We start from the raw sequence: 57,671 nt of genomic DNA on the forward strand, positions 1-57,671 counted from the left end.
CCTCAGCTTCCTTTTTTAAATCTTCTTTTGTTTTTAGCTTTGAGTTAGCTATCCATGTTTTAAGTACGGATTTTTGGAAATACAGCTTTCTGCCAGGCTTGCTAGCGGGAATCTCTCTCCTGCTAACCTTTGTGTAAATTGCAGGTACTGTAATTTTGAGAAATTCTGCTGCTTCCTTGACATTGAGGAATTCGTTCTCTTCGATCGGCTGCTGATTTATTGACAGTAGGAGATCTTCAATATGTTCTATTTTCTCATAGATCTCGCGAACGACATCTGGGAGCTTGTCAAAGCCAAATGTTTCCATAGTCCCTAAAATTAATTGTTGGCTTCAAAGTTCTGCCTTTTCTTGAATCTTATATCACAACATGGAAATGTTGTTAACGATTTTGCATTTTTTACCGACAATTTGGTTCGTTCCATATTTTCTGGTTGCTTATTAAAAGCATTCGACTTCTGGAAAGTAGTCAACAACTATTTTTATATAAGTCGCAGTTTCGCTGCAAATTTTGAATTTTTTCTTTTGTGGATTCCAGGAAATGGTGAAAGTTGTAGTAAACTTTAAAATTTGAAGAATTACTGGCAATTTTTGAACTTTGGTAAATATCCCGATTGAAAATATCGATAAAACCAAATCAATTATACTTGGCAATGAATATGATGCGGATATTAACCAATTGGATAATAAACGGACAGTGTAAAAAAAATAGATATATAATTTAGGTCAAATGAGCAAAGCTTTTCCTGGCAACCTGATAGCTGCTCCCGCATTCCCCGGTGGATCTTATTGGGTTGAAAGATATCTTATACTACCGCTTTGCAAAAAAAAAATACAGGTCATTTTCTTTTTGAAGTAATTTTCATACTCAGTTTTTTATGCGTAAAGTCTTGAATTCCTGAGCATGTAAATGCTATAAGTACCCAACCATCAGAATAAGAAAATTAATTTTTGATTTTAAGACTATTAGAACATCTCGATTTAGGTTATGATCATTGAAATATGATATTCAAACATTTATCTCTCAGTTCCCAGACGTTGATGGAATGCTAACATTAGTTGAATTTTGACCTGAATTGTGCAGGCGATAAAGTGGTCTTGGTTTTAAAGAGCCTACTGAAGGATTGAGGGTAATCAAATCCCAGTTTGTACGCCACTTCATTAATGGTAAACTTGGTCGTCGAAAGTAACTCTTTAGACCGTTCTATGATGTGGTTATGGATATGTTGCTGTGCGTTTAGACCGGTTAGTGATCGTAACATATCACTTAGGTAGTTGGGTGTATAATTCAAATGTTCAGCCAGGTATTGAACGGTCGGGACACCCTGAGCTAAAGTCAGGTCATCGTCAAAATATGTTTCTAATATCGCTTCCATTTGTTGCAATAAATCAATGTTAACTGACTGACGCGTCAAAAATTGGCGTTTGTAAAATCTCTTGGAATAGCTTAATAATAACTCAATTTGAGCAATGATCACTTCCTGACTAAAATCGTCAATTCTGCTATTTAGTTCTTCCCGAATAATGCCAAAAATAGATTCAATGGTATTCCGTTCCTGCTGGGATAAATGTAAGGCCTCGCTGGATGCATAGGAGAAGAACCCAAATTGTTTGATTTTTCCAGCCAAAGTAGAGCCCTGAAGAAAGTCTGGGTGTATAAATAATGATATTCCTTCGCTTCCAGTACCCGTCTCGATTTTACCGACAATTTGATGAGGGGCGGCAAAAACAAGGCTTCCTTCAGCAAAATCATAATGACCCTGGCCATACCGGAACTTACCTGATACCCTGGTCACCAGGGTAATTTTGAAAAAACTTAAAACGTAACTTACGGGGTTAAAGCACATATCAACCAGTTCTGCGGCGTCTATAAGTGTAATCATCGGATGGACAGGGCCAGGAATGCCGGCAGTACGGTGAATATCCCTGATGGATTCCAGTTTAATAATTTTCGAGGTCTGTTTTTTCATATTTAAAGATAAAGAATAATCACCGGTGACTGTTGAGGTCGCAGGTGATTTATTAGTAACCAATTTAAGGAATTACCATGGCAGTGTACCATCAGGCCCGGTAAAGCTACCGGTAGGGCTTTCGGTATCAAGCGCCGCGAGGATCAACGCTCTTGCACCCATCTCTACTGAATCCGTTCCCTGAAAATCGTTCATTGCAGTAGCTGTAAAGCTCGGACTTGCTGCACGAACCTTTATGCCAGTATCTTCAAGCTCAATCGCCATTGCTAAGGTGATCGCATTCAATGCGGTTTTTGAAACGGGGTAAGTTGCTCCAAAAAACGGTCTATAGGGAAAGTTGGGGTCTGAGTTTAGTGTTAATGATCCCGCTGCGCTCGACACGTTAAGTATGCGTCCCGATGTAGAAAGTTTAATCAACGGAAGCATGGCCTGCGTTACCGCAAGAACACCGAGCACATTTGTTTCGAAGAGAATGCGCAGTTCATCCAATGGGGCAACGCTTGCTTTGCTTGCTGCTAGGATTTCAGGAACTGTAGAATAACGGCCAGACTGACCAATTGCGGCGTTATTAACTAGGAGGTCGAGCCGCCCAAATTCACTCTTAATACGCTCGGCCGCTTCGGAAATACTGTTCGCATCTGTCACATCCAATTGAATAGGATAAGCACCTTCTCCGATTTCCTTGGCAGCGGCTACACCGTTGTCAGCATTTCTAGATCCCAGAATGACTTTGTAACCGTGGGCAACAAGCTCTTTTGCGATTTGTTTTCCAAGTCCTTTGTTGGCACCAGTCACCAAGGCGACAGCCTGCGTGTTTGAAATTGTTTCTGTTGTATTTTTCATGATAAATTGATTGATTTTAACAATAGCACAAAATTCAACTTTAACCTTGCCGACTTTATAACAAAATCAGGGAAGTTTATAACCAAAAGCAGACTTCGAAAGATGTTATCTTCATTAATTTTCTGCCGCAAGTTTTGCTCATCTTTAAAATGTCGTCTGGAAAGTAAAAAACATCCACAAATTTCTCCCAGGTACTAGTCTTTCGAAATGCATTTTTTGTTATTTACTTGTGGTCCGCTGCTTATACTGAATAAAATTGGAGGTTAGGTCAGCTACGGTCTTCCACTCCCTTATCCATTTTGATTTCCCTTGTAGAACTTACGTATTCAGAAGGTGTCATTTTAAACTGTTTTGCAAAACTTCTTGAAAATTGGGTTTGAGAGCTAAATCCGGTTATTGATGCAATTTTAAGGATTTTGTACTGTCCTTCGTTAAGTAGCAATGCCGCATGTTTTAAACGGGTAATATTGATTAGTTCATGTGGTGAAAGATTTGATATAGCTTTGGTTTTACGGTAAAGCGTTGGTCTTGACATATTCATAGCCTCTGCCAGAAAGTCGACATCCAATGTAGTATCAGACATATTTTTTATAATAGTATCATTGAGTTTGTCAAGAAAAGCTTCATCAGCCTTATTGTAGGCCATACTTTTTAGGTGTACCAATGGAGACTGGGCAAAATGTGTTTTTATTTTTTCCCTTACGTTTAACAGATTTGATATTTGAGTAAGCAGGTGATTGGGTGAAAATGGTTTCTCTATATAAGCATCGGCACCAGCTTCGAGTCCTTCTATTTTTGTCTGCAAATTACTTTTTGCTGTTAATAGAATAAGAGGAATATGTGCATAATCAATGTTATCTTTTAATGTTTTACATAACTCTAGTCCATCCATTAATGGCATAATGATATCGCTTACGATCATTTGTACACTTGTTTGCTGAATAACATCCATTGCGCGAGATCCGTTTTCAACAGCAATTACTGTAAAATCCTCTTTTAAGATATTTACGATAAACTTTCGCAGATCTGGATTATCCTCAACAACCAGGACGTTAGGAGCATCCGAATCTAATTTTTTAGATGCTGTGCTGCCTGTTTCCTGGTAGATTTCACTGTTATAAGGCAGTGTATATTCCTGGTTATGGCGTTTGGGCAACTTGAGCTCAAAATGGATACAATTATCGTCTTGAAGAATAAGTGATAAACTACCATCATGTAATTCAGCAAGTGACCTTGCTAGAGAAAGCCCAATTCCCGAGCCTCTTACGCCCTTAACATCTTCTATGCGGTAAAAAGGCTCAAATATCTTTTCTCTATATTTTTCAGGTATAGGAGTGCCATCATTGATGAATTGTATATTAAATGTTTCCTGATCAGATAAAATTTTGATCCAAACAGTTGTAGCGGCATACTTTAATGCGTTATCAAGTAAATTACTGATGATTTTATTTAAAGCTTCGGCATCAGCATAGACTACCAATCCATTTTTATCCAGCTCAAGATTTAATGATATTTTTTTATCATCGACTATGGGTTGAAACCTTGTACAGGTCTGTCTCATCAGCTCATTAACATCTAAGCTAACAAAACTCAGATTAAAGCCCTCCTGTTCTGTTTTTCTAAAATCGAGCAGCTGATTACATAATTCGATAAGACGATGGGTATTCTGTTTCATGATCTGAAGATTGGAGCTTATTTCAGCAGAACCCCCAGTTATTCTCATCACCTCTTCCAAAGGACCATGAATAAGGCTCAGAGGAGTTCTTATTTCATGGGTAACCTGGGTGAAAAAATTAATCTTTGCATAATATAGCTCTTTATCATTTTCAACTTCCCAGCGTTCAATCTTTCTCTGGTAACGCAACAACAGCTTTCTATGATTTGCTTTGACAAGTACGATCACAATTGTTATAATGATTAACCCGTAGATAATTAAAGCGATAGTAGACAGCCAAAAAGGTGGCGTAATGATGATTTTTAAAGATTTTACCTGATTGTTCCAAGTTCTACCATTATTGGAAGCTTTGACTAAAAACTCGTATTTTCCCGGTGAAAGACTGGTGAAGTATACTTTTCTGTTTCTCTTAAGGTATGTCCATTTATCGTCAAGGCCCTTCATCATAAATGCATATTCCGTCATGGCCGGTGAGGTAAAACCCAGCGCAGCGAAATCGATGCTGAAATTCGATTGATTGTGATTCAGTTCGATCTCCTCCGTAAAATCAATCGGGTTGATCAAAGGTGAATTTTTTTCTCCAACTGTGAGTTCCACATTATCCACCTGGAAGCCAGTAATAAATATTTTTGAAACAGTTTTGTTTTCCCGAAAATGTTCGGGCCTAAAGGCTATCATTCCTTTGACACTTCCAAAATACATTTGATCGGTAGCATCCTTAAAGGCAGAATTATAATTAAACTGGTCGCCCAAGAGGCCACTAGATCTGGTGTAAGTAATGATCTTTCTACTTTTCTGGTTAAATGATACCAACCCCTTGGATGTACTGATCCATAAATTTCTGTTTTTATCCTCCAAAATCTTATAAAAAATATTAGATGGAAATCCGTCAGCTGTAGTATAGCGTTTAAAAGTTCTCGCTCCGTTTTTTAAGATACAGAGGCCATCTTCGGTCGTTATCCAGAGATTGTGCATAGAATCCTCGAAAAGTCCGTTGATTTCATTGCTGCTTAAACTGTTTTTATCTTGGCTACTGAAGAAAAAATTTCCTGATTGATTGTTTTTTTTATTAAAGAACCAAAGACCATCACGTAGTGTACCTGCCCAAAGTATGCCTTCTGAGCTTTCCAGTAATGCAGAGTAATGCCTGTTCCCGGGAAATTCATTTAATAGAATAAAATCATCACTGCCCTCACGATATTTGTATAAGCCGGTTGCAGTTCCTATCAGGAGTTCTCCACTGCTGTCGATAAGCAGGCTTTCTATAAAATTACTTTTGAATTGGTTTGGTGCGGGCCCTGCCTTATACTTTTTAATTATTCGGCCAGTATTGATGTCCATAACATCAAGCCCCTGTTCAAAAGTGCCTATCCAGAGTTTGTCGTCTTTAACCGCGAGCCCATGTATATTGGAATGTGAAATACCCTGGCCATCATCCTGTGGAACAAAATTTTTAAAATTTCCGGTTTTGGGGTCGAACCTGTTAAGCCCGGCATCCTCAGTTCCTATCCAGAGTTTTCCGTTTTTATCCTGCTGGATTTCGCGGACGGCATGGCCTTTGAGGTGGTTATCGGTAACCCCTGGATAGAATTTGTCGAATGAGGTGTATTGCTGGGGATAATAGCTTAGTCCACCAAAATAGGTTCCGCACCATATTCCCCCTTCTCTATCGCGGGTAATTGTATATACTGCATTGTCCGAGATTGAGTAAAAGTCATATATATCATTGCGTAACTGATCGTACTTCTGTGAACGCATATTATAAATGAATATTCCCGACTCGGTTGCTATCCAGTACTCTTCCGCTGTTTTTTGCAAAAAGTCCCTGGCAAAAACATTGGTCCCGTCCGTATTTCGCATCGGCAACTGTTTTGTCGTGTGGTTACTGGTGTTGAAGAGTTTCACCCCATCATTGGATGTTCCTATTATCAGCTCACCATCTCCTGTTTCCTTGATTTTTTCGATCCATTTTGACAGCGGGGAAGAGCTATCATCGAATGTGCTATAAACTTTATGCTTATTTGTATCGAGCCTATATTGTTGAAGGTAACCCTGTGCAGTGGATACCCATATATCGCCTTTCCTGGTAATGACCAGGGAAGTTGCTCCTCCATATTGCGGTCCGGGGAAATTATTTATCCTTCTGGTCAGAACATCATAGCGCAACAAGGTGTTGTTTGCAATAAACCAAATCCTGCCCATAATATCAGCTGATATTATGCTGACGTCTTTATCGCTGGTTTCCTTGATCAGAATAAAAGCATCCTTCATTGGATTATATTTGTACAATCCTTTGCGTGTTCCCACCCATAATACCCCTTGAGCGTCTTCAAATAATGAGTGAATGAAATTATGTCCGAGAGTTTCTGGTTTCGTTGGATCATTAAGGTAAATCTTAAACCTGTATCCATCAAAGCGGTTCAAACCGTTTTTGGTACCAAACCACATAAAGCCATTCATGTCCTGGAGGCTGCAGATTACTGAGTTGTATGAAAGGCCTGATTCTACCTGATAGTGTCTGAAAGTATATACCTGTCCAAGAAGTTGTTGGTGGATACATAAAAATGTAATACAGAAAAATATTCGGTTAAGCTGTTTGCGAAAAAACATCATTAAATATAACTCAAAAACCGAAGAATAAATTTAAGCATGTTAAAAAGCTTCTTTAAAGCTTATAATTGATACATTTTGAACATAAATTGAACTAAAGCGTCTAAATGTATCGGCTTATTTAGCACTACCAAATATAAACTTACAGCGTATGAACAAAAAGCTTCCACAAAGTAGGGATACGAATATCCCTCCCAAATCGATCTTGAAGATCAAGGATCGAATTTTCAGAATAGCCCTAACCATGTTATTAATCAGTCTAACAATCAGTGTACAGGCGCAGCAAAAGATTACAGGACTTGTCAAAGATTCCAAAGGCCCTCTTGCAGGGGTGGTTGTGCAGCTAAAAGGCACCAAGGTTTCTACTCTTACCGATGGCAATGGTAAGTTTATGATTGCTGTTTCAGGTACCTCAAAAGCAATGCTTGTTTTTTCATTTATTAGTTACCAGACTCAGCAACTTTCTGCTGCTAACAACCAGGTGCTAGAGGTGACCATGATCGAATCTACCTCAGACTTAAATGAAGTTGTGGTGGTTGGCTATGGTACCCAGCGAAAACAGGATCTTACAGGAGCAATATCAGTTGTAAAAGCTGCAGATGTCAAGAAACGGCAGGCAACCACAGTTGCCGAATCTCTTCAGGGACTAGCAACAGGGATACGTGTAAGGGGCGGTGGACAACCAGGTTCTGAAGCGCAGATCCAGATCCGTGGCCTAAAGAATGTATCGGGTAACAATCCATTATATGTAATTGATGGATTGATTACAAATGCAAACCGCGATTTTAACCCGGCAGATATTGAATCTATCCAGATTCTAAAGGATGCATCAGCTGCCGCAATTTATGGTTCACGCGCTGCCAATGGTGTTATTATTATTACCACAAAAAAGGGGGCAGAGGGGCCAACAAAAATCGACGTTTCTGCGAAAACGACCTTTCAGACGATTCCAAGATATTCACTTGCAGGAACCAATGAATTTGCGACACTGAATAACATGGCTTATGATAATGCCAACGTTAAAAAACAAAATCTCGACCTATCTGTGAACACAGATTGGCAGGATGAAGCATTTAGGACGGGGATGGTACAAGATTACTCGGTAAGCTTTTCAGGCGGCGGAAAGGATAACAGTTATTTCATATCAGGCGGATATTTTACAAACAAAGGTGCGGTGATCAGTACTGGATTCGACCGGGTAAACTTCAGGGTTAATACCAAAACAACAAAGGGAATATTCACTATCGGAGAGAACCTTGCGATCAGTAATGCCAAGGCTGATGAAATCTCTGGAAATCCTATCGTGAGTGTAGTTCGCCTGCTTCCGACAATCCCTGTTTACAATTCGGCAAACCCAGGTGGATACGGTTACGGTGACGAGGCTCGTGCAAGGACATTTGGTACCAACCCGGTTGCAATCGCTGATCTCGAAGATAGGACAAACGAAAATTTAAGGATACGTGGTAACCTTTTTTCAGAACTACAGCTCTTACCCTCATTGAATTATAGAATCAGTTTAGGATATGAAACAAGCAGAGATCATTATTCTTATTTAAGAAAGCCGGGGAACTGGACCCTAAATCAGCCACCAGACCCGTCTATTATTAATGAAAACAGAGCTGAATCTTCGACAATATTGGTTGAAAATACTTTAACCTTTAAGAAAGATTTCGGTAAACATAAACTAACTGTTTTAGCTGGAAACTCCTATCAAAGAGATAAATATGCTCAGATCTGGGGTACTAAAAGAAATGTTCCGGTAAATCCTGGAGGCGGTTATTATGATGTGCTTGACCAAGGAACCGAAGGACTGGTAGGAGGTTCCAAAGACCGTACAGACCTAACTTCTTATTTTGGGAGATTTGAATACAACTATGCAGACAAATATCTTTTGAATGGTATAATCAGATCTGATGGTACTTCCAGATTTGGTCCGGGTAATAAGTTTCGTTCGTATCCATCGATATCTGGCGCATGGAGAATCAGTAATGAGGAATTTTTTAAAGTCTCTTGGATTGATGATCTTAAATTACGTGCCAATTATGGAACACTCGGAAGCAGTAATATCGGGGCATATGAATATATCCCTGTTATAAATACTTTTTCAACGATCGTGCTTGGCCCTGGACAGGGAGTGTTTTCAGGAGCGACGCAGGTAAAACTGGCCAATCCTGATCTCCGCTGGGAACAGCTTATACAGCAGAACTACGGGCTGGATGCTGCCTTTCTTAAAAATAAACTGACCGTTAGCGCAGAATATTTTATTGCAAAAACCAATGATGTACTTGTTCGGTATCCTTTGTTGATTTCGACAGGAAATGATGGTGGTAATCCTTATGCGAACGGTGCGACCCTTGGAAATAGGGGATTCGAATTTACTGTTTCTTATCAGGAAAATAAAAATGCCTTCAAATATGGGGCAACTGCAAATCTGACCACTTTACGCAATAAGGTTCTTGACCTCGGATATGGCAAAAACAAAACGTTTGTAGGTAACACCGTTACCGAAGTCGGTCAGCCGATTGGAATGTGGTACTTATTACAAACTGATGGTCTATTCCAAAATAGCGAGGAAGTTGCTGGCTACAAAAATGCTGCGGGCAAAGTTATCCAACCTGCTGCTCAACCCGGAGATATCCGTTTTAAAGATAACAATGGCGACGGTCAGATCACTAATTCTGATAAGGTTGTTGTCGGTAGTCCCTGGGCCGATTACGAAATAGGATTGAATTTTAATGCTTCCTATAAGAATTTTTCTTTCAATATGGATTGGTTCGGTTCTTTTGGTTCAACCGTATTTAATGGTCCGAGGAGCGTGACGGATGCATTTTCTGATAATAGCAATTACCGCGCAGGCATACAGCCATGGACACCGCAAAATACCAATACCAATGTGCCGAGGGCTTATTATGGAAGCACAAACAATTCTAGGGGAGACACCGACCGTTGGCTGGAGAATGGAAGCTTTGCCCGTTTAAAATATATCGGGATATCCTATGACATCCCTGAAAAAATGTTGAAAAAGATAGGTTTCCGTAATGCACAGATCAGCGTATCGGGGCAAAACCTGATAACTATTACCAAATACTCAGGACTTGACCCTGAATTCAGTAACAACAGCATTTTTGAAAAGGGTTACGACTTTGGTGCATTCCCAAATCTTCGAATGGTTTCAGTCGGCTTACAGTTTGGATTTTAAAATGATGAACATGAAAAAACTATTATTAACTATACTGATAACAGGAACTTTTATAATATCTTCCTGTAAAAAAAGCCTGCTTGATCAGGACAATCCCAATACGCTTACACAGGAGCAGTTCTGGAAAACAGAAGATGATGCCCAAAAAGGTGTTAACGCCATTTATCATATGTTCTATCAGCCGGGAAGTTGGTCAAGGTGGGGTTATTTTCGTTTGGATTTAACTTCTGACGAAGGTTTTAGCAAAAGTCCCTGGATCGAACTGGCTGATTGGACACGCTTCCAATACGTAAACTATAATTTCTTTGAAGGAAATCAGGTAAGCTACCGCGATACCTACAAGGCAATATTCAGATGCAACCAGGTATTGACTTATGTGCCTGGAATAACCTTTGCTGATCAGAATAAAAAAGCACAAATGTTGGGGGAAGCAAAATTTTTACGTGGGCTATATTATTATTATGCAGCCTTATTATGGGAAAATTTTCCGATCGTAACCACTATCCAAAGTCCAATTGATCTGCCTCAGCAGAGCAGTCTTGCACAGGTTTGGGCACAGGCGGAGAAAGATCTTTCAGAAGCGGCAGCTGTGTTGCCTTCGCAATGGACCGGAAACGATATTGGGCGTGCTACAAAAGGTGCTGCGTTTGCCCTGCTTGGTAAAACCTATATGCAGCAGCGAAAATGGGCACAGGCAAGAACAGCTTTCGACTATTTGGTGAAAGGTGCTGGAGCGGGTTTTTATGGCTTGGTCGATTATAAAGATAATTTCAGAGCAGAGAACGAAAACAACAAAGAGTCTGTTTTTGAAATCCAGTTTTCTGATGCAAATAAAACGGCGGAAGGAGATGTTCCAAATTCGAGCATGGGAAATAATAGGGCCCAGTTTTTTGCGCCAAGATCTATAGGATGGTCTGATGGTCAGGCAAGAAATTGGTTGGTAGCTGAATTTAAAAAAGAAAAGACTATAGATGGTAAAATAGATCAACGCCTGAGATACAGCCTTTTTTATCCTGGACTTGAAGCCGATTTCGGTGATAAAACTTATGGCAGGAGCTGGCAATGGGATGCTGATGAGGCTTGGTTCAAAAAATATTCGAGGGATTATATGCGTAACAATGAAGATTATTACAATCAAATAAACAACAGGATGATCCGTTTTTCAGATATTCTTTTGATGTATGCTGAGGCAAATAATGAACTTGGGCAGACCGCAGAAGCATATCAATATGTGAACAGAGTAAGGCAAAGGGTTAATCTTGCCCCTTTGGCAACCGCTTATCCGGCAATTGGAAATGATCAGTCACTATTCAGGGAACGATTAAAAATGGAGAGGGTACTTGAGCTTTGTGGGGAAAGTGTACGTTGGGCCGACTTAAAGCGCTGGGGCGATTTGGAAACTCAGGCCAGTGTGGCAAAGGTAGCTCTACGCGACCCGGATTTCAATAATTTTGTTCCCGGAAAACACATCCGTCTTCCTTTACCACAGTTAGAGGTAGAGAACAATATAAATCTTAAGCAGAATCCAAATTATTAATACATACTTCAATGATACATCACACCTTTATTAAACTGCTGTTAGTTAATATACTAGCTATCACCTATTGCTCAGGCTGCTCAAAAGACAGCAAATCTGTTCCCGAAGTTCCCGTGCCCAAGCAAGACGGGATATCGATCAGCTGGGACCAGAATAGCAGAAGAAGGGTTTCTTCTCCAGAATTGAATGCCCGCTATTCGGGATATGCAAGAATAATACAGTTGGCTGATGCATCATTGCTTGCAGTATATGAAGCAGATGGTAGTATTGTATCTGTTAAAAGCACTGATGCGGGTAATACCTGGTCTTCGGCAACGGTTATTGCCCCCCGTGCCAACGGTTCAAACATGAGTGTCCCAGATCTTTTATTATTGAACAACTATAAAATCCTAGTCTTTTACAATGCCAGACCGTACGATATTGCGCCATCCAGAAAATTCGGCATTCTGGTAAAACAGAGCAGTAACGGCGGACAGAGCTGGGAAAACGAAAAGAATTTATACGAGGCGGGCTATCAGTTTGAAAATGGCTGTTGGGAACCCTCTGCTGTTCAATTGCCAAATGGAGAAATACAGTTATACTTTGCCAATGAAGGACCGTATACAAACTCGAATGAGCAAAATATTTCCATGCTCAGATCGAAAGATAATGCTGGGAGCTGGACAACAGCTCCTGAAATTGTCAGCTTCAGGCCAGGAAAAAGGGACGGGATGCCAGTGCCACTTCTTTTAAACGATGGCAAAGATATAATCATTTCCATAGAAGATAATGCAGTCAATACCTTTAAACCCTATGTACTCAGAAACAGTCTGCAGGAAAACTGGGCGGTAACGATCGGTGCAGAGAGTGCAAACAGGAATTATGCGTTGGCAGATCGGATAGGGGACGCACTTTACGCGGGTGCCCCTTTTATCAGGCAACTAAAAACCGGAGAGACCATACTTTCCTATCAAGGTACTGAGGACCGTACAAATGATCTGAATTTCGCTGACATGAAAGTAGTAATCGGAGATGAGCAGGGGCGAAATTTCAAGAGTAAATCTGTTCCTTTCCTGATTCCCAGCAATAAGTCATGTTTATGGAACAGCCTAACTGTGCTAAGTGATGGTAGCGTGATTGCCGTTACCAGCACCAATGCGTATTCTAATTCCACAGAGGTATGGATGATAAAAGGTACAGTAGTCAAGACCACGAATTAATAACACTAATAATAAAAGATTATGCAGAAAAAAATAATTACATATGCCTTAATATTCTGCCTTGGCGTAATTTTAGCCTGTTCAGGGGAAAAGAAAAAGGCTGAAATGCTGCGGACAATATGGACTAAGCAGGAGGCCAACGATTGGTATAAAAAACAGCCATGGTTGATCGGTGCCAATTTTATCCCCAGTAATTCAATCAACCAATTGGAAATGTGGCAGGCGGAAACCTTTGATACTGTTACCATTAACAGAGAGCTCGGATGGGCAAGAGGCTTGGGCATGAATACCGTGCGGGTGTATCTTCACGATGCACTGTATGAGCAAGATTCGGTTGGTTTTCTTAAACGTATTGATGCTTTTTTGAGCATTGCCCAGAAACATAAAATAAAACCATTCCTTGTGATTTTTGACTCTTGCTGGGATCCTTTTTATAAACTGGGTAAACAGAGGGAACCAATTCCTTTCAAACATAATTCCGGGTGGGTCCAAAGTCCTGGACAGCTTGCACTAAAGGATTCCCTTCAGTATCCGAGGTTGGAAAGGTATGTGAAGGGAGTTATCAGGAAATTTGCCGATGATGAAAGAATCATAGGCTGGGATTTATGGAATGAACCCGATAATATGACAGGGCCGTCCTATGAGAAAATAGAGATTAAGAACAAAGTAGCGCTCGTATTACCACTGCTTAAAGAAGTATTTACATGGGCACGCGCAGTTAATCCATCTCAGCCTCTAACCTCAGGGATCTGGGTTGGCGATTGGTCTGATGCTACAAAAATGAAGCCGATCGAAAAACTTCAACTTGAACAGAGCGATGTGATCACTTTCCACAATTATGACAGTCCTACCGAATTTGAAAAGCGGATAAAATGGCTTTTAAGGTATGGAAAGCCTCTTATCTGTACAGAATATATGGCTAGGCCAAACGGTAGTACATTTGCTGGTTTTCTTCCTGTGGCAAAAAAATATAATGTGGGTATGATCAACTGGGGCTTTGTCGATGGTAAAACGCAGACGAAATACCCATGGGATTCCTGGACGAAAAATTACAGTTCGCCGCCCCCAGTCTGGTTTCACGAAATCTTGCGAAAAGACGGAACGCCGTATAAACAAGACGAGACGGAAATCATATTATCGATGACACATAACGGGCAGCGAAATTGAAACCGGACTGATGATATCACGGTAAAATTATAGTATTAACAAAAAACGCCCAAATAAAATATAAGAGGTTGCATCATTAAATATCAAAATGATCAACCTCTTTTTTTGTGTTTTGATTTTTATGGCTATCCCATTTTAATTTTGCTTTTTCCGGCGATTGCTTTGATCAACAAAGCAAAAAAATCCCTGTAGATTGCTTTTTTTCTAATTTCTGTACGATAGAGTATAGGCTCGTCATGCAATCAGTTTATCTTGCCCTAGGCATTAGGGTTCTATCTGACATTTGCAAAGCCCGCCTGAATACCAACACACCTTTCTGCTATCCCTCATTGGGTTAGGTATGCAAGTTTGTTAATATGCAATTAGATAAAATTCGCAACTACGATTATAAATGCCACATTCCAGCAGAAATTTTAATCTAAAATTACGATGGAAGGCCTCCAGTAGAAAATGTCGTCTTTGATTATAATTCGAAATTGGTGAATGATGAAATATGCCGTGGAAATCTCTTTAGGAGCCAATAATTGAGACATATTGAACAGAGTTTGAACTAAAGTGTCAATTCGGAACCCTTTACTTAGTAACAACCAAATATAAATCTAAAGTTATGAATCAAAGACTAGCCCAGCGGCGGGACACCTGTCTGCGTCCGGAGTTGACTGTACACTCCAAAAGCCCGAACCCCTGTTTATCACATTCAGACAATCCGTTCAATGCGTATACAAAAACGCAGATCATAGTAGGGGAAATGGGTAAACGGAATACCCCCAATTGTAAATTGCTAATCCTTTGCCTTTTTTTTGTATTCGGATGGGTAAAAGGATTTAGTCAGGAGAAAAAGGTGTTTATTGATTTCGGGCCGAACGATGTTACCAATGGTACTGTTACCACAAACCCTGATGCGAACGGTAACCACTGGAACAATGTTGTCCAGCCGACCACTGCCGCATCCGCTTTAACACTGGTCGACAGCAAGAATACAGGCACAGGTATCAGCCTGAAAATTACAGGTAATTTCTCAACCAACGGGATTTTGAACGGTGGACTGCTTGCGCCAAAGTCGGATCTATTGGGCGATCTGGCCATTAAGACAGCTACCCAGGATTATTTCTATGTGACCGGATCCACGGGGTCCTTTAAACTCACTGGCCTTGACCCGAAAAAGAAATACGTTTTCACCATGTTTGCCTGTAGGGAAGCTACTGATGTACGCATCAGCCAATACAAATTTACAGGGACGAATTCCAGTACCGTTACCCTTCAGACAACAGGTGCAGGAATTGGAAGTGGAGGATTCAACGGAAACAACGATAAAGTTGTTAAGTCCGATTTTTTATATGCTGACGCCAATGGTGCAATCAGTTTTGAACTGAGCAGTACGGCCGGTTCGTTCGCGTATATCAATGCAATGAAAATAGATGTGTTTGAAGGTGATGAAAAGCCAAAGGACTGGTCTAAACTTTATCTCGACCTTGGGCCAAAAGATTTAACCAATGGTAATATTACCGCAAGTCCGGATTTGAATGGTAACGCTTGGAACAATTTATCCATTGGAAATACTGGCGAAATGGTATCACTGCTTGATGCATCGGGTAAGGTTACCGGCGTTTTAGCAACAGTCAACAAAAGCTTCCAGATAAACGGTATCCTAAATGGGGGACTACTTTCGCCAAAAGCAGAACTGCTAAGCGATTTTGCGATCAATACCGCTACCCAGGATTACTTTTATACTGATGGAACTGGTACTATTAGTTTCACGGGTTTAAGTAAAGATAAAAAGTACGTCTTTTATTTATTTGGATCCCGGGAATCTACTGAAACCAGAATTAGCGAATATAAACTGACGGGAGCAAATATCAGTACCAAAGAGTTAACTACTTCAGGGGCCGGTATCGGTGCAAACGGCTTCAATGGCAATAACAATAAGATTGTTTTGTCAGATGCTGTTTATCCTGATTTAAACGGAACAATTACGCTTGATGTCAAGAAAATAACCGGAGCATTTGCCCATCTAAACGCGGTAAAAATAATCGCGGCGGATAAAACAGGTGATGAGAAATATAGCCTGGATAATCAGGGATTCGAGTTGGGTGATTTAACCTATTGGACCAAAACTGCACCGGATGCCGGGTCAGTTACTACTGTCGGCAGAGAAATAAAACATGAGGGAAGTTTCTCTCTCTTAATGGGAGGGGCTTCATCCAATATCAGTCAGACTATCACCGCGGCGGAAACTGTGAGCGCTTATAAACTGAGCGGATACTTTTTTCAGCCCTTGGCTTCAACACTAACAAAAAATCAGGAAGGCTATCTTTTAATCTCCTGTTATGATGTTAATAACAATCTGTTAACCACTGCAAGATCAACCGCCATTACCAGCTCATCTTCAAAAGGCCAGTGGATAAAACTGACTTCCGGATTGACTGTAGCTAAAAATACCAAATTTATCAAGGCTTCGGTAGTCTGGAACAATCCAGAGAAGGGAGCCGGTAATCTTTATTTTGATGATCTGTCTCTTGAGGTATATAATCCTTTAAGTGTCGCCTATCTAGGGTCTTCTGTTCCATGGGGGCAAGGAGCAACAAACAATAAGGGATATACCAGTATTTATACGGATATACTAAAAAGTAGGGAATCTAAAGGTGGCAAGGCATGGCTGCCGGTAAATATCAGCGTGCCTGGAGACAATACAGTAAAAGTTCTGAATAGGTATGATGCCGATCTGTTGTCGCAGAAAGGAAAGTATGTGATCTTCGCGCTGGCTTTGGGAAATGAGGGAATCCATGAACAAGGACAGCCAGCATTTGACCAGTTTCAAAGTAATATAAAAATCCTGATCGACAAAGCTAGGTCCGATGGATATATTCCAGTAATAACCAATAGTTACACACGTGGGGATTATAATGAAACAGACTATAAATTCGTCAAAAGGATGAACCTGTTAATCCATATGTGGAACCTTCCCAGTGTAAATCTTTTAGGTGCTGTGGACGATCTTTCAGGGCGTTGGGTAAATGGATTCTGGAGCGATACTCTTCATCCAAATGATGCGGGGCACGCAGAACTGGCCTATGCCATTGTCCCTTCATTGTTCGATGCATTAGACAGCAATAAACCGATTCCTAAAAGGGTGACAGGCTCACAGATCAGCTTACCTAAAAACAGTTCGAAAAGTAAAGCTATTGTCTTTACCCCGGAAAATATTGTTCATCCTTTTACAACAACAGTAAGTTTTAAAGCCAATGAGCCCGGAACGCTACTACAGGTTGAAAACACATCGGGGACTGGGACAATCTCGATAAATAATAATGGCTTTTTAGTTTATACCTCAGCTGTAACAGGTGCCGTAACCGGTACAAGTAAAGTAAACGACGACAAATGGCACAAGTTAACCGTCACACATTATTATGCGAAAGGTCAGACCATGATTTATGCAGACAGCACTTTACAGGGATCTTTAAATGAAAAACTACTAACCAAAGGGGTTAAAATTGGCGGTGCAGATATCCCGAAAAACCTCGCTTTTAAAAACTGGCTGTTCTATCGGTCGGGGATGACGTTGGACGAGGTTAAGTACCTAGCTAAAGATTCACTGCTAAAATCGAGTCTTGAGTTATATGCTCCTTTGGATGGAAAACTGGTCAGTGTGACTGATTCCTTGATTAACCTGGCGCAGAGCACCAATACGATCAGCGAGATATCTAGTGTAATCCCGCCTAGCGGCCTGAGCTATAAAACACCAAACACGTATTTAATTAATTCAAATATTACCCCGCTAGCCCCTACAGTTACAGGTGGGATAAGTGCCTATACGATAACCCCAATTCTTCCAACAGGGTTAACATTAAATCCCGTTACAGGGGTGATCAGCGGTATTCCAGCTGCTGCAAGTTCAAAGGCTTTTTACCAGGCTACAGCGACAAACGAGGCTGGTAGCACCACATTTGCTTTCGTGATCACGGTCGTACAGGAAGTTTCTGTAAAAATGGTCTCGCAGACCGACGCTACCAAATTCGGGGCTATAGATGGATCCGCTAACCTATTGGCAAGCGGAGGTACACCACCATATCAATACAAGCTAAATAATGGGGATTTCCAGAATTCGACCTCCTTCACCAAGCTGGAAGCGAAGCAGTACATTGCTACAGCGAGAGATGCAGATGGCGCTTTAGCTACGTTTCCGTTTATCATAAAACAACCTGCGAAGATTACCGAAACGACAAATGGTATCACTAACGCGTTCAGTCCCAATGGAGATGGTATAAATGATAACTGGATTATATCAGATATAGAATCCTATCCCTCGCACCACTTAACTATAACCGATAGGGCAGGAAAAGTGGTTTATTCAGTGAAAAACTATAAAAATGAATGGAATGGTATGTGGAACGGGAATTACGTGAGGGAGGGCACCTACTATTATTCTATAGTATTCGAGAATGGAGAATTACCAGCAAAAAAAGGATTTATAACTATTGTAAGATAATCATGAATATAATCAAAAATAATAGGCTGAAAGTTATCATATTGCTTTTGACGATCACTTTAGGCAAAGAATCGATAGCGCAGGTAGCGCCCCATAAAACCCAGTTTTTCGAAAATAATGCATTGATAAACCCTGCTTATGTAGGTGCAAAAGCAACCGGATCAGGGGTTTTAACTTACGCATCACAATGGAATAAGGTAGAAGGATCCCCTAAAGTTATCTCAGCTGTGATCAATACCCCTTTGTCGGAAAAAAGCGGTATTGGAATCTCCTTTCTTAACGATAAAGCAGGCCTGATAAACCGTACAACTGTGCTGGCCGCATATAGCTATAAAGTGAGATTTAACGAAACCAGCGCTATCCGCTTTGGTCTTGGTGCAGGCCTCATAAATGATAAGTTTAGCCGCTCCGATATCAATTCTCCTAATAGCAGTTCCGATCCTGCATTTAACAATTATAATAACCGCCACGGATTGTCGTGGAAGGCGGTAACCGGAGCGATATTTACAAACAGAAAGTTTGAAGCGCAATTGTCATGGCATGATTTGAACAATCAACTGTCGAACCGTACCAATACAGTTAATGATCCAGGGTTGACAGCTAGCGTATCGTATAAGATAAATCTACTGGACAGTGTTAATTTTCGTTCCCTGGTGGGGATCAGACAGGTTAATGGATATGGTAGTTATTATGATATAGGCTTTAACGCTGAATATCTAAGATTACTGAACCTGACTGCCCTTTACCATACCAATAAATCTTTAACGTTTGGTCTGGGCCTGAATTTAAGGGATAGGACCCGTTTCGTTTTTCTTTATGGTACGCAATCTTCTCAGCAGGGTAGTGAAATGGGGGAATCATATGAAATCTTACTTGCCGTTCCTTTCCGACTAAAAAGATAGCTCTAATTTATTTACGTGAAATAGCTGTCTGACAGAAATGTTGGACAGCTATTTAAGGATTACTTTATAGGAGACCACAGATAATTTAATAAGACCGTTGATCAATTTCGAAAGCTTATTTGTTCTGCTGGGAGATTAGATACTTTAGCTACAGATCAGTCTGTAAATTTCCAGTCGGTCTTCAATTTTCCTAAATCGTTCTTCAACATTCTTATTTTTATTGTTCATATGCATTGTATTTAGTAATATCTATGCTACAGATATAGCACAGTTTAAGTGTATGCTTAACACTGACGGTTACAATGGTTTGATAATATTCATCCAAGTATACCGTCAGTGAATTGCAGCAATTAGATCAGGGGCTCCCTTAATTGATAATCTGCATAAGATATGCGGTCACTTCATCAGGTTTGGTAAGCATTGGGCAATGACCGGAGTCAATAGTAAATACATTTTTGATTCCTGCTGTAGCTACCATTTTCTTTTGCAGGTCAATTGTTATCGCGTGGTCCTGTTTGGTATAGATGTAATATTTAGGGATTAGGGCGAAGTCGGGATTCTTTAGGAATACCTTATCTGCCTGTGGAGCGATCGGCTCAGGGCGGTTGTTCTCAATCAATAATTTTTTAACCTGCTCATTGCCATCTTGGGCAAAGACACCCATGATTTTGTCATTAGGTATGCTGGCCAATACCCCGTCGGCAGAAATGGTAAGGGCAGGGCCGAATTGTGAATTTGGATCCATTGAGGTCAGATCGAAGATGGATTGTTTGTCGGCGGGAACAAACCCAGCAAGGTAAACCAGCTTTTCGATGTGGCTGGGAATTTCATCGGCGACCGCGGTAATGATCGCTCCACCAAGGCTATGGCCAACCAACACGACAGGTCCGTTAATTGCCTTTATGGTTGAAATTACTTTATCACGGTAGGTGTTAATACTGATGGACGCAGGTGGAGTCTGGTCCTGGCCATGACCCGGTAGTTCTACAACAACTACTTTGTTTCCAGATGCTTCTAAGCGCGCTTTTACGAACTGCCAGGCATAAGGAGCTTGAAAAGCACCATGGACAAACACAAAGGTTTTAGGCTCAGGTGAGGTGGTGTCACCATCTTTCTTACAACCGGTAAAAGCTAAAAGACACATAATGCCTACTACAAATGAATAAAGAAGCGGCCTGGCCATGTTTTTTTTAAATATTGTTTTCATATCAACTAAAATTATTTGATGCAAATCTGGCCAGCATTAAAATTCTATTTTTTCACTTAAGTTAATTTTCTATAAAGATCAGTTTGATAACTTGCACAAAAATACAGACAAGCCCTGGATGCTATCTGTAAGATACACGGCCGCTGCTTTTTCTTGCTGACTACAAATAGCTTCAGATTTATAAATTCTTTTTCAATGTCAATATTTTGATGAAATTCTATCTGACAATTTTTTTGTTTCTCATGGTAACAGACTGTTCCGTTGCCCAACCTTTTTATTTCAAAAATTTTCAAGTTGAAAATGGCTTATCGAACAATTCAGTGATATGTAGCTTGCAGGATAAAAGGGGGTTTTTATGGCTTGGAACCAAAGATGGACTCAACCGGTTCAATGGATACCAGTTTAAAATATTCCGGAACAGTCCGGATGATAAGCATAGCTTAGGCGGTAATTTTATACATTCCCTGCATGAAGATATCGCCGGTCAGCTATGGGTCGGCACAGATCGTGGGCTTTATAGGTTTGATCCGGTAAAGGAAACCTTTAACAGGTTTGAGGCAGCACCGACCGAAGAAATCAGGGAAATTAAATCTGATCAGGATAATAATCTATGGTTTATAGCGGGAATGACTTTATATAGATATAACAGTCTGACTAAACATTGTACTGTATACCCTCCTTCGCGGTATTTTCAGGCAACTTCTATATGTATTGTGGGGAAGAAGGTGTGGATTGCAAGCGCTCTCGGTGATATCATTGACTATGACCTTATAAACAGCCATAAGGGAAAAAGCTCAGTTTTTGGTAGTTCAATATCAGGGAGCTCCAGATTTATCGAGCGTATCTTTGACGCCGGGAACGGCCGTCTTTTTATCAGCACCCTAAAGCAAGGGGTAAAGCTCTTTGATACAGGTACGCATTCTTACCGGGAGCTTCCGATGGTAAATGAGAATTATACCCCGGTATTTGCCCGTGATATTATCCATATGGAAAGGGACGAATTTTGGATAGGAACAGAGTCAGGCATTTTTATTTATCAGATGAATACCAATAGCTATGTTCACCTTAGGAAACAGTACAACAATCCATTTTCACTCTCTGATAACGCAGTCTACACGCTGTGCAGGGATAAGGAAGGTGGGATGTGGGTCGGGACGTATTTCGGAGGGGTAAATAGGTATGCTACACAGAATGCGACATTCGAAAAATATTTCCCCAAGATTGGGGAAAACGCGATAAGTGGAAATGCGGTCCGTGAAATGCAACAGGACAGCAAAGGAAATATTTGGATCGGCACCGAAGATGGTGGTCTGAATAAGCTGAATCCAAAAGGTGGGTTTACCAGTTATCAAACATCGAGTAAAGCTGGAGCGATCTCTACCAATAACATTCACGGTCTATTGGTCACGGGAGATACCATATGGATAGGGACTTTTGAAAATGGACTGGATATCTTTAGCATATCAAAGGAACGTGTTGTCAAACATTTCGATATGGGTGATGGATTATCTGGGCTAAAAAGCAATTTTATTTATCAGATTTTTAGGGCGGAGAATGGCGGTATCTGGCTGGCAACGGGCAGGGGAGTGTATACATATGATTTTTTAAAACATCGCTTCCAGCGGTTTTCCGCATTTCCCGATTTGTTTTATACGGAGATTTATGAAGATAGTGCGCATAACATATGGGCCGGAACTTATAACAATGGAATTTATGTTTATAATAAAGCTACGAAAACTTCTGACAGGATCTGGGATAAGAAGCTCCACAAGCATGTTCTCTCTGATGAACGGATTAACGCAGTCTACGAAGATGGGGCCCACAGGATATGGATTGGCACAGAAAGGGGCTTATATAGGCTGGAAAAGGACAGGCAGGAGTTAAAGAAATATAGTGTACAGACAGGTTTACCAAGTGACGTGATTTATGCGATATTACCTGATAAATATCATCGGCTGTGGATCAGTACCTCAAAAGGTCTGGTTTGCCTAAATCCATATTCGGGTAACCTTGATGTGTTTACAACAGCTAACGGACTATTAAGCGACCAGTTTAATTACCGTTCCTTTTGCAAAGACGGCTCGGGACGGCTATATTTCGGAAGCGTCAAAGGTCTGATCCGTTTTTTTCCTTTTGTGAACAGTGAAAAGTATACTTCCCCCAACTATATTACGGGAATCCAGATTGATAATAAAGAAATAACGCTCAATACACCCGGTTCGCCCCTTAAGAAATCTATTTTGCTGACCGATACAGTTAGATTGGATTATTGGCAATCTTCCTTTAGCATCGATTTCGCCTCTTTGAGCTATACCTCCCCGCAAACTACACGATATCGTTACAGACTGGAGGGACTGGATAACCGCTGGACCTTACTTAAAAATAACAGGCGAGTGTATTTTACCAGGGTAGCACCGGGAAGTTACCGGTTCAGTTTTAAATCTGCTAATTATACAGGGGCATGGAGTCCTGAATCAAAGTCTCTTACCATAATTATCTCCCCACCTTTTTGGGCAGGCAGATGGGCCTATATTCTGTATATCATAATCGGGGGCGTGCTGATCTATCTGATCTTTAAGAATTATAAGAGGAAGGTTGATAACCGTCATAAGCGAAAGATTGAAATTTTAAGATCCCGGCAGGAGAAGGAGGTTTATGAATCTAAAATCTCGTTCTTCACCAATGTTGCCCATGAGATACGCACACCGCTCAGTCTCATTATGGCCCCTATGGAAAGGGTGATCAAAGAGGCAAAGAATGTCCCTGCCATCCAGTTCAATCTGACTATCATGGAAAAAAATGCCAACCGTCTTTTGGAACTTACTAATCAATTGCTGGATTTCCGTAAGACGGAGGTTAACGGTTATGACTTAAATTTCGTGCGTACTGACATCAATGAATTGCTAGGAAGCATATTTGTACGCTTCAGGGATATAGCTGACCAGCGATGTATCGACTACCATCTGTTTTCTTCAACTCAGAGTTTTGAAGCTTATATTGATAGAGAAACCTTCGCAAAGATTATCAGTAATCTGATAGACAATGCAATAAAATATGCGGCAAGTGGCGTTTCTATCCATGTGATTTCCCCTGGGGATAACATCGGAATATTTAGTATTCTGGTGAAAAATGATGGACAGTTAATTCCGCAAGATAAGGCTGAAGAAATATTTGAGGCATTTTATAGGCTGCATTCTGCGCAGAAATCTGTCGGAACAGGTCTGGGACTTCCATTATCACGGTCGCTTGCTGTACTCCACAGGGGCACCTTATCATTACTGCCGTCTAAAGATCAGATGAATACTTTTGAACTCGTATTACCAATTCATCAGGAGATTGAATTTGACGTTAACCAAACAAATCATGAATAAACCGACGATACTTTTAATTGATGACAATGAGGACATGCTAATGTTTCTTCAAAATGACTTAAAAGCAGATTATAATATTTACACCTCTACAAATGGGAGGGAAGCATTGGGTATTGTAAAGCATAATGAAATCGAGCTGATCATAAGCGATGTAATGATGCCTGAAATGGATGGCTTCGGGTTTTGCCGGCTGATCAAGTCTGATGTCAACTTCAACCACATCCCAATAGTTTTACTAACCGCCAAAAACACACTAAAAGCTAAAATAACCGGCCTGGAGCTCGGTGCGGATGCTTACATAGAAAAGCCCTTTTCCCCAGAGCACCTGCATGTGCAGATTGCAAATCTATTGTCTAACCGTAGTAAAATCAAGCTTCATTTTGAAACCCCTCCTTTGGGGCAGGCCCCTGGGCTGCTTAGTGCCGAGGATGAAAAGTTTTTATACAAAATCAATCTTACCATATCAGGGAACCTTAACAATCTTGACTTGGATGTTGATCTTCTCGCTGAACTATTGAATATGAGCCGTTCTTCACTTTACCGAAGGATTAACAACCTCTCGGCAATCACGCCCAATGAACTGATCAATACCATCAGATTGAAAAAGGCTGCGGAATTTCTGGAACAGGGAAACTTAAAAATTTACGAAATAGCTGAAAAAGTGGGGTTCTGTTCGCAGACACACTTCGGACAGAATTTTTTAAAATATTTCGGAATGACACCTTCCCAGTACACAAAACAAAAGAATAGCGGGGAGTGACCACTGGATATTAACAGGTACTTGAAGTCCCAATTTTTTTCGCAATTCTTAATATTGTCCCAATATTTCTAGATATTGTTTCAACCTACCATCCAGACGGTTATAGCTCGGATAAGTCAATTACTTTAGTACCTCAAACCGAATAGAATAACTGCCGATCCTTTTGAATCATAGAACTCTTTTATGGAATTGTTAAATAAAAAAATGGCTTTTGCCTTTTATGGACTGTTTCCCTGTATTTAAGTTTCGGGCAATAGTCCGCAGATAAAAACACAGGAGAAACAAGCTTATGAGGTTTTCGCTATGGCACAGAACTGTAGGCTGCATTCAATAAAAATTAAACAAAAGCATTGTAGAGCAATTTTTAATACTAACCAAATAACCTAATTATCATGACAAAAAGCAAAAAAAAGCCGTTAAGGGCGCTTATTCTGTTAACGGCGATGCTGCCGCTAACTTTTACTTTCTCCTGTAAAAAAACTGATCAATCGGTAACAGCAGATAATACCTTTTCCAGGAATCAAAACAAGGATCTCTCATTGGTATCCGCGGTAAACGCAATCACTTATACACTCCCAGCCAATAGTAACAGTGCAGATTTTCAAGCACTTATTAATGGGGCGGTTGCCGGGGATATCATCTTATTGGAAACAGGAAGCCACTTTGTAACCAATACAGTTAACCTTCCTGTAGGAAAGAACAATATTATCATTAGAGGCCAGGCTGGTGCCGTGATCAGAAAAGCACCCAATACTGTTCCCCATGCTGCGATTACCATATCAGGCAACTATAATACTGTCGATCTGGTTGAAATAGACGGAGGAAACCTGCCAGAGGGCGGTATCATCATCTATGGTCTGCGCAATACAATATCCAATAGTAAGATACATAATTGTGGTAATGCAACAGCAAAAGGTGCAGGCATACTTATCCATGATAAGGGGACACCCGTATGTGCCTTGAATACAGTTATCGGCTGTTCAGTCTATTATAATTATATGGTTGGCGTATCCCAGCATGGGCATTCTGATGGAGTCATCCGTGATAACAGAATTTACGAAAATGGTGCCGAAGGCCTTACAGTCGATATACAGAGCCATAACAACTATGTCTACAATAATACCATCGATAAAAACAATAAGTTCAACCGTGGAGTAGGGGGCATAGGCATTGATGATTCGAATGGGAACAGGGTCCATAACAATACTGTTTCAAATACTTTTTACAGGAGTGGGATCACCTTCCAGAACAATATTGGCGGATGTGATGGAACTAGTGTTGCCAACAATACGCTTATCAATAATGCAGGTTACGGGATTTTACAGCGCTTCACCGATTACGCCAATACTAACACCGGAATTACCGGTAATATTTATTCAGGTAATACATTAGGTAATACCTATATCCAATATTGATAATTATGGGCCGGCAAATGATTATAGAAATATAAGTGTAGCATGTAATAGCAGATAGTACAGTTCTCTGTTGGCACATGCAACTGCTGAATTTTTGCCGGCCCCTGATTAACCAAATAAACAAACAATAGAATAATTAATTTTTATGAGAAGAAAAATACTCGATATCAAGCAGGGGGGGCTCCCTTTGAATAGCCTCTTTTACAACATAGTATTTAAAAGAGGGGTACAAACTTTATTGTTATTTCTCTTTTTTATGAGCCAGTTGCAGTCATATGCCCAAACGACAGCAATAACCGGGGTGGTGACCGATGATAAAAATGAACCGATAGCGGGCGCTGTGATTAAGCTAAAGGGAACAAATGTTGCGACTTCCTCAAACAGTGAGGGTAGATTTACGATAAATGCCCCAGAGAATGGTACTTTGATTTTTTCATACCTGGGCCTTGAGGGGCAGAGTTTACCCATCAATAAACGGAAGACTATCAATGTACAGCTTAAAGATGCCAGTTCTGCCCTAAATGATGTAGTTGTCGTGGGGTATGGTACAGTCCGTAAAAGCGATCTGACAGGGTCGGTCTCTAAATTACAGGTTAAGGATCTTGAGGAATATCCTGTGACTTCAATTGATCAGGCTATCCAGGGTAAAGTATCCGGGGTGCAGATTGTTCAAAGTTCGGGAAGTCCTGGCGCGGGACTGAGCTTTGTTGTACGGGGCGGAAACTCGCTGGGATCAAATCAACCATTGATCATTTTGGATGGCTATCCGATCGATCTGGGCAGTGGTAATGTGTCGCTAGGGGCCAATGGTGAAGTTGCCAATCAGCCTGGACAAAATCCTTTGGCAACATTAAGTCCAAATGATGTTGAATCTATTGAAATCCTCAAGGATGCTTCGTCTACTGCAATTTATGGATCCCGCGGTGCAAACGGTGTTGTTATCATAACGACAAAACGGGGCAAAAAAAATGCAGAGCAGATCAGTTTCGGTTACCGTACAGATGCATCGACCGTAAGGAAAAAACTCGGCGTACTGGGTACAAATGATTTTATCACATTTGCCAATGAGGGGGCAAAAAATGATGGTCTGGATTCAATATATAAAGCTCCAGCAATCGCCCGTTTACAGGGCATTGACAATAACTGGCAGGATCAGATCTTTCATACTGGGATTACTAATAACTATCAGCTTTCTGTTTCAGGCGGAGATGATAAAAACAAATATTTTCTTGCTGGCGATTACACAGATATCAATGGCCCGGTTTACAATTCAGCACTGACCAGGGGCAATATCCGTTTAAACTATGACCGCACGGTAAATAAAGCGCTGACTGTTAAGTTTAACATTACTGCCACCAAATCGACAGCTAAATTGGGTTTAAATTCTGCCCAGTCAGGTCTGCAGTCGGGAAACGTGATCAGTAGCGCACTTTTGGTCCGCCCGTTGGTCAACGCAGTAGACGAAGCAGGGGAGATTGATCAGGCAGTAGCAGATAATCCCATTACCGTCCTTAGACTCCAGAAGGATATTACAGCCAATGATCTGGTTTCAGGAAACTTTACCGCTGATCTGAAATTAACAAAGGATCTGATCTTCAGAACAAATTTCGGAGCATACACAACAAATACGCTGCGCCAGACCTATAGCCCACGGGGAACCTATATTGGGGATCAATTAGGTGGCTATGCTTTCCGTGGACAAAATACAAGATTCAATTATCTTAGTGAGCTGACCCTGAATTATCAGAAAGTAATCAAAAAAAATTCGATCAGTGCAGTAGCGGGCTACACCTATCAGAAGTGGGACCAAAAAGGACTCGGGACATCTGCCTCAGGTTTCCCCAATGATAACCTGACCTATGAAAGCTTTCAAAGCGCAAAATCACCAGGTACAACCACAACTACGCATCAGCAATGGGCATTAGCTTCCTTTCTTGGACGTATTAACTATGCTTACGATGATAAGTACCTATTAACCCTTACCGGAAGGGCCGATGGTTCTACAAAGTTGGCTTCTGGGCATAAATGGAGTTTTTTCCCTTCAGCTGCCCTCGCCTGGAAGGTGAACAAGGAAGAGTTCTTCAAAAATATTACCTTCATCAGTGCGCTTAAACTGAGGGCCAGTTATGGGGTTTCGGGTAATCAAAATATTGCTGTTGGTGCTACACAGACTACTCTGGGCGTTGATGCATATGTTATTAATGGCCAGATCGTAAAAGGATATGTTCAGAACAATATCGCAAACCCGGTATTGGGCTGGGAGACAACAAAACAGTTTAACATAGGAGCTGATATCGCGTTTTTAAAAGACAGGTTCCAGCTCGAGATAAACGCCTATCATAAACGTACAGATGATCTGCTGATTAATCTGCCAATTCCGGCAAATACAGGCTTTACAAATTACCTTTCCAATGCAGGGAGCGTTGAAAACAGAGGTCTTGAGTTTGATCTGACCGCGCAGATTCTGAAATCGAAATTAAAATGGAACGTAACGGGAAACATATCCTTTAACCGTAATAAACTCGTTAGCCTTGGTCCATTGGGAGATGACGGTAAAATTTTTGGCCCTAATTATCTTAGTGCGGGAAGTCTTCTCAACCAACCGATCCATGTTGCCCAGTTGAACAAACCTGTCGGCTCGTTTTATGGATACCGTATAGACGGCATTTACCAGGATGCAGCGGAGGTAGCGGCAGGGCCTGAAGCATCAGTTGCCAAACCTGGGGATTTTAAATATGTGGACATCAATGGTGATAATGCAATTACTGCCGATGACCGTCAGATCATCGGAAATCCAAATCCTGACTATATATATGGTCTGACCAATAGTTTTACCTATAAAAGATTTACCCTATCAATTTTTGTGCAGGGCAGTGTTGGTAATGATCTGATCAATCTTAACCGTTTCCGTTTGGATGCGCTGACAGGAGCTACCACCAATGTGAGCCAGGCAGCATTTGACGGACGATGGACCGGACCGGGAACAAGTAATTATTATCCGAGAGCGAAATCAGGAGGTGGCTATTTCAGTTCCCGTTTTTCAGACTTTATTATTGAAGACGGTAGCTATTTCAGGGTGAAGAATATAAATATCGGCTACAATGTTCCGGTGAAACACTTAAAATGGGTTAAGGATATCAAAATATTCCTGACCGGTACAAACTTATTTACCATAACTGACTATTCAGGTTATGATCCCGAAGTTAACGCAGATTATGGCGCTGGCCTAACCCAAGGTGTTGACAACGGATCCTATCCTCAATACAGAACTTTTACAGCAGGTATAAATTTAAAATTTTAGGTTATGAAAAAGATTAATCTTATATATATATTGTTGATTTCTGCCTTTGCTTCCTGCAAAGTAGATGAAACAATTTACGATCAGGCAACACCCGACAATGCTATTAAAAGGCCGTCCGATATTACCAACCTGATGACAGGTGTTTACAGTCATTTGAACACCCCCCCGGGATTTGGACGGGATATTTTATGGTCTCTTCACCCCTATGCAGATGACATTTCCTCCACCGTGACCTTTGAACAGGGCATCTGGGGCAGGAAGTTGACGATCAATTCGGGAACGCCATTTGTTAATACCATTTATGTCAATTTTTATCTTACTATCAGAGACGCAAACGGTGTCATTGATGCGGTGGAAAAAATCACCTTGGATCCTGTTTTTAAAGCCAGAACAAAAGGGGACGCGCTTTTCATAAGGGCATTTTCATATTTCAATCTCGTTCAGTTGTATGGCGGGGTTCCTTTGACGATTGCTTCTGTTAACGCGGGCTCAGACTTTTATCAACCCAGAAATACTGTCGATCAGGTTTACAGTCAGATATTTTCTGATCTTCAGGAAGCGGTAAACAGTTTACCTACCCGCACAGACCAGCCTGCAACGGAATTTTACCGGGCAACAAAAGGTGCAGCGCAGGGTTATCTGGCCAAAGCTTATCTGACCTATGCAAATTATCTTGATCTCCATAACCGCTCCCAGGAGTCGAGATCGTTTTATGAGAAAGCCAAGATCGCTGCAGATGCCATAATCAACTCTGGACAATATTCGTTGATAAGCGACTATGGCGCCCTTTTCGATGTCAACAAAGAAAAAGCAAATTATGCAGAGGTGATGTTTGCCATTCCTCATACACGTGATGGCTCAGACATATCGCTTTTCGGCGAGGGTACTTATCTGCCTGGCACATTTTTACCTACAACATATCCCAATTCAACAGGTACCAATACAAAAGCGGGTAACGGGTTCATGAGGATTCAGCCCTGGTTTTTTGAACGCTATACCAAAGGCGATTTTGTTAATGACTACCGTGTGGAAAGAACTTTTCTCTCAAAATGGAATGATGCAACGAATAAGCGTCATGTTTCTTATCCTTTAGCTTTTGTCGCTGCAGATACACGGGAAACATCATCCTATTTATTCAAATATGTTGATGGTGCCGGACTCTCTACCAATGGACATGAAAATGACTTTTATCTGCTTCGATATTCTGAGGTTTACCTGATCAAAGCAGAAGCTGAAAATGAGCTTAACGGCCCATCGGCCGAAGCGTTAACCGCATTCAATGCGGTTAGGGCCCGTGCGAGACTTGCTAACGGGGTTGCAAGGACAGCGCCTGCAAACGTGACTAACGGAGTTTCGAAGGAAGATTTCAGGATGAAGATTTTTGATGAGCGTGGGCTTGAATTCGTTGGGGAATTTAACCGGTTTTTTGACCTTATCAGAATGAGATATACAGACAATAAACGCACCATGTATGAATACCAGTTCGGGACATTTTTACCGTCCCTTGTACCGGGGCTTCCAAAGAACTCTGCTGGTATCTGGCAGGGTGGAGGAGTGACCGAGGCGACGAACATCATACCGTTTAATGCTAAATATCTTTTGCTGCCAATGCCAGCAAATCAGATTGCTGTCAATACGAAATTGACGCAGAACCCTGGGTGGTAGCGGTGGGTTTTGATAAACCGACATTTGAATCGGTAATAGATTAAATATTAACTGATCGGTCAGGATCCTGGTAAGGGATTCCGGCCGATCTTGTTGGTGACAAATAGCCAATACAAACGCTTTTTGTTATTATAACATTGCCCAGCAGTAATTTCTACGTATAATTATTGCCGTTAGCTGGTTAACACAATTAAATAAAATCGATGAAAAAAATATTACTGTATTTTTTATTTTCACTTGCCCTCATTCAGGCTGACGCGCAAATAGCATACACTATGGCGTCAGACATTCCGTATTATGAAAATACAAATACTGCCGACAGTTACCGAAACGAAAAATGCAGACTTGATATTTATTACCCAAGTACATTTAATAACTTTCCTTTGGTTATCTGGTTTCATGGAGGCTCCCTTACTGGAGGTAAAAAGGATATACCCAAAGCATTACTGGAAAAGGGCTTTGCTGTAGTTTCCGTAGATTACCGGTTGTCGCCAAAAGTGACTGCTCCTGCCTATATCGAAGATGCCGCGGCAGCGGTAGCCTGGGTATTCAAGAATATTAAAAGATATGGTGGAAATCCTGATCAGATTATTCTCAGTGGACATTCTGCCGGCGCTTACCTTGGGCTGATGATCACACTAGATAAATCCTATCTAGGGAAATATGGCATAGAGCCAGACCGCATAGCGGAACTTGTGCCCTTAAGTCCCCAGGCAATTACACATTTTACCGTCAGATCTGAAAATGGAATAAGTAATCTCCAACCGACAATTGATAAATATGCGCCACTTTTTTTTGTTAGGCCAGACGCACCTAAAATGCTCTTGATTACGGGTGACAGGGAAATCGAATTATTAGGCCGATATGAAGAAAATGCTTATTTACAGCGTATGTTCAAGTTGTCCGGGCACAAGCAGTGCCGCCTTCTGGAACTGCAGGGATTTAACCACGGGACAATGGTGGAGCCTGGCCTGGCACTGCTCATTGAAGAGGTCAATAAGATGAAATCAATGAAAAAAATGGACCATTAATGATCTATTTAGGCGCCGCATTTAAACCAAATGATTTGGGGATTCCTCGACCTGTACACAGCTTTTTGATTAACTTTTTTTCGAAGATTTATGCCTGCAGAATTTTAGGGGACCGTTTCGGGACAGAAATATTATCAACAAAAATGAAAAGGGGTACAGCAATTCCTCTAAAATTAATAACTATCAACATTTTTCTATGAACAAAAAATTAAGCTTTCTAGGAAGGCGGAGCGCCTCTTCTAATTCATTCCGAAATTACAGATTGACGAAGTCTCATTTACGGTTATTTATAGCATTTCTGGTTCTTTTCGCCGGAGAAGTTTCCCAAAAGGCCCAAGCGCAACAGGTATCTGCAGCATCTTTTGAAAAAGATGGGATATGGTCAAAAGAAAAAGCTAATAACTGGTATAAAAATCAGCCTTGGCTGGTAGGAGCTAACTTTATACCAAGCAATGCTATCAATCAACTGGAAATGTGGCAGGCGGATACTTTTGATCCTATTTTAATCGACAAAGAATTAGGCTTGGCGCAATCACTTGGAATGAATACCATGCGTGTGTTCCTTCATGATTTGGCATTTCAGGAAGATTCGGCTGGATTTATGCAACGTCTGGATACCTTCCTCTCAATTGCAAAAAAGCGACATATCAGGCCGTTAATTGTTTTCTTTGATTCCTGTTGGGACCCATTTCCCAAATCAGGAAAGCAGCATGCCCCAAAGCCTTACACACACAATTCGGGTTGGGTTCAGAGTCCTGGACAAAATGCATTAAAAGATTCGACGCAATATGGCCGTCTGCAGAACTACGTCCAGACAGTAGTTTCTAAGTTTAGAAATGATGACAGGATATTGGGGTGGGACGTTTGGAACGAACCCGATAACATGACTGGACCGTCGTATGAAAAGGTTGAGATCGTAAATAAAGTTGATCTTATTATTCCCTTGCTTAAAAAATCTTTCTCATGGGTACGTTCTGCTCACCCTGTCCAACCTGTAACCTCAGGTATCTGGGTAGGGAACTGGTCGTCAGATGGAACTTTGAAACCAATTGAGAAACTACAGCTTGATCAATCAGATATTATCTCCTTTCACAACTATGACTCAGCTGCGGAATTCGAAAAACGGATTGTATATCTTCAACGCTATAGCAGGCCGATAATCTGCACTGAATATATGGCCCGTCCAAATGGTAGTACCTTTCAGGCTTTTTTACCGGTAGCTAAAAAATATCATGTTGGTATGATGAACTGGGGTTTTGTCAATGGAAAGTCCCAGACTATTTACCCTTGGGACAGCTGGACCAAAAATTACACCTCAGCACCTGATTTATGGTTTCATGATATCTTCAATACCGATGGTACGCCGTACAAAAAGGAGGAAACAATGTTTATCCGCTCGATCACAACTAAAACAAACAGACAAAAATAAATTATCACGATGCCTTGAATGCCGCTACACCCATCATTAGGAGGTGGCGGCATTTGATGTTCGGTTAATGTCTTTTCTAAAAGGGAGTTAGTAAGAATGGGAAAGGTTGCAGCAAGCTTATTTCTTATCAACAAGAATAACCAAAAACCATTTGAAGTATATCTTGATTTATGGTCTGAAATATTGTATATCTTCATTTGCACACATTTTATTTTTTGATATACTTACGCTCTCTGTGTAATTTCCTGGTTCGCTCAGAGTGCTAATGATAATTTTTCTAGCATCCGGTGACTCGTTTTGTTACTAATTGTAATATTTATAGTATCATGAAACCTATATTTCAGAGCCCTTGACGTAACCGGCTAAGAAAGACAGGAGTGATGGCAAGATAAGACGCAATATGTTTTTGAGCAATGCGTAATTCTAAGCCAGGATATCTCCATCGAAAATCCAGGTAGCGTTCCCGTGCGGTCAGTGATAATGATGATGTAATACGATGTTGGTAAAGATTAAATCCGTTCTGGGTAAGGATTCTGAAAAATCTTTCAAATTTTGGATTATGCATATAAAGATCTTCGAGAACTCGGTAGCTCAAATATAATAACCGACAATTTTCAAGAGCACTTATATTATAGAAGGCAGGCTTTTCACCCGAAAAACTGGCAATGTCCACTGCCCACCAATTTTCAGGCATAAAAAGCATATTATGTTCATTTCCCTGTTTGTCGGTGTGATACATACGCAGGCATCCTTCGCTAACAAAGTAAATGTGCTTGCATACTTCACCCTCGCGCAACACAATTTGATTCTTGCGAATACGAGTTTCCTGAAGAAGGGAAACAACATGTGCTTCTTCTTCAGTACTTAGGTTAATATGTAGGGCGAAATTTGCAAGGATCTTTTGGTACATCCGTTTTTAGTATTTGGGCAAAAAGCCAACTATTCGTTTAATTAACCCTTTATCATCAAACTCTATAAAATCTCTGCCTATGTACAGACCTTTTTCAGGAATGCTCATTTCCCAGCTATAGTAACAAAGTCTATCAAAATATTCGGGCTCTGTTAACACAGAGAATGTCATGCCAGGCACTTTTTCATGAGTTTCAATCACAAGCTGAGCCAACTGTTCTATGCCAGTTATTTCTGGTGTTACCCTATCGGTAAAGGTAACTTGAGAATTACAGACCTCTTGGAATACTGCTTTTATTTCTTTAACATATGTTTGGTTCCAGGCCTTAACATATGTCCTGATTGTTTCATCTATATTTTTCATACAACAAAGAAAACGAATTGCCTATCAAAAAAAGTTAATGTAGTTTTATAAATTTAGTAAAATGCAAGTTTTTTACTTAGATATCAAACATGTACAGAAACTGACGTGGTAGTCCTTAATAGTTGTAACAGTTAAGGCCAATCTTTTATAAGATGCTGTAAAGTAACAGTTTTAACTGTTTGCTAACTTTTGTTTTTTACTAATCTTTTTAAAAATAAAAGAAACATCTTCAATAGCAGCAAGCCCGAAAGTCCAAAAAAAGTAATAGGTGTGGTTTTGATAATATGAAGGCTATTCTTCAACTATTTAACACCTGTTCGATAGCGGGTGAGGTAATCTCAAGCTAGTTTATTTAACTTTGAATTAAATGTACGGGCATCTAATTTAAATTTATATCAAATGATCACAGAGGGATTGATGAAACAGATTAGTTTTATTAAAGAGATTGACAAGCTAAAATATATTCAACGCCGGACTAAACTGTTCAACAGTGAAAGGTGCGAAAATGATGCTGAACACAGCTGGCACCTTGCGATGATGGCAATAGTTTTAGCAGAACATTCGGATAAGCCTGTTAATATCCTTAAAGTGTTAAAGATGGTCCTGATCCATGATCTTGTGGAGATTGATGCTGGTGATACCTTCATTTACGACACATCGAAAAACCATACCAATACGGATGAGGAACGTATAGCAGCCATAAGGATTTTTGGTCTTTTGCCAAAAAAGCAGGCAGAAGAATTTATTGCCATTTGGGAAGAATTCGAAGAAGGGATCTCAGATGATGCAAAATTTGCAAAAGCTATGGACAGGCTTGAGCCTTTGCTCCAGAATACATCAAATAACGGAGGGACATGGAGAGAGTTTAATGTACCATATGAAAAAGTTTATGCAAAGAAAAAAGCGATCAAGGAGGGGTCCTCTTCCATTTGGGCATATGCTCAACAGCTGCTCAATGAAAGTGTCGAAAAAGGAATTCTTAAAAAATAATCTTTCTTTGGTTTAGATATCCAAAGGGGATTGTAATCTAGCTAAGCCTGTGGAAGCTAATCGGAATCTTATGGCACTGGCTATGTAAGTAGCAAATTTTCAGAATACTAACGAACCAGACTAGCCTCGACAATATAAATGTTGAGGGAGAAAGCTTTTTTTAAAGATCTGCAAGTTTAATGACGGCTTGTTACTATTCCAACGCAATTCTCACGGCCATTTCGGCGTGTATTTTAGTTGTCTCAAATAGTTCAACCTGCAGGTCACTTGGTTTTATCACAAGTTCAATCTCGGTACAACCGGCAATTATGCCTTCGGCCCCCTTTAAAATTAAATTTTCAATAATTTCCAAGTAGCGCTGTTTCGAGCTTTCGGAGATAATGCCCCTGATCAGCTCACTGTAAATAATTTCATGTACATCGCGCCTTTCATTCTCCTCAGGGACAATTGTTTCAATACCATACTTGCTTTGAAACCGCCCTTTTAAAAAATCATCTTCCATTGAAAATCTGGTAGCTAATAATCCCAGTTTTTTTAGCTTCTTATTTTGGATCGCATTAGCGGTTGCGTCTACTATATGTAATAATGGAATGTTTACATTCTGTTGGATCTCTCCGGCAACTTTATGCATGGTATTGGTGCAAAGCAACATAAAGTCAGCGCCACCGCGCTCAAGGCGCTGAGCGGCGCTGATCATTTTTTTTGCCAAAAGATCCCATTCACCCATATGTTGTAAACTGGCTATTTCGGCAAAATCTACGGAAAACATCAGGCATTGGCATGAGTGAATTCCATCAAGTATTTGCTGCACTTTACGGTTTATTACCTGGTAGTACAGATCCGAGCTTTCCCACGACATTCCGCCGATCAATCCAATAGTTTTCATAAAATTTCAAAAAAAACTGCAAACTTAAAATTACCATACGTGAAAAGATACGCACACGATCAAATATCGGCTATAAACCGGACACAAAATTTAACTTAAGTTAAATTTGTACTATAATGTACCTGTTAGTCCTAAAAAAGAAAGCTATTTTCAAGCTCTTTTAATCCAAATTATGGGTTTATAAATTGCTTATTCGTCCAAATTCGAAATGTTTAGAAGTAAATTTCTTTAGGAATCTAGGCTTTAATTTGATAAATAGCGACCGGATGCCTGATGGAAGTATCGTAAAAGTTATTCTTATAAAATAAACTTCTAAGCTGGGGGGAACCAAAATTGTGCGTTCTGTTTGTGCAGTAGTATTTAGCTGACTGTATTTTTTCGGGCTTTTGTCTGAAAATACTTATCCCGAAATTACGCTGTGTAAGAGGTTTCAAAGTTTCTTCCCTCCTTTATATGGACACGGTGTTGTATACCCCAGCCGATCATCGCAAAAATAACACTTTCAAGGCTTTGGCTATAGGGCGAGAGCTGGTATGCAATACTGCTTTTTAAGTCTTCTGTGCTTACCTGTCGCTTTACGAAACCATTAAGTTCTAGTTCTTTTAATTCATTGGAAAGAACTTTTCCTGAAATACCTGTTTTTCGCTGTAGTTCATTAAATCTGGTATGGCCTTGTGAAAGCGCTATAATTACTGGCAGTTTCCACTTACCGCCAATAACATACAGCGAGTCGTTAACGGCCTGTAGTTTTTCGGCACAGGATAGTTCCTTGATATCGATGTTATTAATCATTTGTAGACCAAAATTAAAATGTTACCAGTAAAGATAGCAATGAGGAATACAAAATTTATGCCCGTTCTTTTATTTAACTATAGCATGATAATCAGAATTAGATAAGATATTTCCCGTTTGCCATACCATTGCTATGGAAAAAAAGTATATGCAAGCTCCGAGACCTAATTGTTCAATGCCAATAAATTCACTAGAAAATGATGTCAACTTACCTTTAGGTAACCAGTAACCTAGGGGTAAGCTTAGTTCTTTTTAAAGCTTATTCAGGATACATTTGCACTGTTATGAAACGGAAAAATGTAATGATGTATACAATTATCTCAGTTGCAATAGTAGGCCTAGTTTTGGCTATACTATATTTTTATTTTGCTTACGCGCCTTCTCCAAAAGAACCTCAACTAAGCTCAACAATAAAGCGGGAGGAAATAATTTCGGGAAAAAGTACCCGGACCTATCTAAGCTATCATGCTAAGAATACCGGCCCGAGTCCTGCGCTTTTGATTGTTCTGCACGGAACGGGAATCGATGGAGAAAAAATAAGAGCCTGGACCGGTTATGAGTTCGATGAGATGGCCGATAGATATGGTTTTTTTGTTGCATACCTGGATGGTTATAAAGGGGACTGGAATGATTCCCGTAAAGGGGAATTTTCAGAAACAAAAAAGAAAAAAGTAAATGATGTTAAATTTATCAGGGATGTAATAAGCCGGTACGAAAATAAGTTCCATGTAAATCCAGCAAAAATCTATGTGTTTGGATATTCCAGCGGAGGAACAATGGCCTTTAGGATGGCAACGGAAAACCCGCAGATGTTGGCGGGTATTGCTACAGTTTCCTCCCAATTGCCAATTCCTGAACAAAGCATCTGCACGCTTCCTGATAATTTGCCCAAAGCACTACTGGTTCATGGTTCCGGAGATTCAATCTGTCCTGTTAATGGTGGTGAATTAAAGTTGTTCGGGAGAAAATTGGGCTTTGTTATGTCCGCGAACGCTACAGCGCAGCAGTTTGCGCAGCGCAACGGGATTAAAGGTGAACCGATAAAAACCAGGCTACCACATCTGGATGTTGATGATCCAACAACTGTTGACAGCTATGTCTGGTCGGTGGCTAATAAAACGATAGTGCAGCAATACATCATTAATGGTGGAGGTCACGTCATTCCTCAGCCTTCAGTACAATTCCCTAGAATACTAGGTAGAAAATCCGGGGATTTGAATGTACCTGAAAAAGTTGTCGAATTTTTTGGACTTCAGCATAAATGAGATGAGTTCTCCATCTAAGGAAATAGTCGTTCAAGAAGATGTTCTATTCTACAAGTAACTTCATAATCAACACTTTTAACGACGAACGTGCCATACTTTTAGGCACGTTCATTGGTGTTATTATCTAAGCGTCAAAGTCGGTTGAACAGGAAACTTCTCTCCAGTAATCCATTTGAGAACTCAATTCATCTATTTTGCTCTTTGCCCTATTGAAAGAATCACTGCCTAAAAATAGATTTATTGGTGGGTTCCCACTGTCTACCAGTTTCAGAAATACATCGGCGATCTTATTTGGGTCACCTAGTTGCTTCCCGTCCATGCTGTTCATCTTTTGATGAGACTCACGCAAATAGGAATAGTCATCAATCTGGATTTTATTATAGGCTATTGAATCAGCTTTTGCGAAATTTGTCCTGAACCAGCCCGGTAAGACATTTGTAACCTTTATGCCGAGCGGTTTAAGATCGTTTGCCATTGCCTCTGTTAGGCCGCTGACAGCAAACTTGGCGGCGCAGTACATAGACCAACCTAAGCCTGGCGCAAAACCCGCAATAGACGAAATATTTATAATATGTCCCGAACGTTGCTTGCGCATGTATGGAAGCGCTTGTTGGACCACCCGGACAACTGCAAAGAAGTTCACTTCGAAATTCTCCGAAATTTCATGTTGGGTGAGTTCTTCCAGCGCTCCGCCAAGTCCATAGCCGGCATTGTTTACAACAACGTCAATGCTTCCAAACCTATCAACAGTTTTCTTGAAGGATTCGGCAATGGATGACTCACTTTTCAAATTAACCTCCAATGGTAGGAACCTTTCGCCGAAATCTGCAAATTCATCAAATCCGGAAATGGATCTTGAAGTTGCAGCTACTTTATGCCCCTTTGATAACAGCTGCAGGGCAATGGCCAGACCCATGCCTTTTGATGCCCCTGTTATATACCAAATTTTTGTATCGCTCATAATATTTATTTTTGTACAAAGTTATCTCTTGGTAATGCCAACGGTTTGTTATTATCAAACGGATATTTGTCAAATTCAAACCTGCCGAAAAGTGGAGGGAGTTAATTTTGTTTGTTTTTTAAAAAAATTGTTGAAGTGGGCCTGATCTTCAAATCCAAGAACATAACTTATTTCGGCAATATTCCAACTGGTATACCTCAGTAAAGCCTTAGCTTCGGCGGTGATGCGTTCAGAAATTAGTTGTGTTGTAGTGCGGCCCGTTGTTTGCTTGAGCGCACGGTTAAGGTGATTTACATGCACTGATAGTTTCTCAGCTACAATCTTGGGCGAGCGGAATCCAAAGCGCTGAGCCGTATTTTCAATAGGAAACTGGCGTTCCAACAGCTCTGAAAATACTGAAGCTATCCTGTATCCTGCATCTGGATGCGCAACAGCCTTTACTGATGGCTGTAGCTTTATTGCAAGATAGATCAGTTCGCTTACATAATTTTTGATCAGTTCAAATTTATAGTTGTAGTCAGAATCCAGCTCTTTGATAATCTTTTCAAAAAGTTTTTCAATCTCTATGCTTTGATCTTCAGTTAAAGCGAATACAGGGTGGTTTGCAGATGAGAACAAGGGTAGATCGCCCAGGTTTATGCGGAGGTTTTCCCTGAAAAATCCATCCCTGAAAACACAAAAATACCCAGTTGTGTCCTGGGACATCGGTTCGTAGGTATAGGGAACATGTGGGTTGAAAAACATTAGCGTATTGCCCCCTACTTCGATGCTTCTGTCGCCATAATGAAATATACTATTGCCCTTCAGTAACATGATTTTAAAAAAATCTCTACGGATAAAATTAGGGGAGGTTCTTAATGCTTTAAGTTGTTCCTCAACACGGAAAACATTGAACTGGCCCGTATTCATCGTCAAATCGTTTGAGTGGCCAGGCAATTTATGTCTGTAAAATTCTTCGATAGATTCTGTTGTTTTTACCATACTTTCCAGTTATTCAAATTTAAACTTTCACTGGTCCTAAGGTCAGAAAAATCACTGAATGGATTATATGATCTGAATAAGTTTTTCTGCCGATTCTTTTGCTATCAGGGTTAATTCCAGTCGGAACTCGCATCACCCCATAGCTCGCCAGGTAAATAAATACCCATAAATTGAAAATTTACGGGGTTGGAGAAAAATGCCTATTTTTTATTTAACATCAGTTTCAATATATTTTATATTTGATATCGAAACCATTGCGGTAAACACCATGGTAAAGATAGATATCATTGCCATCGAAGCATAAATTTCAACGTGTGCGGTGCGTACAAACCCTTCCAAAACTACCCCTAAGCCTACTGTCAGATATACTACTGATGCTTCCAGCCAATAACTTTTCTCTGTTGTTACTGCGTCCTTACTAATATCATTGTTTTTTTTCGAAATGAATAAGGTGAACATTTGCATAAAAACATACACAACAAAAACCCACCCGGCAAAATTACCTATCGGAACACCGAAGTACGCGCCTCGTTGTTCCCAAACCCAGTCTGAACTAATTGTAGAAGCCTGAGGGTCGCCAATGAGGTCAAACATGGTCATTATAATTCCTGTTGCAATGGGGATGCTAATTTTATAAATGCCAGTAATCTTTTTCCCGAAATTCCCTATGACCATTTGGGCTACCGTCCAAGATATATAACTTAAAGCAAAATACATGGCCATGATAATGATAGGAACATCGAGCACTCTTGGCCCCGGCATTCTGCCGTAATGATAATGTCCGAAAGGAAAGCCGGTATGTATGCTTAAAGTTTCAAAACCATTACTAACCAACCAGGTAATTACAAACCAGATGATCATATTCTTTATGCCATATCGCTGAGTTCCATGAATCCAGGCAAAAATAATCATAGGAACAAACATGACTGCTTTAACAGGAATAAAGGGTACATCCAGTCTCACCAGAGCCGTTAAAATTATAAATAAAATGATAGCCCCCCATTTGATATATTTTACAGTATTTCTTTTGACCTTACGCTGTGGGGTATGAGTAGGTGAATTTAATTCTATCTCCTTAGTAGTCATAATCAGTTTTTTTTCTTAATCAGCATTATTTTTCCTCTAGGTTTATGTTGGTTTCTTCTTGTTTTAAACCCGTTAGTTCGATACTTGATTTCCATAACTCTGCCTGTAAAGCACTATTGTAAGAATCAGCCGATGAGTTTGCTACATGACCTCGTTTGAAATATATGCCGTTTAACGCTTGTAATTCTTTCGAATATGCCAATTTAGCCAGCCTTTTGCCAGACGTTGCAGCACTAAATGTATCTTTCTTGCCAAAAAGAAGGGATAACTGTGTCAGCATACTGGCAATTAAACGCATGGGCGTCGGAAGTGTTCTGAGGAATCCCGTACCTGGCACCTGTCCCGGATCAAAGGCATTAACCCTGATCTTTTTGGCGGCTAATTTATCATGGAGGATATAAGCTGTTAAAACGTTGCAGAGTTTTGAGGTCGAATAACGCTGTTGTGCTGCAGCCATTCCACTTTTATTTGTCGTCTCGGGAAAAGCCAGTTCTTTGCCGCTTGTATATATCGGTGGCGCAATGCCAGTATTATTATTGGGATCATGCACGCCGCTGGAAGTAAATGTAATACTACCGTTTGGCTCTACAAAGTGCAGCAATAATAAAGTCAGGTAAAATCCACCAAGGTGGTTCGTTGCGAAGGTTATTTCAAAACCGTCCGTACTGTATGCTGTTTCACCCATAAATATGCCCCCGGCATTGTTTATCAATGCAGATACTACAGGGTCAGGCAGCTTTGCAAAGTCGGCTGTAAATTTTTTTACAGATTTCAGTGAAGCTAAGTCCAGTGGCCAGCAAACTAAATTCTGATGGCCGGTTTTGTGCTTTATTTTTTTTACGGCCTCTTCGCCGGTTTGTACATTTCTGCAAGCCAGGATAATTTGCGCATCTTGCACTGTACTTGCCAGCTGTAACGCACACTCAAAACCTATTCCACTGTTGGCGCCTGTGATGATTATTGATTTCATTTGAAATTCGATTAATATTTGGATAAATTCTTGTCTTTTTACGTAAAACCTGAACAATTGTTAGCTGTACGTTATTACGTCCAGTCGAATGACCGAACCCATCCTTAACCAATAGTTTACTTGCATTCTGATTTGACCAGATCAGGCATTTCCCGTATGGCCGCAATTGCTTTTGACCAAGCTGTGTCTCCGGGATACAACTGGCTTCGTAAATATGACCAGGTAAGCCGCTGAATTATGGCTACACCTTCAGGATTTTCGTCTTTTGCCTCTGCCGCATCATATCCTGATATCCCGCCTAAATTGTGTAAGGCGCCGCTGAAAGTCAATAAGCATTTCGGAGCAGGACTTAGCTTATATGGATCTGCATGCCATTGTGGTCCCCGAACGGTTTCCTGGGCTGAGGTATCCTTATCACCTGTAATAATTAGAGCCGGCGTTTTCATTTCAGAAAAGTTCGGATTGTAAAATGATGGACCTGCTCTAAGTGCGATTGGGTTCAGATCAGTACCACCGTTTCCCGGTCCGCTCAGGATTACCCCGGCCTTAATGCGCTTGTCTGACAGATCCACTTTTATCCCCTTTTCATCCTTGTTTTGCTCGCCTAAAAGCATCCCTGCAGTAAAGCCCCCCAATGAATGCCCAACAATTGCAATACGGTTTTTGTCAAGCCTACCTTTGATTTCCGGAACCTGATTTTCGATAGCGCTAAGCTGGTTAAGGATCATTTTAATGTCTTTGGCTCGGGAACGCCAGAACAGAGGACCTTCTGGCCCCATAGGATTAAGCTTCAGACTTTTGGAATCCAGATGCGTCGGCTGAATCACTATAAATCCATGGGCAGCATAAAAGTCTACCAGGGGACCATAACCGTAAAGGGAAGAAAGGTAATTGGAGTTGCCATGTCCATGGGAAAGAATTATAACAGGCAAATTTTTGCCCGTTCGTGGCGCAGTAATCCGAACTTGAAGATTAACCACACGTCCGGGACTGGATAAGGTTATAGGACTGATTGCTACTATGCTTGTAGCAGGGCTTACCGGGATTTTTGAAGCTCTGCCAATCAATGGTTCTTCCATATGACGGTTTGCCGATGATGCTGCCGTTTGGCTCTTGACAATTGTTGAGCAGCTGACGAAAATTGCCAACGCCGCCATTGTGATATTTATTTTTTTCATTATTTAAATTGTTGATTTTTAAGTGCTTGTATGTTTTTTTGGGGCGCGTTTTTTTGCAAAAAATCCATTAATACATGCAATCGAAAAATCGCGCATGCATCAAACGAAATATTTAATCTTGAACTACTGGTTGTGCCCTAACCTTAATTAATCAAAAGACCTCTTGAACGCCAATGGTGAGACTTTGGTTTTGAGTTTGAACAGTTTACTGAAAGATTGCGAGTGTTCAAATCCAATGGCATAGGCTACTTCACTAATGGATAGATTGGTAGTTGATAATTTTTCTTTTGCTTTTTCAATAAGCTTATCATGAATATGCTGTTGTGCATTTTGCCCCGTCAGCGAGCGCAACATGTCACTTAAATAATTTGGTGAAATATTTAAGTTCTCTGCTAAATAATGCACAGTCGGAATGCCTTGTCTTACGGATTTTTCGTCAGAGAAATATTCATCCAGTAACAGCTCAAGCTTTTGTAGTAGGGCATTGCTGGTGGCCTTTCGGGTAATGAACTGACGTTTATAAAAACGCTTGGCATAATTGAGCAATAACTCAATTTGTGTGACAATGACTTCCTGACTAAAATCATCGATTCTGCTGTTTAATTCTTCTTCTATCAGTTTAAAAGTGGAAACGATTGTTGTTTTTTCCTGCTCTGAGAGATGCAACGCTTCATTTGTTGAATAGGAAAAGAATCCATATTGCCTAATGTTTTTGGCTAAAGGATATCCAATTAAAAAGTCAGGGTGAATCAATAGGACATACTCTGAGATTCCATCTTTACTGTCACTGCTTCCGATCAGTTGATTCGGTGCGGCAAATAACAGTCCGCCTTCTGCAAAGTCATAATATCCTTGGCCATATTTTAAAGACCCACTTAGTTTTGTCCGCAGAGATATCTTATAAAAACTAAGGAGATGGCTTCCTGAAGGCCGTACCGTATCACTTACAACTCCGGCAGTGTTTACAAGACTGATGAGTGGATGTGGGGGCTTGGGTAAGCCAAACGCTTGGTGAGCGTTTGATATGGAATCGAATTTCAGGGGGCTACTATCTTTCTTCTTCATAGCGAAACTTTTTAAATTCAAATTATGTTATTTCAAGCCAGCTTGATCATCAACAGTGTTATTAAATTTAGTTTAAATAATCAGTCTGATTATAGTATCCACTTGTGTTATAACGCGTTTGATATTACAAATGTCGGTATTAAACACCTCTATTTTGTAGCCTAATTGAAGGACTTTGTAGCCAAATTAAGAAACCCTGTGTTTTTTTGTCAGATAAAGGTTTTCTGGACATTCCAAAGCTGAATGACCTACTTGTTATGGGCGTTTCATCATAAATTTGCTTGTGTTTTGTACCTTTGGTTTCTCAAAAATATAGTAATCTCATGAAGAAGCCTGCTATTACCTTACATCAAGACGAATTAGGCCCTTTAGAGGTGGATGTGATATCCATTAAAGCCTTGGAGAATTGGGAAGGGACGGCACACCGTGATGATCATTACATGTTTGTAATCCAACAGGATGGGAGTTTTGTATTTGAAGTAGATTTCAAACAGGTTCAGTTATCAGGACCAGCGCTATCTTTTGTCTCACCAGGTCAGGTGCACCGCTATATAAATTTTGAAAATTCGAAAGGTTGGTTGGTATTTGTAGGTACTCAACTGGTCGGTGGTTCGGGGAGGGATGTTCTTAATGCTTACCTGAACCTTCACCAGAGTGCAATCATCAAAAGGGAATTTGCGGTTTTTAAACTATTGGAGGTAATTGAAGACCTACTAGAGGTGGGAAGTATTCCATTGAAGGAGTCACTGATCAGCTCCATCATAGAAACGTTCATAGGGCTTGTTGCTTCTGCAATCCTGAGTACGCAGCATTCGGCCAACCTGATAGGTGGGCGTAAATATCGTACTGCTTTTGGTTTTAAACAATTGGTGGCTAAGAAATTTAGAGAAGTTAAACAGGTGAAGGCTTATGCAGATTTACTCCATATTACCCCGCTCTATCTAAATGAGGTAACCCGAGAGATTACCGGCTTTACTGCTAGCCACTGGATCAATGAGGAAATCATGCTCGAGGCTAAGCGTATGCTGTTCTATACCGCTCTTGATGTCAAACAAATTGCATATGGCCTAGGGTTTGAAGACCATACTTATTTTTCGCGTTTTTTTAAGAAGCACAGCGGAATCTCTGCTTTGACATTCCGAAATGAGAAACCATTATTTGTCCAATCATAGCCATTGAATGGTTATATTTTGAGGCATACCCGCGCTGTACTTTTGTATTCGTAATATTTAACACTTATACAAAATGTCAGCACGAAACAAAATTGCACTTGTAACCGGCGGTAGCCGGGGACTTGGTGAAAACATTGCTTTAAAACTAGCAGCAAAAGGCATAGATGTCATACTTACTTATAATAGTAGGGAGGAAGAAGCTTTTAATGTAGTCGAACGGATAAAAAGCACTGGTGCCAGAGCTGCGTGCCTGCAGCTTAGTAATGAAAACCTCACAGCATTCCCTTCATTCTTTTCCAGACTGGCAATGATCCTTAATGCGGAATTTCAGGCCGAACGTTTTGAATACCTCATCAATAATGCAGGATCAGGGGGGAATGCTGCTTTTGACGCTACTACAGAAGAGATGTTCGACCTGCTAATGAATGTCCTGTTCAAAGGTCCATACTTCTTTACCCAACATGCATTAGGCTATATCAATGACGGTGGGGTCATTGTCAACGTTTCGAGTAGGCTTGCACAATCCAGCGTACCCGGTTATTCCGCTTATGCATCCATGAAAGGTGCCATTGAAACCCTAACCCGTTATCAGGCCAAGGAGCTGGGGACCCGGCGGATCAGGGTCAACTCGGTTGCCCCAGGGCCTACAGCTACAGATTTTGGCGGTGGCATTGTTAAGGAAAATGTTCAGTTTAGGGCAAATGTAACAGCTATGACAGCTCTGGGCCGTGTCGGCGAAGCTGATGATATTGGCGGAGTAGTGGCTTTCCTATGTACTCCGGATGCTTACTGGATCACTGCTCAACGCATTGAGGTATCGGGTGGGATGAACATCTAATTTACTTCCAAAAATGAATTCAATTACTGTAAATAATTCCGAAATAAGATTCGGTAGAGTAATCACACCAATTATCTTATCTGTTTTTGCTGTATATCTCACGATAGGGATGACCTTGGGCGTGTTGCCGGGTTTTGTCAAAAATGATCTCAAGTTTGATAGCGTAATTGTGGGCTTGGTTATAGGCCTTCAGTCCCTCGCTACGCTATTAACACGTGCTTATTCCGGTAAATTAACAGATACCAAGGGGGCTGCTACAAGCAGTCGCAGGGGAATATATCTCATCGTTATATCGGGCATCATGTATATTTCTGCCACCTTTTCAATTGGGAACTTGTGGCTGGCATTGGTGCTTGTGATTATAGCAAGGATTATTCATGGCATATCCGAAAGTCTGTCTATAACCGGTGCCTTAACAAGGGGAATTGCCTTGGTAGGTGCGCAAAAATCAGGCAAGGTCATGACCTGGAACGGTATCGCGATGTATTCAGGTATTGCCTTGGGCGTACCACTGTCGATATGGATGAAAGGGGCTTTTGGGATTATCTATGTATTTACCGCTATGATCGTGCTCTCGGCCATTAGTTGGTTAGCAACATCCAAACTCCCTGTGGTGGTTGTTGAAGCAGGATCTGTCCGCCCGCCCTTTTATAAGGTAATCGGACTAGTATCAGGTCAGGGCCTGGGTCTCGCATTTGCCGCTGTTGGCTTCGCATGTATATCTTCGTTCATTTCCCTGTTGTTCGCAAGCAGGGGGCTAGGGAACCCATCATCAGCTTTTATAAGTTTTGGCGGATGCTATATCCTCACAAGGGTCTTTTGCTCATCATATCCGGATAGGTTTGGTGGCTACAAAGTGGCAATAATATCACTGGTTATAGAGTTGTTCGGCCAACTTCTGATCTGGTACTCTGCTTCGGCACTGGTCGCAGTGATAGGCTGTGGTATCACAGGAATCGGTTTTTCACTTATATTTCCTTCCCTTGGCGTATTGGCGATTAAAAAAGTAAGTCCGCAGATGAGGGGTACGGCACTGGGCGCTTATGCCGCATTTTTCGACCTTTCATTGGGAATTACCGGACCAATTGCAGGCATAGTTGCCAGCTGGTACAGTTATCAAGCTATTTATCTCTTCGGAGGCATCAGTTGTTTACTGGCAATTCTTATTTTATTCTTTTCAAGAAACAGATAAAAACAAAGATCATCAAAAAGCTGCAAAGAATGAAAATCCGATAAGTGTTCGCTTAACGGATTTTCAATGTTTTCAGGTATGGTCTCAAAGAAAGGAATGTTAAATAAGAAGCTTTTTCAAGCTTCAAAATAATGATATGGTTTTATTCCCAATTAGATTTACTATAAAGAGAATTCCTAGATATAGTCAATAAAGGTTTGAAGCAAAACAGTTGGAGCGTTAACGCGCTAGATTAAATTAATTGAGAGCGCTGTCTCAAGATATCCTGCGCTTCCCTCTCCTTCAAAAAACGTTCAGCATCCAATGCAGCTAAGCCGCCAGTGCCAGATGCAGTGAGGGCGCCCCAATTATAGGGATATTGTGCATCTCCACAACAGAATACTCCCTCAATAGCTGTCGAGGTCGAGCCTTTGACCGTTTTGATATAACCAGACTCATTCATGTGCAGCACCTCCCTGAAGAGTTCGGTATTCGGCTGGTTGCCTATGGCAATGAATATGCCTGATACTGGAATCCCCATCTCTTTCCTTGTTTTTTTGTAGAATATCTTAACGCCCGTGACCTTTAAACCATCGCCTAATATCTCGAGGATTTCGGTATTGTACATTATCTCAATATTGGGAGCACTGAGCAAACGGTTTATAAAAGACCCCGATGCCTGAATTTCGTTCTGGCATACCAGCATGTAAACTTTGCTGACCGATCTGGAAAGACTGAGCGCTTCTTCGACAGCAATCTCACCAGCACCTATAACTGCCACATTCTGACCTCTGAAAAAAAAGCCGTCGCATGCCGCGCATCCTGAAACACCAAAACCTTTATATCTTTCCTCTGATTCAAGTCCCAACCATTTATTTGAAACACTTGTCGAAATGATAATGGTTTCTGTAAGCAGTTCTCTGCCATCTTCAGTGCAGATTTGATATGGATAAGAATTAAAGTTCACATCTCGCAGAAAACCTGAGCGGACATCTGTTCCAAAACGTATTGCCTGCCTGTGATAATCTTCCATCATTTCATTTCCTGTGATTCCGTCTGGATAAACCGGGATTTTTTCAGTATCCATTGTTGGAAGTATTTGTCCGCAAGAGCTCCTTTCAGCATACATTACCGGGTGAAGTCCAGCTCGCGCAGCATATATCGCAGCAGTATAGCCGGCAGGCCCTGAGCCAATGATCAGACATCTGATGTGTTCTGTTGCCGTTCGCATAATTGATTAATTTAAAAGACGGCAGCTATTATAGCCGCCGCTTGGGACAGACCAAAATATTTTACTGTTGATAATTTACACTCAATTCGATCTGGACACCTGCAAGTGCTTTAGAGATTACGCAGTTTTCCTTTGCAATAAATGCCTGTCTTTCAAATTCCTCAGATGCAAGGCCTTCGATGGATGTAGCAGTAAGCTCAAGATCTATTTGGCTGATCCCACCTTTTGCCATATCTAGTGTTACTGATGCGGTAGTGTTCATTTCGCCCGGTATAAATCCTTGCTGTGAAAGCGCGTAGGCAATAGCCATGGTGAAACAACCCGCATGTGCTGCAGCGAGAAGTTCTTCCGGATTGGAACCTATGCCTTCTGCAAAACGGGTATTAAAAGAGTATTGGGTTTCATTGAGTACACCGCTTTGGGTGGTTAACTGACCATGACCTGTTTTAAGGTCTCCTAGCCATAAGGCTTTCGCTGTTCTTTTCATGATTTTAACTTATTGTTTTAACAAAGTTCTGCTTAATAGTCGTCCTGTATTTTCACTTAAGTTAAATCTGCCCAAAAAATATCCATCTCTTAACCCAACAAAAAAGATAAGCTGTCCGATTTTCGGGCAGCCCATCTTTTTTTAACTAAAAACTAACAATAAACTAAACTGTTCAACCAGAAAGGACTTGGGTTATTCAGGGGTGACTGGATTTATGGTGGAGAAATGCAGTCAATAGCGTCTGTTTTAACGGTATGGATGTGAGTTGCTGTAACTGAATAAACTTCAATAATATTCTTAATCCTTTTCATTAGGATATTCAACTCTTCCGCATCGATGAAAATCTCAACTGAAATCGCAACAGAACCATCTGCTTTGGGGGATTCTAGCCAAAGACAGATAATTCTAATGAGCTTCTTTTCAATAATACCTGTTACCAAATGTAACAGGCCAGGGCGGGAATCTGCTTTAATTTTTAAGGTATAGTTCGCTTTCATCTTTTTGTTCCGCAGCTTAGATTTTATGGCTTTTGTAAAGCATCAGCTTTTGTTACGGAAGTTTTTTCCAGCAGATAGTTAAAAGTTTTGTACATGTAAACGATAACTATTCTTTTGATCTGAACGCCGAGTCGATCCTTTCATTAAGATCCTCTAAATGCATTTTGGTTTGTCCATTTATCGTTTTCGGTGCAGTTTTAATGGAGTTACTAATTGCTTTTAGTTCACCCTTTACAACTGAACTTACATCGGTTGAAGAAGCTGCCGCAGCGCCCTGACCGTTTACAAAATTTATCAACTGGTTAACATAGCTTTTTTGAAGGTTACGCCTGTAGATGTCGATCTCCGCACCAGTTTTCAGTTCAGTAAAAATTGATCCGGTCAAATCGCCAAGCAAATCGGTAATTTTGTAGGCGCCCTGTCCATCGATGGCTTCCGCAATCATGAGTTTTTTCAAAGTCGTATTATCAAGTAGCTTGCTTGTAACAGGCATTTGTAAAAGTGTAATGATGTAGGTCGGATCGATCCCCGTGATTTCAAGAATTTTCCTGTCCAATAACCACGAAGGGGTTTTGAAAAGTTGCCTGTCCAGAAAGGCCATAGCTTCTTTTTGTTTTGCTGCGGAATTCCGCTGGTAAATGGGACCTTCCTGCTCGACTGTCTTTGGCGTTTCCATTACGCCACCGACATTTCTTGATACATGCCCCATATATTTAACCATCTGGCCTATCAACTGGCTGTACATTGATTTTAGATTGCCATATCCCTCATTATCTGCCTTTGTCCATTCAGGTAGGTTAACAAGTACTCTTTTCAGGTTCTTGATGCCATATTCGCCGGAGATCATAGCATTATCTCCCAAGTCTTCACTTTGGGATCGCGGGTCATCAAGGTTCGCTTCACTACCAAACCATAAACGGTTGTTCTTGAGTTTTTCAATGGTAAGCTTATTTAATATTGGGACCTCAGATGCGGCGTTTTTGTTGTCAAAAAATTTATAGCCCCATTCGATAGCCCAGAAATCATAGTCACCGATGCGCGGATAAATTCCTTTTGGACTGATATTATCTTCCGGTTGAGCAACATAATTGAAACGCGCATAATCCATAATAGACGGCGTGTGTCCGTTAGCCTCAACAAATGCCTTATCCCTCAGTTTTTCCGACGGCACAGTTGAACTCGATCCAAAGTTGTGCCGCAGACCCAAAGTATGACCCACTTCATGAGAGGATACAAACCTGATCAGCTGACCCATTAGTTCATCGCTGAATTCCATTTTTCTTGCACGTGGATCAATTGCAGAAGCCTGAATCATATACCAGTCATGCACAAGTTTCATTACGTTATGATACCAGTTGATGTGGCTTTCAATAATCTCGCCGCTTCTAGGATCGGCAATACTGGGACCTGTAGCATTTGGCAGTTCAGATGGTTTATATACAATTGCTGAATGTTGCGCATCTTCCAGACTCCAGGTAGAATCCTGTTTGTTTGTGGGTGCTACTTTTGCGATAATAGCATTTTTAAATCCAGCTTTTTCAAACGCTTTCTGCCAGTCATTTACCCCAGCGATAAGGTAAGGAATCCATTTTTTTGGTGTTGCAGGATCAATATAATATACGATAGGTTTTTTTGGCTCCACCAATATTCCCTTTTTGTAAGCCGCAATATCTTCAGGTTTTGGTTCCAGTCTCCAGCGCCTTATCATTTCGACTTCTTTTATACCCTGCGGGTTAGCATCAAAGTCTGTGTAACCAACTGTGAAATAGCCAATTCTTGCATCTGAGTATCTTGGCTTCATTGGTACTTTAGGTAACATAACCATTGAAACATTCAACTCTACAGTAGCTGAACTTGATTGGGAACTCATATCAATGTCACCAGCAGATCCAGGTTTTGGTGGAGCAGGAGTGAGCATATATGTTTTTACAACACTGATCTCCACATTTTTAGGAAAACTTTTTATCCCTACAATATAACTTTTGTCAAGCTGTGGCGCACTGAAACGGAAACCAGCTTTACCAACCGCGGAGCCAAAATAGAAAATATCATTATCACTATTAATGTAATCGGTCATATCTACAACACTGCCCTTCTTATCAGCCGAGTAAGCCGCAATGGCGAATGATGCGGCGATTGGCTGGATATTAGAGCGCTGTAGGTTCTGGTACATCGCTGTAGTACTATCCGTTCCATATGTTTTATATGAAATTTTGCGCATAAAAATTCTGTTGGAAGGACCTTTGTCAAAACGGATGACTGTACTTCCGAGCTGATCTCCTGCGTAACCAATTGTCGACCCGCCTTTTGAAATACGGCTCACAACCAAAATATCCCTGCCTAATGTGCTATCGGAAATTTCAAAGAAATATTTGTCCTCAAGTCTATGAGTGGTGATCATTCCCTTGCGTGTTACTGCTTTCTCGGTGATGACCTGCTCAAAAGGCTTAGGCAGATTCTTGTTAGCTGCTGGAAGGACAGGAGCTCCTGGTTTCTTTAACGAATCTGCAGGAGTGGTTGTTGGGATAGCCGGTTTTGTTTGAGCACTGGCAACGAAAACTGATGTTATACCCAATAAGGTAAACATTATAAATCTTTTCATGAATGGGTTTTATTATCAATGAGCTTTCCCTTGTAGGCACACTCAGACTGAATTCATTTGATCAACTGCTTTAATTTCTCGGTAAGCGCTTCGCCTCTTAAATTTTTTCCAATAATCATTCCCTGGGGATCGATTAATAAATTCTGCGGGACAGAATTAATGCCGTAAGTCAGGGCGACTTCATTTTTCCAGCCGTTCAGATCACTCACTTGGATCCATGGTAGCCCGTCGCTTTTAACTGCTGCCGCCCAAGCACCCTTGCTGCCAGGATAATCCAATGATATACCGACAATCTCAAAGTTCTTGCCTTTAAGTTCATTATAAGCCTTTACTACATTCGGATTTTCCGCTCGGCATGGTGCACACCAGCTGGCCCAAAAATCCAGAAGTACGTACTTGCCGCGTAAAGAAGACAATGTAAACGGCTTTCCATTTAGATCATTCTGTGTAAAATCAGTTGCTTTGGTACCGGGTTGGGCCCGTTTAGCAATATTTATCCTCTCAAGCGTTTTTTTGCCAAGTGGAGACGACTTTAGTTCGGCTGAAAAATTATTGAACAGCAATTCCATTTCAGCGGGTATAAATTTTTGGTCCAGTATCTCGTTAAAGGTAAACAGTCCCATGAAGGACTTTGGGTGGGATGTCGCAAACATCAGCCTAATGTTCCTAAGTTCTTCTACTGTTTTCTGGACGCTCTCGCCAGCATTTCTGCGGACATCCAGTGGATATAGAGAAGCACCATCATTGTTTTTTTTTCCGAATTCGTCCTGTATTCGGATTATTGTTCTTATCATCAAGCTGGATATTGCTTCTAGGTCCCTGTGTTCACGATCTGCCACAGAACCAGTAACTGCAGCATATTTAATCGAATCTTTGGCTGTAAAGCTGATTTGCGAGTTTTCTAAAAAAAACTCCAGTATATCCGGTCGGTATTTTGCCTCCGGTGTATTGATGCGTTTCACCCTTATGGCAGCCTGCTGCGGTTCGGTTACACTTCCGTTAAACTGAAACTGGCCATTAATCAATGTCGCTGAATCGGTATCCTTAAATTGATTTGACTGCATAGTTATCAGGTAAACTTTTGCAGGTTCATTCAAGCCGGAAATTTTTCCGCTTATAGTATAGCTTTTTTGAGCCGCTCCAAAAAAGGGGAGCAGCATAAGCATTGGAATAATTGTTTTTTTCATTTTATCTGGGAATTCACGTCGTTGGATAAGGAATGACATTATTTTGAGCCTAATAGCTCAGCTAATTTTTTTTCTAGTTCATCTCCTCTTAAGTTTTTAGCAAGGATTTTGCCCTCTGGTGAGATTAAAAAATTAGCGGGAATTGCTTCAACACCATAGGCAAGGGCCGCCTGGCTGTTTGCTCCTTTTAGTTCTGAGGTCTGTGTCCATGGCATGCCGTCCTGTTCAATGGCATGCAGCCATGCTTTTTTGCTATCCTCTTCGTCTATTGAAACGCCAAGGATTGTGAAATTCTTGGTTTTGTATTTGTTGTAGGCTTTCAGCAAATTTGGGTTTTCGGCCCTGCAGGGTTTGCACCAGGATGCCCAGAAATCAACAAGGACATACTGACCCTTAAAATCGGATAACTTTACAGGTTTTCCCGTCGGATCATTTTGGGTAAAGTCAGTTGCGGTTACCCCAACGTTGGTTTTCTTTCCTTTTTCAATAATGGCTGCAACTCTTTTTCCCGGAACTGATTCACGCAATCCAGGCGTAAATTTGGCGAATCTATTCGCTGCCGTGTCGGGATCAAAATCATACGCAAGTTCAAGTTCTTTGAAAACAACCAATGATATGAAGGAGTTTAAATGGCTTGAAATAAAGACCCGGTTCACACTATCATATCCTACCTGAGCCGCACGCATTGGAATACCAAGTGCTTTTCCCAAAGCAAGATCTTTCTTCTGTTCAGCGCTCCAGCTATTATAAACCCTCATTACTGAGTCCGCAATCCTTCGGTAAGGTCTTTGCATTGCTCTTAAAAGCTGGTTTTCATCATTTGATTTTGAACCTTTTACTGTCGCTTTCCAAAGGGAATCCTTTGCGGAGACCATGATCACTGAATTTTCTAGGTAAAATGTAAGCTCTGATTCATTTTGTGTTTTGTAAGTACCGTTAACTAGTGGCTTAAGGATAAGATATGCCTCCACAGGGTTGTTTACTTTTCCGTTAAAGGTAAACTGTCCGTTTTCAACTTTTACCGAATCTAAAACCTTTTTCCCCAAACTGCTATAGTTCAGATAGGCCATTGCCGGACCTTGTTTTGTAGTAATATTTCCTTTAACGGTAAACTGACTTTGTGCCCTGACACCTATGGTCAGCAGGCAGATGCAGGTCAGGATAAATTTTATGTTTTTCATTTCTGTTTATGTTATTGTTTGTAGTTTCTGGCTGTAACATTTTGATCGTTACAGCCAGTTCTTATTGTTATTATGTTTGGGTTTACTTAAGGGACCAGTGCTATGCCGCTCACGAATACAACAGGAAGGTTTGAGTATTTGGCGGCGGCCAAAACAGTAAAACGCAGATATCTGGCAGTTGTTAACCCTAAATCGAGGGTCTGCTCGTTATTAACAAGGTTGCCGGCGAAAATCCCTTTGTTTACCCAGGTCGTACCGTTCATGCTCGTTTCGATCTGTATCGAAGTGGGATGTCCACCTGAAGCCGGATACGGAAGTATGGTAGGATAGAAATACCTTACGCCAGTAAAAGTGTAATCATCGTTAAAATTGATTGTAACAAACTGAGGCATCTGCTGTGTGGTACTGCTGAGCCAATAGGTGGTCTTGTCATTGTCATCCCTCACTTGGACTGCTCCAACCGTGGCACTGTTTTGTGAAGAAAACGCGGCTATGGTCCAGGTATCCCTTGGAATGAACTGCGCCTTTTGGGTTTTGAATACGTAATAGACAACCTTGGTGGTCGCGGGACCTTCTATTTTACCATCTACGGACTGAATCACAATGGGCAAAACATAGGTGGTTCGCCCTTTTAATTTAGTTTGCTGCCCAATGTTGAGCTGCGCAGGCTCAGAAACCGAGGAACCGGCCCTGATTACCGTGTTAGCTTTATAAAACAGATAGGAACTGGCCGGTAGCAGTACCGCATTGCCATATTTCGCACGGAAGTCTGTGATTTTAGTGGTATCTACCCCAAAACTTACCTGATGATCACTTGAAGAGGTATTACCAGACAAGGCCGCCTTAATATCAAAGACCATAGCCACATTGTCAATGATAGGCAGTGATATTTCCACAGAGTCCTTTGCTGATGGGAAATCGAAAGAAACACTTGCATCGGGTAAAGAAATTGTTCCCTTTTCTTTGCTGCATGCCGCCATGAACATCATTAGCGAGCAGATTGTAAATATTTTTAATTTGCGCATGTCCTTATTTGTTATGGGTTTTGTTGCATATCTGGGTTAAAACTGATAACCTGAAAAGGGATCTGTAGTGTATAGCGGTTGCTATGTGGAGGTAGCGTTACAATCGCAGTATTCTGTGCATTATAACGCGTTACTGTTCCCATTCTGTTCTCCTTGTCAAGTCGGCGCATGTCGAACCAGCGCAGACCGTTAAATGGTATTTCGTGACGTCTTTCTAGAAAAACCTGATCGAGGACCGCAGTCTGATCACTGGAAGAGTAATCTGTATAGTTTGAAAACCTATTTCTGCGGATATCGTTCAATTGGGTCAACGCTTCAGTCAGATCACCACTGCGTGCGGCACATTCTGCTATGGTCAATTTCATCTCCTGCACAGAGGTTCCTGGATTTCCATACTGTAGTGTAGGTGAGATATATACCGGTGCATATAAGGTAGCTCCTCTTGTGGTAAAGGTATAACCATCCCCACCAGAATATAGTTTTCGTACCCTAAGATCATTCGTTGCAAACGAACGCATAAAATCAAGTTGTGCGGGATACAGAGGCAAAAAAATCCTGCCATAGATCACATCAGGATGTATGCTTATAAAATTAGTTGCCGGAAGCGCAGCGTTAAAATTGATCATTACCGCTTTGGTATTAGAAAGGGCAAGTTCTGCGTATCTGCGGGCTTCGGGGTAATTTCTCATGTAAAAGTATGTCCTGGCCAGCACACTATAACCAGCCGCTTTTGATCCGCGTAAACGGTTTGCAGAGTTGTCAGATGGAAGATCTGCTATTGCGCTGTTCACATCATCTATAATGTGCTGATGGATCTCCGCTACCGAACTTCTGCCAGGAACTTTTTGGCTTACATCATTAGAAGTTACAAAAGGAACCCCAGGGTCCTGTTGAGCGGTTGCACCATCGTAAGGCTTACCATATTCATTAACAAGGTAAAAATACTCCAGTGCCCGGCCTAATAATGCCTCTGCTTTAATGCTTCTTTTTTTTGCAGCCGATCCGCCTGTTGCATTATCGATTCCAGCCAATACTGAATTGTAAAGGTTGATCCTGCCATAATGGTCG

The 57,671-nt window shown here is 40.9% G+C and carries 41 protein-coding genes (2 of these 41 cut by a window edge); 18 read left to right on the forward strand and 23 right to left on the reverse strand.

Annotated features, from left to right (window positions below; translation table 11 throughout):
- The 4 genes from R2R28_RS09335 to R2R28_RS09350 form a co-directional block, all read right to left on the reverse strand.
- Nucleotides 1-307 carry the 5' portion of a helix-turn-helix domain-containing protein gene (locus R2R28_RS09335; RefSeq protein WP_316825408.1) on the reverse strand. It extends 38 nt beyond the left edge of the window, so only the first 307 of its 345 coding nucleotides appear in the window; it begins with the start codon at nt 305-307; its stop codon lies beyond the left edge, outside the window.
- Nucleotides 308-1,053: 746 nt separating this feature from the next.
- Nucleotides 1,054-1,968: a helix-turn-helix transcriptional regulator gene (locus R2R28_RS09340; RefSeq protein WP_316825409.1), complete on the reverse strand. Its 915-nt coding sequence runs from the start codon at nt 1,966-1,968 to the stop codon at nt 1,054-1,056.
- Between the two features lie 72 nt (nt 1,969-2,040).
- Nucleotides 2,041-2,811, reverse strand: coding sequence for an SDR family NAD(P)-dependent oxidoreductase (locus tag R2R28_RS09345; RefSeq protein WP_316825410.1), 771 nt, complete (start codon nt 2,809-2,811; stop codon nt 2,041-2,043).
- A 268-nt stretch (nt 2,812-3,079) separates the two neighbouring features.
- Nucleotides 3,080-7,099 carry a two-component regulator propeller domain-containing protein gene (locus R2R28_RS09350; protein ID WP_316825411.1) on the reverse strand — a complete coding sequence of 1,340 codons (4,020 nt, stop codon included), beginning with the start codon at nt 7,097-7,099 and terminating at the stop codon, nt 3,080-3,082.
- 148 nt (nt 7,100-7,247) lie between these two features.
- Between R2R28_RS09350 and R2R28_RS09355 the strand changes: the two genes are divergently transcribed.
- The 6 genes from R2R28_RS09355 to R2R28_RS09380 all read left to right on the forward strand — a co-directional run bounded on the left by R2R28_RS09355 (nt 7,248) and on the right by R2R28_RS09380 (nt 19,586).
- Complete coding sequence (locus tag R2R28_RS09355) at nt 7,248-10,295, forward strand: TonB-dependent receptor (RefSeq protein ID WP_316825412.1); 3,048 nt, start codon at nt 7,248-7,250, stop codon at nt 10,293-10,295.
- A gap of 10 nt (nt 10,296-10,305) precedes the next feature.
- A complete protein-coding gene (locus tag R2R28_RS09360) occupies nt 10,306-11,832 on the forward strand; it encodes a RagB/SusD family nutrient uptake outer membrane protein (protein ID WP_316825413.1) in 1,527 nt (508 codons plus the stop codon).
- Nucleotides 11,833-11,843: 11 nt separating this feature from the next.
- Complete coding sequence (locus R2R28_RS09365) at nt 11,844-13,031, forward strand: sialidase family protein (protein ID WP_316825414.1); 1,188 nt, start codon at nt 11,844-11,846, stop codon at nt 13,029-13,031.
- A gap of 21 nt (nt 13,032-13,052) precedes the next feature.
- A complete protein-coding gene (locus R2R28_RS09370) occupies nt 13,053-14,198 on the forward strand; it encodes a cellulase family glycosylhydrolase (protein WP_316825415.1) in 1,146 nt (381 codons plus the stop codon).
- 607 nt (nt 14,199-14,805) lie between these two features.
- On the forward strand, nt 14,806-18,684 hold the full coding sequence (locus tag R2R28_RS09375) for a gliding motility-associated C-terminal domain-containing protein (RefSeq protein WP_316825416.1): 3,879 nt from the start codon (nt 14,806-14,808) through the stop codon (nt 18,682-18,684).
- A gap of 2 nt (nt 18,685-18,686) precedes the next feature.
- Complete coding sequence (locus tag R2R28_RS09380) at nt 18,687-19,586, forward strand: PorP/SprF family type IX secretion system membrane protein (protein ID WP_316825417.1); 900 nt, start codon at nt 18,687-18,689, stop codon at nt 19,584-19,586.
- Between the two features lie 367 nt (nt 19,587-19,953).
- Here the strand turns inward: R2R28_RS09380 and R2R28_RS09385 are convergent, their stop codons facing one another.
- On the reverse strand, nt 19,954-20,793 hold the full coding sequence (locus tag R2R28_RS09385; protein ID WP_316825418.1) for an alpha/beta hydrolase: 840 nt from the start codon (nt 20,791-20,793) through the stop codon (nt 19,954-19,956).
- Nucleotides 20,794-21,002: 209 nt separating this feature from the next.
- Here R2R28_RS09385 and R2R28_RS09390 point away from each other — a divergent pair, with 209 nt between their 5' ends.
- The 7 genes from R2R28_RS09390 (at nt 21,003) to R2R28_RS09420 (ending at nt 33,765) form a co-directional block, all read left to right on the forward strand.
- Nucleotides 21,003-24,164 carry a two-component regulator propeller domain-containing protein gene (locus tag R2R28_RS09390; RefSeq protein WP_316825419.1) on the forward strand — a complete coding sequence of 1,054 codons (3,162 nt, stop codon included), beginning with the start codon at nt 21,003-21,005 and terminating at the stop codon, nt 24,162-24,164.
- On the forward strand, nt 24,157-24,924 hold the full coding sequence (locus R2R28_RS09395; protein WP_316825420.1) for a response regulator: 768 nt from the start codon (nt 24,157-24,159) through the stop codon (nt 24,922-24,924). Before R2R28_RS09390 ends, R2R28_RS09395 begins: the two co-directional genes overlap by 8 nt.
- 392 nt (nt 24,925-25,316) lie before the next feature.
- The gene (locus R2R28_RS09400) at nt 25,317-26,339 is read left to right on the forward strand and encodes a right-handed parallel beta-helix repeat-containing protein (protein WP_316825421.1); all 1,023 of its coding nucleotides are present in this window, start codon (nt 25,317-25,319) and stop codon (nt 26,337-26,339) included.
- Between the two features lie 145 nt (nt 26,340-26,484).
- Nucleotides 26,485-29,640 (forward strand): TonB-dependent receptor, encoded by a 3,156-nt coding sequence (locus R2R28_RS09405; RefSeq protein WP_316825422.1) that lies wholly within the window; start codon nt 26,485-26,487, stop codon nt 29,638-29,640.
- Between the two features lie 3 nt (nt 29,641-29,643).
- The gene (locus R2R28_RS09410) at nt 29,644-31,305 is read left to right on the forward strand and encodes a RagB/SusD family nutrient uptake outer membrane protein (protein ID WP_316825423.1); all 1,662 of its coding nucleotides are present in this window, start codon (nt 29,644-29,646) and stop codon (nt 31,303-31,305) included.
- A gap of 203 nt (nt 31,306-31,508) precedes the next feature.
- On the forward strand, nt 31,509-32,336 hold the full coding sequence (locus R2R28_RS09415) for an alpha/beta hydrolase (protein WP_316825424.1): 828 nt from the start codon (nt 31,509-31,511) through the stop codon (nt 32,334-32,336).
- A gap of 196 nt (nt 32,337-32,532) precedes the next feature.
- Nucleotides 32,533-33,765 (forward strand): cellulase family glycosylhydrolase, encoded by a 1,233-nt coding sequence (locus tag R2R28_RS09420; protein ID WP_316825425.1) that lies wholly within the window; start codon nt 32,533-32,535, stop codon nt 33,763-33,765.
- A 340-nt stretch (nt 33,766-34,105) separates the two neighbouring features.
- Here R2R28_RS09420 and R2R28_RS09425 read toward each other — a convergent pair whose 3' ends face one another.
- A complete protein-coding gene (locus R2R28_RS09425) occupies nt 34,106-34,675 on the reverse strand; it encodes a Crp/Fnr family transcriptional regulator (RefSeq protein ID WP_316825426.1) in 570 nt (189 codons plus the stop codon).
- 6 nt (nt 34,676-34,681) lie between these two features.
- Complete coding sequence (locus R2R28_RS09430; protein WP_316825427.1) at nt 34,682-35,038, reverse strand: hypothetical protein; 357 nt, start codon at nt 35,036-35,038, stop codon at nt 34,682-34,684.
- Between the two features lie 399 nt (nt 35,039-35,437).
- Here R2R28_RS09430 and R2R28_RS09435 point away from each other — a divergent pair, with 399 nt between their 5' ends.
- A complete protein-coding gene (locus tag R2R28_RS09435; protein WP_316825428.1) occupies nt 35,438-36,028 on the forward strand; it encodes an HD domain-containing protein in 591 nt (196 codons plus the stop codon).
- 193 nt (nt 36,029-36,221) lie between these two features.
- Here the strand turns inward: R2R28_RS09435 and R2R28_RS09440 are convergent, their stop codons facing one another.
- Together R2R28_RS09440 and R2R28_RS09445 are read right to left on the reverse strand one after the other, a co-directional pair.
- Nucleotides 36,222-36,914: an aspartate/glutamate racemase family protein gene (locus tag R2R28_RS09440; protein WP_316825429.1), complete on the reverse strand. Its 693-nt coding sequence runs from the start codon at nt 36,912-36,914 to the stop codon at nt 36,222-36,224.
- A 411-nt stretch (nt 36,915-37,325) separates the two neighbouring features.
- Nucleotides 37,326-37,706: a helix-turn-helix domain-containing protein gene (locus tag R2R28_RS09445; RefSeq protein ID WP_316825430.1), complete on the reverse strand. Its 381-nt coding sequence runs from the start codon at nt 37,704-37,706 to the stop codon at nt 37,326-37,328.
- 284 nt (nt 37,707-37,990) lie between these two features.
- Here R2R28_RS09445 and R2R28_RS09450 point away from each other — a divergent pair, with 284 nt between their 5' ends.
- Nucleotides 37,991-38,971 carry an alpha/beta hydrolase family esterase gene (locus R2R28_RS09450; protein ID WP_316825431.1) on the forward strand — a complete coding sequence of 327 codons (981 nt, stop codon included), beginning with the start codon at nt 37,991-37,993 and terminating at the stop codon, nt 38,969-38,971.
- Nucleotides 38,972-39,095: 124 nt separating this feature from the next.
- On the opposite strand, the gene R2R28_RS09455 is transcribed toward R2R28_RS09450, so the two are convergent.
- The 6 genes from R2R28_RS09455 to R2R28_RS09480 form a co-directional block, all read right to left on the reverse strand.
- Nucleotides 39,096-39,932, reverse strand: coding sequence for an SDR family NAD(P)-dependent oxidoreductase (locus tag R2R28_RS09455; RefSeq protein ID WP_316825432.1), 837 nt, complete (start codon nt 39,930-39,932; stop codon nt 39,096-39,098).
- A 75-nt stretch (nt 39,933-40,007) separates the two neighbouring features.
- Nucleotides 40,008-40,913, reverse strand: a complete 906-nt coding sequence (locus R2R28_RS09460; protein ID WP_316825433.1) for a helix-turn-helix transcriptional regulator — start codon at nt 40,911-40,913, stop codon at nt 40,008-40,010.
- Between the two features lie 207 nt (nt 40,914-41,120).
- Nucleotides 41,121-41,999 carry a carotenoid biosynthesis protein gene (locus R2R28_RS09465; protein WP_316825434.1) on the reverse strand — a complete coding sequence of 293 codons (879 nt, stop codon included), beginning with the start codon at nt 41,997-41,999 and terminating at the stop codon, nt 41,121-41,123.
- Between the two features lie 25 nt (nt 42,000-42,024).
- Entirely contained in the window at nt 42,025-42,969 is a 945-nt protein-coding gene (locus R2R28_RS09470) for an SDR family NAD(P)-dependent oxidoreductase (protein WP_316825435.1), read from the reverse strand.
- Between the two features lie 116 nt (nt 42,970-43,085).
- Nucleotides 43,086-44,147, reverse strand: coding sequence for an alpha/beta fold hydrolase (locus R2R28_RS09475; RefSeq protein ID WP_316825436.1), 1,062 nt, complete (start codon nt 44,145-44,147; stop codon nt 43,086-43,088).
- Between the two features lie 147 nt (nt 44,148-44,294).
- Nucleotides 44,295-45,212, reverse strand: coding sequence for a helix-turn-helix transcriptional regulator (locus R2R28_RS09480; protein ID WP_316825437.1), 918 nt, complete (start codon nt 45,210-45,212; stop codon nt 44,295-44,297).
- Between the two features lie 323 nt (nt 45,213-45,535).
- Here R2R28_RS09480 and R2R28_RS09485 point away from each other — a divergent pair, with 323 nt between their 5' ends.
- From R2R28_RS09485 to R2R28_RS09495, 3 genes are all read left to right on the forward strand, one after another.
- Nucleotides 45,536-46,384 carry a helix-turn-helix domain-containing protein gene (locus tag R2R28_RS09485; RefSeq protein WP_316825438.1) on the forward strand — a complete coding sequence of 283 codons (849 nt, stop codon included), beginning with the start codon at nt 45,536-45,538 and terminating at the stop codon, nt 46,382-46,384.
- Between the two features lie 73 nt (nt 46,385-46,457).
- The gene (locus R2R28_RS09490; RefSeq protein WP_316825439.1) at nt 46,458-47,222 is read left to right on the forward strand and encodes an SDR family NAD(P)-dependent oxidoreductase; all 765 of its coding nucleotides are present in this window, start codon (nt 46,458-46,460) and stop codon (nt 47,220-47,222) included.
- A gap of 13 nt (nt 47,223-47,235) precedes the next feature.
- Entirely contained in the window at nt 47,236-48,414 is a 1,179-nt protein-coding gene (locus R2R28_RS09495; RefSeq protein ID WP_316825440.1) for an MFS transporter, read from the forward strand.
- A gap of 232 nt (nt 48,415-48,646) precedes the next feature.
- Here the strand turns inward: R2R28_RS09495 and R2R28_RS09500 are convergent, their stop codons facing one another.
- From R2R28_RS09500 to R2R28_RS09535, 8 genes are all read right to left on the reverse strand, one after another.
- Nucleotides 48,647-49,624, reverse strand: coding sequence for an NAD(P)/FAD-dependent oxidoreductase (locus tag R2R28_RS09500; protein ID WP_316825441.1), 978 nt, complete (start codon nt 49,622-49,624; stop codon nt 48,647-48,649).
- A 61-nt stretch (nt 49,625-49,685) separates the two neighbouring features.
- Nucleotides 49,686-50,111, reverse strand: a complete 426-nt coding sequence (locus R2R28_RS09505; protein WP_316825442.1) for an OsmC family peroxiredoxin — start codon at nt 50,109-50,111, stop codon at nt 49,686-49,688.
- 212 nt (nt 50,112-50,323) lie between these two features.
- On the reverse strand, nt 50,324-50,608 hold the full coding sequence (locus tag R2R28_RS09510) for an ACT domain-containing protein (RefSeq protein ID WP_316825443.1): 285 nt from the start codon (nt 50,606-50,608) through the stop codon (nt 50,324-50,326).
- Nucleotides 50,609-50,714: 106 nt separating this feature from the next.
- Nucleotides 50,715-53,210, reverse strand: a complete 2,496-nt coding sequence (locus tag R2R28_RS09515) for a zinc-dependent metalloprotease (protein WP_316825444.1) — start codon at nt 53,208-53,210, stop codon at nt 50,715-50,717.
- A 53-nt stretch (nt 53,211-53,263) separates the two neighbouring features.
- Nucleotides 53,264-54,397, reverse strand: a complete 1,134-nt coding sequence (locus R2R28_RS09520) for a TlpA disulfide reductase family protein (protein WP_316825445.1) — start codon at nt 54,395-54,397, stop codon at nt 53,264-53,266.
- 38 nt (nt 54,398-54,435) lie between these two features.
- Nucleotides 54,436-55,578, reverse strand: coding sequence for a TlpA disulfide reductase family protein (locus tag R2R28_RS09525; RefSeq protein ID WP_316825446.1), 1,143 nt, complete (start codon nt 55,576-55,578; stop codon nt 54,436-54,438).
- Nucleotides 55,579-55,664: 86 nt separating this feature from the next.
- Nucleotides 55,665-56,558, reverse strand: coding sequence for a BT_3987 domain-containing protein (locus tag R2R28_RS09530; RefSeq protein ID WP_316825447.1), 894 nt, complete (start codon nt 56,556-56,558; stop codon nt 55,665-55,667).
- 56 nt (nt 56,559-56,614) lie between these two features.
- On the reverse strand, nt 56,615-57,671 hold the 3' portion of the coding sequence (locus R2R28_RS09535; protein WP_316825448.1) for a RagB/SusD family nutrient uptake outer membrane protein. The gene runs 314 nt beyond the window's last position; the window shows 1,057 of its 1,371 coding nt (coding positions 315-1,371); the start codon falls outside the window, past its right edge — the gene reads right to left on this strand; the stop codon is at nt 56,615-56,617.

Source organism: Pedobacter miscanthi (assembly GCF_032678605.1).
Classification (GTDB): Bacteria; Bacteroidota; Bacteroidia; order Sphingobacteriales; family Sphingobacteriaceae; genus Pedobacter; species Pedobacter miscanthi_A.

Bases quoted from the DNA above. Each gene is read 5' to 3' on its own strand.
- R2R28_RS09340 (WP_316825409.1), bottom strand. From the start codon at position 1,968: ATGAAAAAACAGACCTCGAAAATTATTAAACTGGAATCCATCAGGGAT.
- R2R28_RS09345 (WP_316825410.1), bottom strand. From the start codon at position 2,811: ATGAAAAATACAACAGAAACAATTTCAAACACGCAGGCTGTCGCCTTG.
- R2R28_RS09350 (WP_316825411.1), bottom strand. From the start codon at position 7,099: ATGATGTTTTTTCGCAAACAGCTTAACCGAATATTTTTCTGTATTACA.
- R2R28_RS09355 (WP_316825412.1), top strand. From the start codon at position 7,248: ATGAACAAAAAGCTTCCACAAAGTAGGGATACGAATATCCCTCCCAAA.
- R2R28_RS09360 (WP_316825413.1), top strand. From the start codon at position 10,306: ATGAAAAAACTATTATTAACTATACTGATAACAGGAACTTTTATAATA.
- R2R28_RS09365 (WP_316825414.1), top strand. From the start codon at position 11,844: ATGATACATCACACCTTTATTAAACTGCTGTTAGTTAATATACTAGCT.
- R2R28_RS09370 (WP_316825415.1), top strand. From the start codon at position 13,053: ATGCAGAAAAAAATAATTACATATGCCTTAATATTCTGCCTTGGCGTA.
- R2R28_RS09375 (WP_316825416.1), top strand. From the start codon at position 14,806: ATGAATCAAAGACTAGCCCAGCGGCGGGACACCTGTCTGCGTCCGGAG.
- R2R28_RS09380 (WP_316825417.1), top strand. From the start codon at position 18,687: ATGAATATAATCAAAAATAATAGGCTGAAAGTTATCATATTGCTTTTG.
- R2R28_RS09385 (WP_316825418.1), bottom strand. From the start codon at position 20,793: ATGAAAACAATATTTAAAAAAAACATGGCCAGGCCGCTTCTTTATTCA.
- R2R28_RS09390 (WP_316825419.1), top strand. From the start codon at position 21,003: ATGAAATTCTATCTGACAATTTTTTTGTTTCTCATGGTAACAGACTGT.
- R2R28_RS09395 (WP_316825420.1), top strand. From the start codon at position 24,157: ATGAATAAACCGACGATACTTTTAATTGATGACAATGAGGACATGCTA.
- R2R28_RS09400 (WP_316825421.1), top strand. From the start codon at position 25,317: ATGACAAAAAGCAAAAAAAAGCCGTTAAGGGCGCTTATTCTGTTAACG.
- R2R28_RS09405 (WP_316825422.1), top strand. From the start codon at position 26,485: ATGAGAAGAAAAATACTCGATATCAAGCAGGGGGGGCTCCCTTTGAAT.
- R2R28_RS09410 (WP_316825423.1), top strand. From the start codon at position 29,644: ATGAAAAAGATTAATCTTATATATATATTGTTGATTTCTGCCTTTGCT.
- R2R28_RS09415 (WP_316825424.1), top strand. From the start codon at position 31,509: ATGAAAAAAATATTACTGTATTTTTTATTTTCACTTGCCCTCATTCAG.
- R2R28_RS09420 (WP_316825425.1), top strand. From the start codon at position 32,533: ATGAACAAAAAATTAAGCTTTCTAGGAAGGCGGAGCGCCTCTTCTAAT.
- R2R28_RS09425 (WP_316825426.1), bottom strand. From the start codon at position 34,675: ATGTACCAAAAGATCCTTGCAAATTTCGCCCTACATATTAACCTAAGT.
- R2R28_RS09430 (WP_316825427.1), bottom strand. From the start codon at position 35,038: ATGAAAAATATAGATGAAACAATCAGGACATATGTTAAGGCCTGGAAC.
- R2R28_RS09435 (WP_316825428.1), top strand. From the start codon at position 35,438: ATGATCACAGAGGGATTGATGAAACAGATTAGTTTTATTAAAGAGATT.
- R2R28_RS09440 (WP_316825429.1), bottom strand. From the start codon at position 36,914: ATGAAAACTATTGGATTGATCGGCGGAATGTCGTGGGAAAGCTCGGAT.
- R2R28_RS09445 (WP_316825430.1), bottom strand. From the start codon at position 37,706: ATGATTAATAACATCGATATCAAGGAACTATCCTGTGCCGAAAAACTA.
- R2R28_RS09450 (WP_316825431.1), top strand. From the start codon at position 37,991: ATGAAACGGAAAAATGTAATGATGTATACAATTATCTCAGTTGCAATA.
- R2R28_RS09455 (WP_316825432.1), bottom strand. From the start codon at position 39,932: ATGAGCGATACAAAAATTTGGTATATAACAGGGGCATCAAAAGGCATG.
- R2R28_RS09460 (WP_316825433.1), bottom strand. From the start codon at position 40,913: ATGGTAAAAACAACAGAATCTATCGAAGAATTTTACAGACATAAATTG.
- R2R28_RS09465 (WP_316825434.1), bottom strand. From the start codon at position 41,999: ATGACTACTAAGGAGATAGAATTAAATTCACCTACTCATACCCCACAG.
- R2R28_RS09470 (WP_316825435.1), bottom strand. From the start codon at position 42,969: ATGAAATCAATAATCATCACAGGCGCCAACAGTGGAATAGGTTTTGAG.
- R2R28_RS09475 (WP_316825436.1), bottom strand. From the start codon at position 44,147: ATGAAAAAAATAAATATCACAATGGCGGCGTTGGCAATTTTCGTCAGC.
- R2R28_RS09480 (WP_316825437.1), bottom strand. From the start codon at position 45,212: ATGAAGAAGAAAGATAGTAGCCCCCTGAAATTCGATTCCATATCAAAC.
- R2R28_RS09485 (WP_316825438.1), top strand. From the start codon at position 45,536: ATGAAGAAGCCTGCTATTACCTTACATCAAGACGAATTAGGCCCTTTA.
- R2R28_RS09490 (WP_316825439.1), top strand. From the start codon at position 46,458: ATGTCAGCACGAAACAAAATTGCACTTGTAACCGGCGGTAGCCGGGGA.
- R2R28_RS09495 (WP_316825440.1), top strand. From the start codon at position 47,236: ATGAATTCAATTACTGTAAATAATTCCGAAATAAGATTCGGTAGAGTA.
- R2R28_RS09500 (WP_316825441.1), bottom strand. From the start codon at position 49,624: ATGCGAACGGCAACAGAACACATCAGATGTCTGATCATTGGCTCAGGG.
- R2R28_RS09505 (WP_316825442.1), bottom strand. From the start codon at position 50,111: ATGAAAAGAACAGCGAAAGCCTTATGGCTAGGAGACCTTAAAACAGGT.
- R2R28_RS09510 (WP_316825443.1), bottom strand. From the start codon at position 50,608: ATGAAAGCGAACTATACCTTAAAAATTAAAGCAGATTCCCGCCCTGGC.
- R2R28_RS09515 (WP_316825444.1), bottom strand. From the start codon at position 53,210: ATGAAAAGATTTATAATGTTTACCTTATTGGGTATAACATCAGTTTTC.
- R2R28_RS09520 (WP_316825445.1), bottom strand. From the start codon at position 54,397: ATGAAAAAAACAATTATTCCAATGCTTATGCTGCTCCCCTTTTTTGGA.
- R2R28_RS09525 (WP_316825446.1), bottom strand. From the start codon at position 55,578: ATGAAAAACATAAAATTTATCCTGACCTGCATCTGCCTGCTGACCATA.
- R2R28_RS09530 (WP_316825447.1), bottom strand. From the start codon at position 56,558: ATGGCGGCATGCAGCAAAGAAAAGGGAACAATTTCTTTACCCGATGCA.